Source organism: Subtercola frigoramans (assembly GCF_016907385.1).
Taxonomy (GTDB): domain Bacteria; phylum Actinomycetota; class Actinomycetes; order Actinomycetales; family Microbacteriaceae; genus Subtercola; species Subtercola frigoramans.
In genome coordinates this window covers 342,054-398,974 of record NZ_JAFBBU010000001.1, presented here as the reverse complement: position 1 = coordinate 398,974, position 56,921 = coordinate 342,054, and the positions used below count along the sequence as shown (strand labels likewise).

52 protein-coding genes, 1 tRNA gene and 3 pseudogenes (1 of these 56 only partly in view) are annotated in these 56,921 nt (G+C 65.0%); 19 read left to right on the top strand and 37 right to left on the bottom strand.

All coding sequences use genetic code 11. The annotated features are described in order from the left end of the window. Window positions 1-39: 39 nt before the first annotated feature. From JOE66_RS01925 to JOE66_RS01915, 3 genes are all read left to right on the top strand, one after another. Window positions 40-1,005: a PaaX family transcriptional regulator gene (locus JOE66_RS01925; protein ID WP_205106461.1), complete on the top strand. Its 966-nt coding sequence runs from the start codon at window positions 40-42 to the stop codon at window positions 1,003-1,005. Window positions 1,006-1,388: 383 nt separating this feature from the next. After that, window positions 1,389-3,053 (top strand): FAD-dependent oxidoreductase, encoded by a 1,665-nt coding sequence (locus tag JOE66_RS01920; RefSeq protein ID WP_205106460.1) that lies wholly within the window; start codon window positions 1,389-1,391, stop codon window positions 3,051-3,053. Between the two features lie 52 nt (window positions 3,054-3,105). Further along, complete coding sequence (locus JOE66_RS01915; RefSeq protein WP_205106459.1) at window positions 3,106-3,363, top strand: metal-sensitive transcriptional regulator; 258 nt, start codon at window positions 3,106-3,108, stop codon at window positions 3,361-3,363. A gap of 105 nt (window positions 3,364-3,468) precedes the next feature. Here JOE66_RS01915 and JOE66_RS01910 read toward each other — a convergent pair whose 3' ends face one another. The 8 genes from JOE66_RS01910 to JOE66_RS01880 form a co-directional block, all read right to left on the bottom strand. Next, entirely contained in the window at window positions 3,469-5,646 is a 2,178-nt protein-coding gene (locus JOE66_RS01910) for an ice-binding family protein (protein ID WP_205106458.1), read from the bottom strand. Window positions 5,647-5,913: 267 nt separating this feature from the next. Then, entirely contained in the window at window positions 5,914-7,380 is a 1,467-nt protein-coding gene (locus JOE66_RS01905) for a multicopper oxidase family protein (protein WP_205106457.1), read from the bottom strand. Then, complete coding sequence (locus tag JOE66_RS01900; RefSeq protein ID WP_205106456.1) at window positions 7,380-7,649, bottom strand: SHOCT domain-containing protein; 270 nt, start codon at window positions 7,647-7,649, stop codon at window positions 7,380-7,382. The genes JOE66_RS01905 and JOE66_RS01900 overlap by 1 nt, the downstream gene beginning before the upstream one ends. Before the next feature lie 550 nt (window positions 7,650-8,199). Beyond that, window positions 8,200-8,442 carry a hypothetical protein gene (locus JOE66_RS17030; RefSeq protein WP_239518189.1) on the bottom strand — a complete coding sequence of 81 codons (243 nt, stop codon included), beginning with the start codon at window positions 8,440-8,442 and terminating at the stop codon, window positions 8,200-8,202. 131 nt (window positions 8,443-8,573) lie between these two features. Then, window positions 8,574-8,690: a DUF8730 family Cys-rich protein gene (locus JOE66_RS17900; protein ID WP_504739132.1), complete on the bottom strand. Its 117-nt coding sequence runs from the start codon at window positions 8,688-8,690 to the stop codon at window positions 8,574-8,576. Window positions 8,691-8,748: 58 nt separating this feature from the next. Then, window positions 8,749-9,246 carry a hypothetical protein gene (locus JOE66_RS01890; protein WP_205106455.1) on the bottom strand — a complete coding sequence of 166 codons (498 nt, stop codon included), beginning with the start codon at window positions 9,244-9,246 and terminating at the stop codon, window positions 8,749-8,751. A gap of 42 nt (window positions 9,247-9,288) precedes the next feature. Then, window positions 9,289-9,630 carry a rhodanese-like domain-containing protein gene (locus JOE66_RS01885; RefSeq protein WP_205111492.1) on the bottom strand — a complete coding sequence of 114 codons (342 nt, stop codon included), beginning with the start codon at window positions 9,628-9,630 and terminating at the stop codon, window positions 9,289-9,291. Window positions 9,631-9,720: 90 nt separating this feature from the next. Next, entirely contained in the window at window positions 9,721-11,004 is a 1,284-nt protein-coding gene (locus tag JOE66_RS01880; protein ID WP_307827005.1) for an MFS transporter, read from the bottom strand. Window positions 11,005-11,173: 169 nt separating this feature from the next. Between JOE66_RS01880 and JOE66_RS01875 the strand changes: the two genes are divergently transcribed. Then, on the top strand, window positions 11,174-11,515 hold the full coding sequence (locus JOE66_RS01875) for a rhodanese-like domain-containing protein (RefSeq protein ID WP_205106454.1): 342 nt from the start codon (window positions 11,174-11,176) through the stop codon (window positions 11,513-11,515). 63 nt (window positions 11,516-11,578) lie between these two features. Here the strand turns inward: JOE66_RS01875 and lgt are convergent, their stop codons facing one another. From lgt to JOE66_RS01860, 3 genes are all read right to left on the bottom strand, one after another. Next, the gene (lgt, locus tag JOE66_RS01870; RefSeq protein WP_205106453.1) at window positions 11,579-12,535 is read right to left on the bottom strand and encodes a prolipoprotein diacylglyceryl transferase; all 957 of its coding nucleotides are present in this window, start codon (window positions 12,533-12,535) and stop codon (window positions 11,579-11,581) included. Between the two features lie 343 nt (window positions 12,536-12,878). Further along, window positions 12,879-13,436 (bottom strand): cytochrome b, encoded by a 558-nt coding sequence (locus JOE66_RS01865; RefSeq protein WP_205106452.1) that lies wholly within the window; start codon window positions 13,434-13,436, stop codon window positions 12,879-12,881. Between the two features lie 2 nt (window positions 13,437-13,438). After that, window positions 13,439-15,655: an MMPL family transporter gene (locus JOE66_RS01860; RefSeq protein WP_205106451.1), complete on the bottom strand. Its 2,217-nt coding sequence runs from the start codon at window positions 15,653-15,655 to the stop codon at window positions 13,439-13,441. Between the two features lie 153 nt (window positions 15,656-15,808). Between JOE66_RS01860 and JOE66_RS01855 the strand changes: the two genes are divergently transcribed. Beyond that, entirely contained in the window at window positions 15,809-16,399 is a 591-nt protein-coding gene (locus JOE66_RS01855; RefSeq protein WP_205106450.1) for a TetR/AcrR family transcriptional regulator, read from the top strand. Between the two features lie 225 nt (window positions 16,400-16,624). Here JOE66_RS01855 and JOE66_RS01850 read toward each other — a convergent pair whose 3' ends face one another. The 5 genes and pseudogenes from JOE66_RS01850 to JOE66_RS01830 form a co-directional block, all read right to left on the bottom strand. Next, the gene (locus JOE66_RS01850) at window positions 16,625-17,293 is read right to left on the bottom strand and encodes an EAL domain-containing protein (RefSeq protein WP_307827274.1); all 669 of its coding nucleotides are present in this window, start codon (window positions 17,291-17,293) and stop codon (window positions 16,625-16,627) included. 130 nt (window positions 17,294-17,423) lie between these two features. Further along, window positions 17,424-18,857: pseudogene (locus tag JOE66_RS01845) on the bottom strand (diguanylate cyclase domain-containing protein); the annotation flags it as partial. A gap of 360 nt (window positions 18,858-19,217) precedes the next feature. After that, window positions 19,218-19,308: transfer RNA gene (locus JOE66_RS01840), tRNA-Ser, on the bottom strand. Between the two features lie 125 nt (window positions 19,309-19,433). Further along, a complete protein-coding gene (locus JOE66_RS01835; protein ID WP_205106447.1) occupies window positions 19,434-21,350 on the bottom strand; it encodes a YhgE/Pip family protein in 1,917 nt (638 codons plus the stop codon). Continuing rightward, on the bottom strand, window positions 21,347-24,481 hold the full coding sequence (locus JOE66_RS01830) for an MMPL family transporter (protein ID WP_205106446.1): 3,135 nt from the start codon (window positions 24,479-24,481) through the stop codon (window positions 21,347-21,349). The genes JOE66_RS01835 and JOE66_RS01830 overlap by 4 nt, the downstream gene beginning before the upstream one ends. Window positions 24,482-24,727: 246 nt before the next feature. On the opposite strand from JOE66_RS01830, the gene JOE66_RS01825 reads away from it, so the two are divergent. Continuing rightward, the gene (locus JOE66_RS01825; RefSeq protein WP_307827004.1) at window positions 24,728-26,125 is read left to right on the top strand and encodes a protein kinase domain-containing protein; all 1,398 of its coding nucleotides are present in this window, start codon (window positions 24,728-24,730) and stop codon (window positions 26,123-26,125) included. A 69-nt stretch (window positions 26,126-26,194) separates the two neighbouring features. Here JOE66_RS01825 and JOE66_RS01820 read toward each other — a convergent pair whose 3' ends face one another. Continuing rightward, the gene (locus JOE66_RS01820) at window positions 26,195-26,776 is read right to left on the bottom strand and encodes a hypothetical protein (protein WP_205106445.1); all 582 of its coding nucleotides are present in this window, start codon (window positions 26,774-26,776) and stop codon (window positions 26,195-26,197) included. A 114-nt stretch (window positions 26,777-26,890) separates the two neighbouring features. On the opposite strand from JOE66_RS01820, the pseudogene JOE66_RS01815 reads away from it, so the two are divergent. Next, window positions 26,891-27,661, top strand: a pseudogene (locus JOE66_RS01815) (alpha-amylase family glycosyl hydrolase); the annotation flags it as partial. 19 nt (window positions 27,662-27,680) lie between these two features. On the opposite strand, the gene JOE66_RS17760 reads toward JOE66_RS01815, so the two are convergent. The 3 genes from JOE66_RS17760 to JOE66_RS01805 form a co-directional block, all read right to left on the bottom strand. After that, on the bottom strand, window positions 27,681-28,070 hold the full coding sequence (locus tag JOE66_RS17760) for a universal stress protein (protein WP_372435502.1): 390 nt from the start codon (window positions 28,068-28,070) through the stop codon (window positions 27,681-27,683). A gap of 303 nt (window positions 28,071-28,373) precedes the next feature. Then, window positions 28,374-29,198 carry a 5'-methylthioadenosine/S-adenosylhomocysteine nucleosidase gene (locus JOE66_RS01810; RefSeq protein WP_205106443.1) on the bottom strand — a complete coding sequence of 275 codons (825 nt, stop codon included), beginning with the start codon at window positions 29,196-29,198 and terminating at the stop codon, window positions 28,374-28,376. After that, window positions 29,195-29,662, bottom strand: coding sequence for an S-ribosylhomocysteine lyase (locus tag JOE66_RS01805; RefSeq protein ID WP_239518188.1), 468 nt, complete (start codon window positions 29,660-29,662; stop codon window positions 29,195-29,197). The genes JOE66_RS01810 and JOE66_RS01805 overlap by 4 nt, the downstream gene beginning before the upstream one ends. Before the next feature lie 109 nt (window positions 29,663-29,771). Between JOE66_RS01805 and JOE66_RS01800 the strand changes: the two genes are divergently transcribed. Together JOE66_RS01800 and JOE66_RS01795 are read left to right on the top strand one after the other, a co-directional pair. Continuing rightward, window positions 29,772-30,227 (top strand): MarR family winged helix-turn-helix transcriptional regulator, encoded by a 456-nt coding sequence (locus JOE66_RS01800; protein ID WP_205106442.1) that lies wholly within the window; start codon window positions 29,772-29,774, stop codon window positions 30,225-30,227. Window positions 30,228-30,318: 91 nt separating this feature from the next. Next, on the top strand, window positions 30,319-30,759 hold the full coding sequence (locus JOE66_RS01795) for an OsmC family peroxiredoxin (RefSeq protein WP_205106441.1): 441 nt from the start codon (window positions 30,319-30,321) through the stop codon (window positions 30,757-30,759). Window positions 30,760-30,940: 181 nt separating this feature from the next. Here the strand turns inward: JOE66_RS01795 and JOE66_RS01790 are convergent, their stop codons facing one another. Continuing rightward, window positions 30,941-31,939, bottom strand: a complete 999-nt coding sequence (locus tag JOE66_RS01790; RefSeq protein WP_205106440.1) for an EamA family transporter — start codon at window positions 31,937-31,939, stop codon at window positions 30,941-30,943. A gap of 71 nt (window positions 31,940-32,010) precedes the next feature. Here JOE66_RS01790 and JOE66_RS01785 point away from each other — a divergent pair, with 71 nt between their 5' ends. After that, window positions 32,011-32,556, top strand: coding sequence for a CGNR zinc finger domain-containing protein (locus JOE66_RS01785; protein ID WP_205106439.1), 546 nt, complete (start codon window positions 32,011-32,013; stop codon window positions 32,554-32,556). Window positions 32,557-32,597: 41 nt separating this feature from the next. On the opposite strand, the gene JOE66_RS01780 is transcribed toward JOE66_RS01785, so the two are convergent. Next, window positions 32,598-32,993: a hypothetical protein gene (locus JOE66_RS01780; RefSeq protein WP_205106438.1), complete on the bottom strand. Its 396-nt coding sequence runs from the start codon at window positions 32,991-32,993 to the stop codon at window positions 32,598-32,600. 103 nt (window positions 32,994-33,096) lie between these two features. Between JOE66_RS01780 and JOE66_RS01775 the strand changes: the two genes are divergently transcribed. After that, complete coding sequence (locus tag JOE66_RS01775; RefSeq protein ID WP_205106437.1) at window positions 33,097-33,444, top strand: helix-turn-helix domain-containing protein; 348 nt, start codon at window positions 33,097-33,099, stop codon at window positions 33,442-33,444. A gap of 12 nt (window positions 33,445-33,456) precedes the next feature. Here the strand turns inward: JOE66_RS01775 and JOE66_RS01770 are convergent, their stop codons facing one another. Beyond that, the gene (locus JOE66_RS01770) at window positions 33,457-34,317 is read right to left on the bottom strand and encodes a class II glutamine amidotransferase (RefSeq protein ID WP_239518187.1); all 861 of its coding nucleotides are present in this window, start codon (window positions 34,315-34,317) and stop codon (window positions 33,457-33,459) included. Window positions 34,318-34,486: 169 nt separating this feature from the next. On the opposite strand from JOE66_RS01770, the gene JOE66_RS01765 reads away from it, so the two are divergent. Next, the gene (locus JOE66_RS01765) at window positions 34,487-34,918 is read left to right on the top strand and encodes an Hsp20/alpha crystallin family protein (RefSeq protein WP_205106436.1); all 432 of its coding nucleotides are present in this window, start codon (window positions 34,487-34,489) and stop codon (window positions 34,916-34,918) included. Window positions 34,919-35,214: 296 nt separating this feature from the next. Here the strand turns inward: JOE66_RS01765 and JOE66_RS01760 are convergent, their stop codons facing one another. Beyond that, on the bottom strand, window positions 35,215-36,594 hold the full coding sequence (locus JOE66_RS01760; RefSeq protein ID WP_205106435.1) for an NAD-dependent succinate-semialdehyde dehydrogenase: 1,380 nt from the start codon (window positions 36,592-36,594) through the stop codon (window positions 35,215-35,217). Window positions 36,595-36,810: 216 nt separating this feature from the next. On the opposite strand from JOE66_RS01760, the gene JOE66_RS01755 reads away from it, so the two are divergent. Both JOE66_RS01755 and JOE66_RS01750 read left to right on the top strand, forming a co-directional pair. Further along, window positions 36,811-37,380: a TetR/AcrR family transcriptional regulator gene (locus JOE66_RS01755; RefSeq protein WP_205106434.1), complete on the top strand. Its 570-nt coding sequence runs from the start codon at window positions 36,811-36,813 to the stop codon at window positions 37,378-37,380. A 117-nt stretch (window positions 37,381-37,497) separates the two neighbouring features. Then, window positions 37,498-38,859, top strand: a complete 1,362-nt coding sequence (locus JOE66_RS01750) for an NtaA/DmoA family FMN-dependent monooxygenase (RefSeq protein WP_205106433.1) — start codon at window positions 37,498-37,500, stop codon at window positions 38,857-38,859. Window positions 38,860-38,896: 37 nt separating this feature from the next. Here JOE66_RS01750 and hxlA read toward each other — a convergent pair whose 3' ends face one another. Continuing rightward, window positions 38,897-39,520 (bottom strand): 3-hexulose-6-phosphate synthase, encoded by a 624-nt coding sequence (gene hxlA, locus JOE66_RS01745; RefSeq protein ID WP_205106432.1) that lies wholly within the window; start codon window positions 39,518-39,520, stop codon window positions 38,897-38,899. 72 nt (window positions 39,521-39,592) lie between these two features. After that, window positions 39,593-40,177, bottom strand: a complete 585-nt coding sequence (gene hxlB, locus JOE66_RS01740; RefSeq protein WP_205106431.1) for a 6-phospho-3-hexuloisomerase — start codon at window positions 40,175-40,177, stop codon at window positions 39,593-39,595. A 100-nt stretch (window positions 40,178-40,277) separates the two neighbouring features. Here hxlB and JOE66_RS01735 point away from each other — a divergent pair, with 100 nt between their 5' ends. Further along, window positions 40,278-41,108 (top strand): helix-turn-helix transcriptional regulator, encoded by an 831-nt coding sequence (locus JOE66_RS01735; RefSeq protein ID WP_205106430.1) that lies wholly within the window; start codon window positions 40,278-40,280, stop codon window positions 41,106-41,108. Window positions 41,109-41,153: 45 nt separating this feature from the next. Here the strand turns inward: JOE66_RS01735 and hutI are convergent, their stop codons facing one another. The 3 genes from hutI to hutU all read right to left on the bottom strand — a co-directional run bounded on the left by hutI (window position 41,154) and on the right by hutU (window position 45,395). Next, window positions 41,154-42,326: an imidazolonepropionase gene (gene hutI, locus JOE66_RS01730; protein ID WP_205106429.1), complete on the bottom strand. Its 1,173-nt coding sequence runs from the start codon at window positions 42,324-42,326 to the stop codon at window positions 41,154-41,156. Then, window positions 42,323-43,663 carry a formimidoylglutamate deiminase gene (locus JOE66_RS01725; RefSeq protein WP_205106428.1) on the bottom strand — a complete coding sequence of 447 codons (1,341 nt, stop codon included), beginning with the start codon at window positions 43,661-43,663 and terminating at the stop codon, window positions 42,323-42,325. The genes hutI and JOE66_RS01725 overlap by 4 nt, the downstream gene beginning before the upstream one ends. 70 nt (window positions 43,664-43,733) lie before the next feature. Beyond that, a complete protein-coding gene (hutU, locus tag JOE66_RS01720) occupies window positions 43,734-45,395 on the bottom strand; it encodes a urocanate hydratase (protein ID WP_205106427.1) in 1,662 nt (553 codons plus the stop codon). Window positions 45,396-45,518: 123 nt separating this feature from the next. Between hutU and JOE66_RS01715 the strand changes: the two genes are divergently transcribed. Next, window positions 45,519-46,052 (top strand): HutD/Ves family protein, encoded by a 534-nt coding sequence (locus JOE66_RS01715; RefSeq protein ID WP_205106426.1) that lies wholly within the window; start codon window positions 45,519-45,521, stop codon window positions 46,050-46,052. Here JOE66_RS01715 and JOE66_RS01710 read toward each other — a convergent pair. From JOE66_RS01710 to JOE66_RS01675, 8 genes are all read right to left on the bottom strand, one after another. Continuing rightward, a complete protein-coding gene (locus JOE66_RS01710) occupies window positions 46,039-47,157 on the bottom strand; it encodes an aminotransferase class I/II-fold pyridoxal phosphate-dependent enzyme (RefSeq protein WP_205106425.1) in 1,119 nt (372 codons plus the stop codon). The two genes, JOE66_RS01715 and JOE66_RS01710, sit on opposite strands and share 14 nt — an antisense overlap. Continuing rightward, window positions 47,154-48,722 (bottom strand): histidine ammonia-lyase, encoded by a 1,569-nt coding sequence (gene hutH, locus JOE66_RS01705; protein ID WP_205106424.1) that lies wholly within the window; start codon window positions 48,720-48,722, stop codon window positions 47,154-47,156. Before hutH ends, JOE66_RS01710 begins: the two co-directional genes overlap by 4 nt. Then, the gene (locus JOE66_RS01700) at window positions 48,719-50,122 is read right to left on the bottom strand and encodes an FAD-binding oxidoreductase (protein WP_205106423.1); all 1,404 of its coding nucleotides are present in this window, start codon (window positions 50,120-50,122) and stop codon (window positions 48,719-48,721) included. The genes hutH and JOE66_RS01700 overlap by 4 nt, the downstream gene beginning before the upstream one ends. Before the next feature lie 176 nt (window positions 50,123-50,298). Next, window positions 50,299-50,976, bottom strand: coding sequence for a DUF1028 domain-containing protein (locus tag JOE66_RS01695; RefSeq protein ID WP_205106422.1), 678 nt, complete (start codon window positions 50,974-50,976; stop codon window positions 50,299-50,301). After that, a complete protein-coding gene (locus tag JOE66_RS01690; RefSeq protein ID WP_205106421.1) occupies window positions 50,973-51,416 on the bottom strand; it encodes a RidA family protein in 444 nt (147 codons plus the stop codon). The genes JOE66_RS01695 and JOE66_RS01690 overlap by 4 nt, the downstream gene beginning before the upstream one ends. Before the next feature lie 8 nt (window positions 51,417-51,424). Beyond that, window positions 51,425-52,702, bottom strand: coding sequence for a flavin-containing monooxygenase (locus JOE66_RS01685; protein WP_307827002.1), 1,278 nt, complete (start codon window positions 52,700-52,702; stop codon window positions 51,425-51,427). Continuing rightward, window positions 52,681-53,535, bottom strand: coding sequence for an IclR family transcriptional regulator (locus JOE66_RS01680; protein WP_205106420.1), 855 nt, complete (start codon window positions 53,533-53,535; stop codon window positions 52,681-52,683). Before JOE66_RS01680 ends, JOE66_RS01685 begins: the two co-directional genes overlap by 22 nt. Window positions 53,536-53,672: 137 nt before the next feature. Then, entirely contained in the window at window positions 53,673-54,590 is a 918-nt protein-coding gene (locus tag JOE66_RS01675) for a LysR substrate-binding domain-containing protein (protein ID WP_205106419.1), read from the bottom strand. Between the two features lie 197 nt (window positions 54,591-54,787). Here JOE66_RS01675 and JOE66_RS01670 point away from each other — a divergent pair, with 197 nt between their 5' ends. The 3 genes and pseudogenes from JOE66_RS01670 to JOE66_RS01660 all read left to right on the top strand — a co-directional run. After that, window positions 54,788-55,657 carry a transporter substrate-binding domain-containing protein gene (locus JOE66_RS01670; protein ID WP_205106418.1) on the top strand — a complete coding sequence of 290 codons (870 nt, stop codon included), beginning with the start codon at window positions 54,788-54,790 and terminating at the stop codon, window positions 55,655-55,657. 43 nt (window positions 55,658-55,700) lie between these two features. Beyond that, the gene (locus JOE66_RS01665; RefSeq protein WP_205106417.1) at window positions 55,701-56,558 is read left to right on the top strand and encodes an amino acid ABC transporter permease; all 858 of its coding nucleotides are present in this window, start codon (window positions 55,701-55,703) and stop codon (window positions 56,556-56,558) included. A gap of 44 nt (window positions 56,559-56,602) precedes the next feature. Beyond that, window positions 56,603-56,921, top strand: a pseudogene (locus JOE66_RS01660) (amino acid ABC transporter ATP-binding protein); it runs 435 nt beyond the window's last position.

Below are 56,921 nucleotides of genomic sequence, written 5' to 3'. Positions count from 1 at the left end.
AGGCAATATGCTGTCCAGAAGGCAATGGGAGGAGCTCAGATGACATACTTCTATCACTCCGTCGTTGATTCCCCCCTCCTTCCACGCGAGATAGAGAGCGAATCCGCACCGAGTCTCATGCTTCTGCTGATCGGTGAATTCTGGCGTTACAGCCCTGAGTTGACGATTCCTTCGGCAGCCCTCGTAGAACTCGTGCGTCCTCTCGGTGTCTCAGCCGAAGCCGCGCGCGCCTCGCTCAGCCGTCTCAGCCGGCGAGGCACACTTGAGGTTTCGCGATCTGGGCGGAGGACTTCCTATGCGCTCAGCCCGGAAGTCGCAGCCACGGTTCCGGTCAGCGAGCGCCTCACGATGGCGTTCGGCCGGGAGGAACGCCTGTGGGACGGCGAATGGACTGTAGTCGTCTTTTCCCTCAGTGAGCAGGAGCGCGACCGCCGACAGCGCTTGCGTGAATGGCTCCGTTGGCTCGGATTCGGGCCCGCTCGGGACGGAGTGTGGGTCTCCCCGCACGCTGATGTCTCGCTGGTCGAGAGTTCGCTGGTAGATTTTCTTCCGAGTGACGGACTCATATTTCGTTCTTCACACATGGTCGGCGATGTGAACGAGCATGAACTCTGGCCGCTTGGCGAAATCCGCGAGATGTACCTGACATTCATCAGTGACCTGCGCCAGTTTGTCTACCGCCTTCGAGCAGGCGAGGTTGCACCGGCCGAGGCGCTCAAGATCGCACTTCTCGTCTTGGGCCGCTGGCGGGGTTTCCCCACCGTTGACCCTGATCTTCCGGCCCAGTACCTACCGAGTGACTGGCCGCGTCGCGAAGCCCGGCGGCTATTCGTCTCGGTGTACGACGCGTGTGTGCCGCTCGCGAACCAGTATGTTCGAGATGTGCTGATGAAGTACGACCCCGAACTCGCCAGGACGACGGGCGCCCTCACTGTCGAGGAGGCGCTGGAGCACTATGCAACCCAGCAAGAGCAGTCCGTCGATGTAGCGCTCATCGAGCGGTAACCCTCGAATACGGGCTGTCCCACGTGCTCACTTGTCTGGCACACTGACCATCGCGTGGCCCGGACCCCCTCACTGCGATCAAACATGTGAAGGCGTCGTTCGCACTTCGACCTCTGGGGCCGAACTGATCGAGCGGGTGACGAAGATCAATGGGGTGAATTCGGATGTTCGACGACACCGTCGTCGAGGCGTCGTTCTGAGATGAAACGCATGGTCGTGCCTTTCGCAGGAGAGCTGGTGAATGCGACAGTTGGCCGGGGCAACGAGGTCGCCGTCATCCGGAACGCGGCCGGCGCATTCCTTCATATCCGCCTCACTTCAGTGACTGAGACCCACTTTATACCCTAGGGGGTATACTGGATGGACGGAGAGAAGGTTGTGCCATGAAAACGGTGATCATCGGCGGCGTCGCTGGCGGCATGTCTGCGGCGACACGTCTGCGCAGACTCGACGAAGAGGCGACGATCGTCGTATTCGAGCGGGGTGGATACGTGTCGTTCGCGAACTGCGGGCTGCCGTACTTCGTGGGCGGAGTGATCACCGAGCGAAGCAGTCTCCTGCTCCAGACTCCCGACGGTCTCGCGGCACGGTTTCGGCTCGACGTGCGTATCAGGCACGACGTGTCGGCCATCGACCGCGTGAACCGCACCGTGCGGGTGACAGACCTGTCGTCGGGCACGACGTTCGACGAGCCCTACGACAGACTGATTCTCGCCACCGGCGCAGCTGCGGGAGACCTCGAAGGCGCGGCCGGCGCGCCGACGTTCAGCCTGCGAACCATCGACGACATCGACCACATCACGGCGACGATCGACGCAGTGGGCACAACGGCGACAGCCCCCGCATCGGCGATCGTCATCGGCGCTGGCTTCATCGGTCTCGAGGCTGTCGAGAATCTGCGACGCCGTGGCGTCCAGGTGACGCTCGTGCAGCGCGGCCCGCAGGTATTCTCCCCGCTCGACCCTGAGATGGCGTCACCCGTGCTTCGAGAACTGGTCGCCCACGGGATCGACGTGCGGCTGAACACCACCGTCGCATCAGCCACAGCAGAAGGACTGCTCCTGAGCGACGGCTCTCTCGTCAGAGCAGATCTGGTGATCGACGCGAGTGGCGTGCACCCTCAATCGGAGCTCGCAGCAGCTGCAGGGCTCGCACTCGGCGAGAGCGGCGGAATCGTCGTCGATGAGTTCCAGCGCACGAACGACCCCGACGTCTACGCCGTCGGCGATGGCGTCCTGAAAGTGGATTCGCTCGACGGCGGCGACACACTAGTCACCATGGCGGGGCTGGCGAACCGGCACGGAAGAGCCGCCGCCGACAGTATCGCTGGGACACCGCACCCGGCCGCCCCAGCACTCGGCACAGCGATCGTCGGCGTCTTCGATCTGACCGTCGCGCTGACGGGCTGGAGCGAGAGCCGTCTGGTCGCCGCGAACCGGTCGCACCGGGTGATCCACACGCATCCGGCCTCGCATGCCAGCTACTACCCGGGAGCCGAACAGATGGCGATGAAGCTGCTCGTCGACCCCGACACCGACCGCATCCTCGGCGCCCAGATCGTCGGGGGGCAGGGAGTCGACAAACGAATCGACGTCATAGCGGTCGCGATGACTGCCGGCATCACCGCCTCCGGCCTGAAAGACCTCGAACTCGCCTATGCACCGCAGTACGGGTCAGCCAAAGACCCCATCAACCAGATCGGGTACGTCGCAGACAACCTGCACTCGGGTCTCGGCCGAAACATCCAGTGGCACGAACTCGAGCAGGCCAGGGAGGCGGGTACTGTTCTCATCGACGTCAGAACCTCGGCCGAATTCAGTGCCGGCCACATCCCCGGCGCCCTCAACCTGCCGATCGACGAACTCCGGGAGCGACTCGACGAACTCCCCCTCACCTCGCTGATCGTGCACTGCCAGGTCGGCCAGCGTGGCCACACGGCTGCCCGGATGCTCGTCCAGCACGGCTTCGATGCGAGAAACCTCGACGGTGGGTACCTCACCTGGCGAGCCGGCATCGCGAGTGTCGCCGGGCCTGCTCTTCAGGGGTAGAACGATACCCGCACCCGTATATTCTGGTCATATTCCAATCGAAGGGAATCTCATGGAACTCGACCCCACAGAGATGAAGCCGGTACTCAATCGCCTCCGACGCGCGCAGGGCCAATTGGCAGCAGTGACCCGTTTGATCGAAGAGGGCAACGACTGCACCGTCGTCGTCACCCAGCTGGCCGCGGTCTCGAGCGCACTCGACCGTGCCGGCTTCGCCATCATCGCCAGCGCCCTGCAGACCTGCCTCGAGCAGGAGGATCCCGCTCTCGACAAGGCAAAACTCGAAAAGCTCTTCATGTCGCTGGCGTAGCCAGTCGCGACGCCCTGACGACTCACCAGGGCGGCGAGTTCGAGCCTCACTCCACGCTGCGGGGCGCACGTGGAGTGAGGCTCTCAACTACAACAACAACTACTGCTACTTCGTGGTGAGGTACTGCATGGCGTAGCCGGTGCCCGTAGCCGCGGTGACAGCCACGACCACCTGGTGGATGCCCGGGGCCAGACCGTTGCGCACAACGCTCCAGGTGCCGCCGACCATGACCTTCGTGGTCAGGGTCTGTTCGGAGTACCTTACGACGACCTTCGACCCGACCGGGGCGGAGCTCGTTCCCGAGATGGTCGGCGCCGTTGCCGTCACGGCCGGGCCGCCGGTGATCGTCACTGACGGTGCAGGGTTCTTCCCCACGACGACGCGACTGAACATGCCGGTGTCTCCCGACTGGTCGGCAACCGAGGCGACCACGACGAAACCGCAGCTCGCTGCCGTGGTCGGCGATACGGCCCACTGACCGAGCCGGGTGATGGACGCGGTCAGTTTCTGAGAAGCGACCGAGACAGTCACTTCCTTGTTGAGCGTGAGCGAACCGCAGCTCGTCGAGCCACCACTGGCAGGATTACCGAGAGTCGTGTCGATACGCAGGCTCTGCGTCACAGAACCGCGTTTGCCCGCCGGGTCGGTAACGGCAATGAGCACCGGGTAGGTTGCGTTCGGCATCGGGTTCAACCGGATCGCCCAGAGGCCACCGGCCTTCACCGACGTCGTGAGCACCTGGGTGGCGATCGTGACCGTCACCTTGGTGCCGACCGCGGCATCCGTCGTGCCCTGGATGATCGGGGCCGAGTAGTTGGCAACCCAACCCGTGACTGGTACTGGCGTCGGCGTAGGGGTCGGAGTAGGCGTAGGGGTCGGAGTAGGCGTAGGCGTCGGCGTAGGCGTCGGGGTCGGGGTCGGGGTCGGGGTCGGGGTCGGGGTCACCGTAGGCGTGGGCGTAGGCGTCGGGGTCGGGGTCGGAGTCGGCGTCGGGACCGAAACGGCGATCGTGAGCGACTGTGTCGCAACACCGACGTTGCCGGCAGCATCCGTCGCCGTCACGGTCACGGTGATGGTTCCGTTTGCGATCGACGAGGCCGTGACTGACCAGGTTCCACCCGCTTGAACGGTCGGGGTAAACACCTGATTCCCGATCGTGACCTTCAGCGTGGTATCTACGGCAGCATTGGTCGTGCCAGAAACGACTGGCGTGGCCGAAACCGATGTCGCTGTCGCGCCGCCGGTGATCGTCACAACCGGAGCAGTCGTATCGACCGTCAGCGCCTGCGTCGCCGTGCCCGTGTTGCCCGCAGCATCCGTGACCGACACCGTGACCGTCGAAAGACCCTCAGCCAAAGCCGTCGGGGTGACACTCCACGAACCATCTTCAGAAACCGTCGTCGACAACTTCTGCGAACCGACCACAACCGTGACCTTCGTTCCAACCTTGGCATCGGACGTACCCGAAACCCGAGGCGTCGCCGAACCAACCAACACTGTCGCGCCGCCCGTGATCGTCACACCCGGAGCAGTGATGTCGAGCTGGCCGAACACGTCGGCGTCGAGCGTCACCGCACCCTTGAGCGCGAAGGCCCGACCGTCGACGTGTGAGGTGGCGCCGACCGAGACCGCTGCAGCGCTCAGGATCGTACCGGAGAAATACGAAGACGCTCCGAGCGTCGCGGCTCCCTTGAGAACCCAGTAGATGTTCGCAGCGTTCGCACCGTTCACCAGCTTCATCGTGGTCGATGCGGTCGTGGTGAGTGCAGCATCCGACTGCATCACGAAGATGGCGTTGGGATTGCCCTGTGCATCGAAGGTCACGGGAGTTGTCATCGTGAGGGCCGCGACCTGGTGGTAGACACCGGGATAGACGTGCTGCCCGCCGAGTTCGCCGCTGGTGAGCGTGCCGGTTGAAGGCAATGCTGCGAGCGTGTTGTAGGCCGTTTTCGCATCAGCGAGCGCCGCGACAGTGGCGGCATCTCCGGAGGAGTGCTTGACCGAGCCGTACACCGTGCCGGCGTCATCGGTGATCGCTGCTCCGGCTCCGGCCTCTCCCGGAAGGGTGCTGCCGGGGATCGTTATCGCAGCAGCCGCGAGCACTGAGAACCTGGCGGACGCCCCGAGGTCGACGGAGGCCGGCCCGGCCGAGACGGGGGCCGCAGTTGCCGGTGCGGCAACAGCGACAATCGCTCCCAGCGCTATCACAGCAGGGGCGACGATGCCCACGATCAGATGCCTGACAGTCAGGCGTCGGCGCGAAGCCGAGGTGGTGGATTGCACGGAGTTCCCCTTGCGTTGCATGGTGTTCGAGACACCTGGTGTACCGCGTGGTGCAGTACCGTGTTGAACAGTAGCGGCGCCACCCCGTGCGGGACACACGCAATTCACCCAGTATTTGCGCAGTTTCGGGCTGGATGGCACAGATAGTCGGGACCCTGGCTGAGATCAGGCTGATCTCCGCCGAGCAGCCCCGTCGTTCGAGAGCATCCACCCGTTTTCACTGCCCTCAATCAGGGGCTTCCGCGGAACGCCATTGCGCTGGCACATTCACTCCACGGAAATGACTCCCATCATGCCGTTGTCTTCATGGTCGAAAATGTGGCAGTGATACACCGTTTTCCCGGTGAAGTCATCGAACGCGATCCTTACACGGGCGTGGGATTTCGCAGGAACGTTAACCACATCGCGCCACACCGCGTCGTTCTCGGGCGCACCCCCCACCTCGACGAGCTGCATTGGCCAGACGTGAAGGTGAAAAGGATGATCCATCGTGCTGGTGTTCACGATCATCCACTCTTCGATCGTGTGTGCGCGAACGCTCTGGTCAACCCGGTTCGGGTCGAATGTTCTGCCGTCGATGGTGAACTGCATCATGCCACCGCCACCCATGCCCATGCCGGCCGCACCCATCGCGAGAGTGAGTGTTCGGGAGCCGTCCACTTTGTCTGCCCTGAGGTCCCGCGGGGTCGTCGTTGGCGGCGAGGCAAAAGTTCGGCCTGCGGACGCACCGGCCACGACGACCGTCGCCAGCGTGGCCGTGCTCGTCGCTCGTGGGGCGCTCACTGTCATACTGCCCACTGAACCGCGGTCGACGGGCAGCGCCTGGAGCTGCGACGTGCCGGCTTTCATCGTCACCAGAACGTCAGCGCGATTTCCCGGGGCGAGCCTGAGCTCGGTCACATCGCGCGGCGAAGCGAATCTCCCCGAGTCGTTTCCCAGCAGCTGCATCGACTGACCCGTCAGGGTCAGATCGAGATAGCGCGAGGTACAGGCGTTGACGATGCTCCACTGTTCGCGGTCGCCGGTATGTGCGCTGATGATCGGTGCGATCTGGCCATTGAGCATCAGCATCTCCCCCTCGCGCCCTGACATCCGATCCATCTGGCTGGTCGCCAGGATCTGCCCGGCAGAATCGAAGGTAATATCGGAGATGACGAGCACTCGCCCTGATGTTGCATCGATGGGATCCGGGTCTTCGACAACGATGGCGCCGTACATTCCGGCGAACACCTGTTCTGCGGTCATTCCGTGATGATGCGGGTGATACCAGAAGAGCCCGGGCGGGTGATCGGTTGGAATCTCGTACTGGTAGTCAGCCAAGGAACCCGAATCGACCTGCCGGAAGACGTTGTCACTCGACCCTTCGGGCGAGACGTGCAGTCCGTGCGTGTGCAGATTTGTTGGCGCCCCGATCTGGTTGTTCACCGAGATCTTCAACACGTCTCCCGGACGGACCACCAAGGTCGGGCCGGGGAGTGAACCGTTGTAGGTCAGGGCATCGACGGTTGTGCCACCGATCACCACCGGTGTCGGAGATGCAGAGAGCCTCACATCGAGCACGCCGCCGACGCTTCGACGGACTTCAGGCTCCGCGAACGCCTCTCCCGACGCCAGGCCGGTTATCGGCACGGTCCTGCTCAATCCATCCCAGACGAGACCCACACCACCTGCAATGAAGAAGGCGGCACCGATGCCCCCCAGGGTAATGGCCGATCTTCGGCTGATGGGCTCCATCAGGATGCCCCTCCGAGCGTTGCGACTCGCTCGCGATATTCGTCGGTGGTGAGCTCACCCCGGGCGTAGCGTGCATCGAGGATCTGTCGCGGAGTGGGCTCCCCCTTGACAGCTGACGCAGCCGGAGCCGGAGCCGATTGGAGTGTCGAGGCGCTAGGGCGCCGAGACAGAAGCAGCCGAACCGCGAGGACGCCGAGGAGAACGACCCCGACGACAACCAGTGCTCCGAACAGCCACGCCCAGTTGAACTGCCATGAATTACCCGACATCATCGAACCTTCTCCTCTCGCACGCCCGGCATCGCCGACGTGACTTCACCTCACCCACTATTCGTGCGTCTGAAGCAGCAAGTAAGGACCATTGGTCCCGACCTTCGAATTTCGATGAGGAGCCTTCTGCCCTGAGACTAGTTGATACCCCCTAGGGTATCCTGTGAGGTTTCCGTGGGTGTGCACGCCGCCGCGCGAATGGGGCCCGTGAAACGTGACGCACGTGATCGGTTCCGCGCATGCGGACGGCCACAACAGTTCCTGAGGCTGCGGTCAGGGCAGCCATGGTAGCGATCGCCACCGTAATCCCGACCGAAGGCGAACATGCCCAACGCGATTGCCTGCACGAGCATGCCGCCGTGGCGAAGAGGATCGGAAACAGCCCCCAGGCCAAGCCATCGTTGAGATTGTTGACCAAGCCGGCCCGGCTGACGGCTGACAACGACTTGTCCGTGAAGCTGGTGAGGGTGAATATCTGGCGATCGGTGAGGGTCGAATTGGCGTCAGCGCGTGCGCGGAAACATGGGTTACTGCCTCCGCCTGCGCGTATTCACGGGTCTCTCTCACGAACATCGCCGATACTCCGAGACCCAGTGCGATGAACGCGGCTCCGAGCAGTAAACGGTGCGAGCAGCGCAACCAGCCAGCCAGCGATCAGAATCGGATTGCGCCCGTATCTGTCAGAAAGCGTGCAGGCGAAGTAGTTGGTCCCGGCCTTGGCCAGGCCGAAGGCCACGATGGAGGTGAGCGCACTCGCATGCAGGTCGAGGTGGAAGACCTGTCCTGCCAGCAACGGTGATACCGTGCGTGCCCCCGACAAGTGCGTCTCTGGCAACGAGCAATGTGAATTGAGCAATTTTCTCTCGAAAACCGAGAGTGGTGGCTCGCCCCGCACGGTCCCGCGCGGTCAGGAACGCTTCTGCGTCAACGACAGGTGCATTGCTCCTCACGGGGAACGTCAGCCATCACTTCTGCGACGTGCATGCCGCAGCCGGCCCATGTGATCTTTCCGCAGGTGTTGCATCGAACAGGACTACACATTTCTCTTCTCCTTGGTTATGAATTTGGCTGTGGACTTTGGTCTGGATGTGAATCTCGGCTACTGGCTGATGCGGCTGAAAAGGGGACGGCACGTCGTGCATGTCATACCTTCGGCGGGTTCCTCACCAGAAGCGACACGCAACGCGTGTAGTCGGAGGTCGTGTTCGAGTCGAAGTCGCGCTATCAGGGCCCACGCCAACACTCCGATTGCCGCGAGCGCGACAGCGGGGCGCGCGACGCCCGTGACGAGCGTCTGCGCGCTGGCCGTCTGGGTTCCTACCGCGGTGAGCGCGAGAGAAAGACCGGGCCAGCGCACGTCGCAGAATGTCACCTCTGCGCCTATTGCCGGTCGTACGTAGCTTGCGATCAGCAATCCTGCGAGCACTGCTGACAGTGCAATCGCTGGAACTTCCCAACCAAGCGGTGTCTGCAGCGCGCCCGGAGCCGGCTGCTGGAATACTCCCGCGAGAAACAGCAGGCCTGTCGCCACAGCAACCGAAACCCCAGCGGAGGTGAGCCACCGCGAGAGTTCCCAGTGACGAATTTCAGCGAACATCAGTCACCACACTCTCGCGCATTCCGCACGCGCCGATCACTGTCACCGCGTTGGTTCGCCTGCGCGGCGCCATGCGCTCATTCCTCCACGGACTGTGTAGGCGTCGTACCCCTTCGCGGCAAGGATTCCGGCTGCGGTCTGCGACCGCATTCCGGAAGCGCAGATCGCGACAACGGGCTTTGCCTGGGGAATGCCCGCAGTGCTGGTGCGCAGGCGATCCAAGGGTACGTGCTTGGCCGCGGCAGCATGGCCGGTTCGCCATTCGCTTGCATCACGGACGTCGACAAGGGTCGCTCCCGAAGCAATGAGTTCTTTCGCTTCATCGATGCCGATGCTCTTGTATGGCTTGGCAAACTTTGACTTGAGTGAGTCGAAGACTCCCATGGTCGATCCATCCGTCTCGAGGTGACTCGCCGTCAGGCGTTGTGTGAACACCTCCGACAATACACATACCCCCTAGGGTATGCAAGAAGCCTACTTCGCTGCGACCTGGCGTGCGACCGGGCGCGAGCCGAGCATCCGGGTGATCGACCAGGCGCCGACCGCTGCGACGAGCACCATGGCGACCCACGCCAGCCCCGAGTATCCCGCGGCCATCATGATCGGGCCCGCCACCGCACCACCGAGGGCACCCGCAGCGTTCATCGACAGGTCGGAGAAGCCCTGCAGTGGCGTTCGTTGTTCTGCCGTGACCGCGTCTGAAACGAGCGCCGATCCGGCGATCACCGAAGCCGACCATCCGAGCCCGAGCAGGACGAGGGCGATCATCATCGAGGACTGTGATGCTCCGCCGAGCGAGGAGACGAGCAGGGAGGCCAGCAGCAGGCCCTGACCGATGAGGATGACGGGCATCCGGCCCCACCGATCAGAAAGCCGCCCGAAGACCGGGGAGAAAGCGTACATTCCCGCGACATGCAGGCTGATGGAGAATCCGACAATGGTGAGCATCGCGCCGTTCTCCCGGAGATGCACCGGGGCCATGGACATCAACGCCACCATCGTGGCCTGGCTGAACGCGATCGTCGCCACCGCATATCGTGCGCGTGGGTTGGCGCGCAGGATCGCCCATCCGCCAGTACGTGAACCCGCGAGAGGCCGTGTTCCGAGCAGTGCATATGACGTCAGCAGCGGGTCTGGTCGCAAGACGAACGCGTAGACGACAGCAGCGCACAGCTGGGCGAGAAGCGAGAACGCAAAGGCTCCCGTCAGTGGCGGCAAACCCAGTAAGGCGCCGACGACCTCGCCTGGGCCAAACAGGTTCGGCCCGAGCACGGCACCGATTGTCGTCGACCAGACAACGATCGAAAGGTCACGCGCGCGCGATCGCGGCTGGGAGAGGTCGGTGGCCGCGAAACGCGCCTGGAGGTTCGTCGCCGACCCCGCGCCCAGCAGCATGAGCGAGACCAGCAGCAGGGGGAACGACTGGATCTGGGCCGAGGTGATCGCAAGAATCGCGCCGACCGCAGCGAGCATCGAACCACTGGAAAGCGAGAGTCGTCGGCCCCGAGCCGCAGCCAGACGCGCGAGAGGAACGGCAACGGCGGCCGCGCCGAGCGTGCTCATCGTCGCCGCCATGCCCGACCATGCCGTCGAACCCCCGAGCTGGGCAGCAAGCAGGGCACCGAGCGACAGCGTGGCACCCATGCCAACGCCACCGAAGATCTGCCCGGCGATCAATGCTCGAACGATGCGTCGCTGGCTCGCCACTACGGCGGGAGACCCGACGGTGGACGCTGCCACGGAATCGGTGCCGGTCACGATGCTCCGATCGGAGACTGTCGCGCGGACTGCCCTGGCATCCCACGTGTACTCACGGGTTACTCCCTCAGATTCGGATCGGTAAACCCTTCTCAGGAAATCATACCCATAGGGGTATGATCACATCTGAACTACGGCAGTGCACCCCGCCAGTGCTCGGGAGAGAATCATGGGCCTATTCAAGACGCGCGAGCACGGTCGAGCCGTGCAGCCGATCGATGCTTCTGCCGCAATCCAATCAGTGCGTGACGGGGCGATCCTCGTAGACGTTCGCACGGCAATCGAGTGGGCTCGTGGGCACGCCCCGGGCGCCAGGCACATCCCGCTACAGCTCATCAGTTCTCGGGGTGCGCAACTGTCTCACGATACCCAGATCATCACCATCTGCCAGTCCGGCCATCGCTCAGACATCGCTGCGCGGACCCTGGCCAGGAAGGGCTTCACCGTCTCGTCGGTGACGGGCGGGATGCCTGCCTGGAAAGCCGCCGGCGGCGCTGTCGAAACGAATTGAGCAGGACATGGATGCCCGACGCGGGGTTCGTCGTGAATTCGACCGGTCAGCGAGCGGCTTCGTTCACTCCGTTCCCTGGCGTGTCTTGTCCAATTCGGACGCGATCGCTCCAGTGGAGGCTTCCGCAGGCTCGACTTCAGGGTGCTGACGGTCATCGCTGACCCGGACGACAACCGCCGGTTCCCTTCCGGGCCTGTAGGCGCTTTCAGGGTAGGGCAGGTTTCGCCGTCGCTGAACGACGAAAAGGATGATCCCGGCAATTGCGACCAGGAGCGCGGCGATGACGTTGGCCTTGAGACCGAGAAAGGTGAACTCGGTCGGGTCCAGGCGCAACCACTCAAAGAATGCCCGACCGGAACCGTACCAAATGAAGTACAGCGCGAGAACTTCTCCCGAGTGCAGCCGTAGGCGGCGCTCGATGTAGATGATCAGGAACGCACCACCGATGTTCCAGATCATCTCGTAGAGAAACAGCGGGTGAAAGAGGGTTCCGGCGGGTAGTCCCGGAGGGAATGCGGCGTTCGTCGATTCGATCTGCAGGCCCCAGGGCAAGGTGGTCGGGCCACCGTAGAGTTCGTGGTTGAAGTAGTTGCCGAACCGCCCGAATGCCTGCGCAAACAGCAGGCCGGGCGCCAGGGCATCAGCGAACGCCCAGAAGCGGATTCCCTTGCGTTGGCAGGCTATGAACGCGCCGATGCCGCCAAAGATGATCCCACCGAAGATCGCCAGGCCGCCCTCCCACACGTAGAGCGTCTTCCAGAGATCGGCTCCAGCAAAGAAGTAGTCGTTGGGGTGCGTCACCACATGGTAGAAACGACCCCCAATGATCCCGAACGGCACTGCCCACAGGGCGATGTCGATGACGATGCCCTTCTCGGCACCCTGATTCTCAAGGCGACGCTGAGTCAGCCACACGGCGATGACGATGCCGACGAGAATGCACAGAGCGTAGAAATGAATGGTCAGCGGGCCGATGTTGAACGAACTGATCGGTGGGCTGGGGATGCTGGCGTGAACCATTCAGTCCTTCTTCCTGAGCCTGCGGACGTTGGAGGCGTATGCCACCCCGCGAGAATAATAGGCGTAAGCGGTGAAATTGCTGAATAGGGCGATACTCGGCCAATGGAATCTCACCGGGCCACGGCAGCTGGAGCGAACTCCCCATCTCCCTGCGCAATGATGGAATTTCGTCGTCTTCCACCCGGCGGGAATCACAATCATTTGCGGGTGCCGCGTCACCGCTCGATCGACGGTGGGCGCCGTACAGCGCTAGCGTCGCTTAGCAAGGACGGCGACCCTCCTGAAATGCGAGAGCGGGACTGAGACGGGCCAGGGTTTCGGACATACTGCTCTCGCGGGCGCTCTATCGGCGGGGGCGGCCGATGCCGATACGAGCGAGCACCCGCTGCTTTGCTATCAGCTGATGCCAGAGTGCCGCGCCTCCATGTCCGATGCTCAAGAGCAGAAGAATTCCCGCGGCGGTGCTATGGATGGAGAACCCGGGGGCGGTCTCGAAGTCCGGCAGCGCCAGCGTTCCGCTCCCGAATAACGGCAACTCTGCCCCCGCGATGAGGATCGTGGCAATGCCGCTGCCGATCGCAGCGAAGACGGACAGGTAGAGGAGCACGCGGACCGTACGCTCAGCCATCCAGTCCCAGCGCCTCTGGCCAGGGAATGAATCCGGGCTTGGATCACCCCGAACTCTCCAGACGACACGGGCGACCGTGAGTGCGAACAGAGCAACGCCGACTATGACATGTATCCTCAGCAAACTGGCTTTCACGGATTCATCCGCGATGCTCGCGGACATCACACCCGTCGTGAGCATCGTTAGGATCAGCCCTGCGCTGACCCAGTGAAAGGCAATCGCGACCGTCCCGAATCGTTTCGGGGAGCTCTTCCGAATCAACTGCGGGGCCATTCTCAGTCGTCTTGCTTGACGGACTCGGGGCCGAACCGGTGACCTTCAGGCCGAACAGCGGCGTCCGTGTTCTGCTCCAATCTGAGCCCTTCGACGTCGAGCTCGGGGAGCCAGCGCAACCAGGTGGGTAGCGACCAGGCGTAGCGGCCCATGATGGTGATGACCGCGGGCATGAGAAGCATTCGAACCACGAATGCGTCGATGAGTACCCCGGTAGCGAGGGTGAACGCGATGGGTTTCAAGGTCGAGTCTCCTCCGGGAAAGAATCCGCCGAAGACGCTGAACATGATTGCTGCGGCGGCGACCACGACCGGGGCGGCCTTGTGAAATCCGTGGGCGACAGCGTTTCGGGGCGAGGCGCCTTTCGAGTGGGCTTCGTGTATTCGGCTGACCAGGAATACCTGGTAGTCCATTGCGAGTCCGAAGAGCACGCCGACGATGATGATGGGGGCGACGCTGTTGATCGGCGCGATCGTCGTGCCGAACAGGTCTTTGGCCCATCCCCACTCGAAGACGGCTGTCGCAGCTCCGAACGAGGCAGCGATGGTCAGCAGAAAGCCGAGTACAGCCGTGACGGGAACGAGGATCGATCGGAAGACGAGAACGAGCAGGATGAGCGCCAGGCCGACGATCAGCAGAATGTAGATCGGCAGCGCTTGAGCGAGTTTCTCGGACACGTCGACGCTGACCGCAGTACTCCCTGTCACCGATACCTGAGGCCCCGCACCCGTCTGGAACGTGGTGCGGATGTCGCGAACAAGTTGCTCGGTCTCGACGCTGGTTGGGCCAGACTTCGGGATCACAGTGACGATCGCGGCGTTCTGATCGCCTGAAAGTACTGGTTGTCCGACGTGACTGACATCTGCCATGGCAGCGGCCTGCTCTGAGATGGTGTTCGCACGTTCTGCCGCCCCGGCTCCGTCGACGAGGATGATCAGCGGGCCGCTGGCTCCTGGCCCGAAATGATCATCCATGATCGCCTGCGCCTGCGCCTGGGTGGTGCCTTCGCTTGGACTCGGGAGCAGGGTCGTGCGCATCGAGGCGAAGGGGATGGCGATGATACCCAGCGCGAGCACACCACTGACGAGCACGAGCCACCGGCGACGCGTGACAAGACCAGCGAGTCTCCCGAAGAACCCCGGGAAGCTCACCTGGAGGTCGTCAACATCCACGGCCTCCGGGGTCATCGCCATGACGCCAGCTCTGATCCTCTTGGGCAGCGCTCGAAATCCGATGAATCCGAGTATCGCAGGCACCAGGGTGACGGCGATCAACACAGCAATGACAACCGTCGCAGCTGCGGCGAAACCCATCTCTGCCAGGAATGGTATTCCGACGACCGCGAGCCCGGCCAGGGCGATGACGACCGTCGCTCCGGCCGTGACCACAGCCGAACCTGCCGTGCCGACGGTTGTTGCGATTGCGTCGCCGAGGTCGCGACCTTTGCGTAGCTCGTGGCGAAAACGCGTCATGATGAACAAGGCGTAATCAATGCCGACCGCAAGCCCGAGCATCAGGGCCAGCGAGGATGTGGTGTCGCTGAGGGTGACGAATCCACTCAGGGTCGAGATGCCGAGCGATCCGATGCCGACCCCGATCAGCGACGCGACGAGGTTGACGCCAGCCATCAGCAACGATCCATACGTGATGGCCAGGATGACCAGAGCGACCACTATGCCGATGAGCTCCGTCAGACCGGCGCCGCCGGAATCGGTTGCGCTGCCCTGCACCGCGACGGTGAATTCCGGGCTGCTCGCGGCCGTGACCGCGTCCGACAGGGCCGTCTTCTCGGTTGACGTCAGGTTCGCAGCGGTGGCCGCGTACGTGACGGTGCTGTACGCCGCCCGGAGATCTGCCGATACTGTCGGAGCACTCGAATCGAGAGGATCGGAAGCGGTCGCGACACCCGGCAATGAGCCGAGTTCGCTCACCAACGCGTTGAGTTTGGTGACAGTGGCCGGATCCGTCACTTTCTGGCCCGATGGAACTTCGACAACGACTTGGGCCGCAGCAGTGTCGGGGGTGGGCCCGAATTCGGCGGCGAGCACAGTCTGGGCGTCTGTCGACTCGAGCCCGGGTATGGAAACCGAATCCGACATCGTACCCGCCAGCGTCAACGACCCGGCCCCCACTGCCGCAAGCACCGCCAGCCAGATGATCACCACGAGCCGCCGGTGCCGAAACGAGCCGAGACCGAGCCTGTAAAGCAAAGACGCCATCGGGCGCACCTTTCGTCAAGGACAGAGAGAGGGTGCCTGAACGCGGCAATAGAAGCTGAGAGCACGTCTCCGTCATCGAGCACCTCGCGTGTGATCACACTACAGAGAATTATTGCAACGCGTTGCAAATTTTCTGTCGACTATACTTTTCTCATGCAACAGTCAGGATTGCGCGAACGATCAAAGGCGCGTCGGCGGGACGCCATCGAGGTCGCCGGCCTTCGACTGTTCACCGAACACGGTTATTCGGGTACAACCCTCGCCGACATCGCCGAGGCCGCGGAGGTCTCCCCGCGCACAGTCTCCATGTACTTCCCCACCAAACTCGATATCGCCCTGGGCTTCACGAACCGCGGCTGCGAACGGCTCACCGAAGCACTCGAGGCCCGTCAGTCGAGCCAGACCGTCGTCGGCGTGCTCGACGCCTTCCTGCAAAAAGAGGACCAGAGCCTCGACAAGGAACGCAAACAGCTGGTCGCAGACATGATGGCCGCCAACCCATCACTTCCCGCACTTCGAACCCCGTCCGTCGAACGACTCATCGCTGCAGTGCGGAGAGCACTCGCTGCCGATCTCGGTCTCCCGGAAGACCACTTCAAGACCCGGCTCGGCGTCGCCACACTGTTCGGAGTGCTCGAAGCACACTCGTCGGCCCATCTCGACGAGAACACCACCACCAGTACCCGAAGAATCGCCCTCGACTTCCTCGCCGCCGCTCTAGCCACCATACGGGCGACTCCGTAACCAACATCGGGACGGCTGAACCTACTGCATGTCAAGTGGCAGTGAGGGCACCGAGTCGACGGATCATGTTACATTCGCGTGTTCTACCGAACGGGCGAGTGTTCGGCGTCTGCTCGCCGGCGGCTTCGAATGAACGAAATGATGGGGGCCCGGGTTGTCTGAGGGCCGGAAGGGCGGTGCGCCTTCGGCATGGCCGCGCGTGCACAGGAGCGCGGTGCGTTCGGGTCAGTGTGAGCGGTCGGCGAGGAAGGAAGTCAGGTCGCGGTGACTCATCGGGTGGGCGATGAGATAGCCCTGGATTCGGTCGCTGCCTAGTTTTCGGATGATGTCAAATTGTTGGGAAGTTTCTATGCCTTCCGTGACGACGGTGAGGTTAAGTTGGTGGGCTAGGGCTACGAGGCCTCCGATGAGAGCTTCTCCGGCGGGACCGTCTTTACGAATGAACGCTTGATCGATTTTCAGTTCGGTGAGGGGAAGGTCGTAGAGCTGGATGAGGGAGCTGTTTCCGATACCGAAATCGTCGAGGGATACCCCAATGCCGAGCTCTCGGAGGCGGTGCAATTGGGCGACGATGTGGAGGGTGTCGGCTAGGAACTGGGATTCGGTGAGTTCAAATGTGACTAACGCTGGCGGGACGGCGTAGTCCTTAAGGATTCTGGCTACGGTCTCGATGAAGTCGTGTTTCATGAGTTGCGCGACGGACACATTGACTGAAACGGCCAGTGGGCGTTGCGAGACGAGTAGTTCTCGCAGCAGGGCGCAGGCTTGGCGGAGCATTTCCGCACCGATTTCGTGAATCACACCATTTTTCTCCGCGATTGGGACGAATTCTGCGGGCGAGACGTGGCCGAGGTCGGGGTTGTGCCATCGCGCGAGTGCTTCGACGCCTGTGATGGTGTTCGAGTTGAGGTTGGAAGTACGCGGTGAACTCGCCTCGTACGACGGCCCCGTGTAGCTCTGAATCTATGATGAGTTCGCTCGGGTGCAGGCCACGTTGCGGTGCGCCTATCCGGGAGGTCTTCGCTCGATACATGGCCTCGTCTGCGCGGGCGAGAAGGCTCAGCGCTTGCGCGTCGACATCTAGGCTCACGTCAAGGTTTTCGCTGACAGCGCATCCAACCGACGCTGATACGAATACGTCGCGTCCGTCAATGCGGAGCGGGGAATCGAGGTTCAGTCGGAGCTGCGCGATAACGGTTTCCGCTTTCGCCTGGGCGTTTTCGGCGCTGAGGAGGACAACGAACTCGTCTCCACCTAGGCGCGCGACGACGTCTGAGTCGCGAGCCGCGTCGGAGCCGTGGACGGCCTCGAGGAGAGCAGCGGCGAGGTGTCGCATCACGATGTCGCCGGCGTGGTGGCCAAGGGTATCGTTCGTGCGCTTGAAGTCGTCGATGTCAACGTAGAGAACGGCAATATCGTCCGAGGATGTCGACGATGCGCTAAGTTCGCTGCGCAGTGAGTTCGTGAACAACAACCGATCAGGTAATCCGGTCAGCGAGTCGTGTGTGCTGGTCCAGATCGCTTGGTCGAGCAGCTTCGCGTTCTCTAACGCGACGGCCGCGATGTTCCCAAGGCCCTCGAGTCGATTCAGTATCATCTCTCCCAGGCCCGGCGTCGGGGCGGACGTTGCCCAGTACACCAACACCACGCCGTGCAGCTCGCTCCGGGCCATCAGGGGCATCGCCGCGCACGCAACAATGCCTAGCGAGGTAAAAAGCCGCCGCATCTGCTCAGGCGCGTCTGACCCGAACAGAGCGGGCCGACCGGCGGAGACGAGAGCAGCAACCTCGGGCAGCTCCAGCGCCGCCAGCGACAGCAGGCTCTCCTCATCGGATAGGTGTGACGGCCATCCCGACCAGGAAATTGTCTGCTGCTGTTCGGGTGAGCTCTCCCAGAGCTGCACGACAGAACGGTCCGCTGCGCACACGACACGGACTTCTTCTGCGACAGCGTCGGCGAGGTCGCTCACGTTCGAGTATGCACCAAACGTTCTGGCCACTTTCAGCAGGAGACGGGCAGTTTCCGCCTCGCGTTGTTCCCGACGAATCTGTTCTCGAAGGTTCTCGCGTAACGTAACAAGCTCGGAAATGTTCCGTTGCACGCTGACGAAGTGAGTGAGGTTGTCGTCGGCTCCGCGGATCGGCGTGATGGTCAGATCGTTCCAAAAAGCTTCACCGTCGCTACGGTAATTCAGGATGATTCCGCGGAACGTCTTCTCCGCGGCCAAGCTCGCGTGGATGTTGAGAACGGTTTCTGCGTCCGTGTCTCTTCCTTGAAGAAATCGGCAGTTACGGCCAAGCATTTCTTCTTCGGTGTACCCGACGAGTTCCTCGGCGGCGTGATTGGCAAAAATGATCAGTTGGTCCGCATCAGTGATGATGATGCCTTCGGAATTCACGTCCAACGCCCGCGCCAGAAGGCCAGTCGGAAGCGACCTCGTCCTGGGCGGAGCAGTCATCCTCACCGTATCCATTCCGCTTTCTCGAGCCTCGCCACCTAGTAGATGGATATTGGAGCGTATGGCCAACATACCCCTTCCTCTCGAACCTCGATGCCCCGGGACGATGGACACGAGCGAAGGCAGCGGAGAGCGGCCCAAAGCGGACGGGTCGACGGCGCCAGTTTGGGAACACGAAGGGCCAACCCACTAGGACACCGGACTCAGCGCCGAAAAGGGCCTCTGGACCCGCACAGGATGGGCACGACGATCATGACACGCCCGATACCATCCACACGTTCTGGCCTATAACCCCCAAGCCCGCCACAGCCTCCGCGCGAACCAAAAAAGACGACCCGGAGGTCGTCGGTTTTGGTTCAGCGGAGCCGGTGGGATTTGAACCCACGGAGGAGTGTAAACCCCTCTCCACCTTAGCAGGGTGGTGCACTAGGCCGAACTATGCGACAGCTCCTAGGTGTTGCGTCAGTAATCATAGCCGAAGAAAGAACCGCCCCGAATTCGCGGCGATCCCGCGACGATCCAGCGGTGACGCCGGCCCGCCGATGCCGCAGCCAGTACCGCAGCCGCGGCCTCCCGTCACACGGTCGGCAGCACCACGGTACGTCGCCGCGAGATCGCCACGAGCGTCAGCGCGATGCCGATGGCCCCGATCAGCGCGAGCACGACGAGCGCCGAGAGAGCCCCGCCGACGTCTCCGCCAGTGACGAGCGCCTGCAGCCCGGTGACGGCGACCGACAGCGGCAGGATGCCCGACAGAGTATCGAACCACGACGGGCTGAAGGCGGCAGGAACCAGCACGCCGGCGGCAACGACCTGCAGCGCGAGGAACGAGAGCGAGAGCATCCGGCCCAGCCTGCCGAACATCGCGACGAGGCCCTGGTGCAGGGCGACGAAGGCCAGCGACGCTCCGATCACGAACACGGCCGTGCCGATGCGATGGCCCGGCGTCACCCCGAGCAGGGCGAGACCGACGAGCACAATGGCGGCCTGGATGATCGCCAGCAGCAGCGCGGGCACCAACGAGCGGCGTGCGATGCGCCAGATCGATGCCACCGAGCCCAGCGCGAGCGCGGTGAACGGTGCCAGCACGAGGTACAGGGCAAGAGCCCCGGCCCACAACGCGATGGGCACCATGACGCCGGCCACAGCATCCATCGCTGAGGAGGTGCGCGTGGCGTTGCTCACCGTGGTGGTGATCGGCGCCGCGACGACGGTGGAGATCGTGGTCTGCTGCGCTTCTGTGTACGAGGGGATGTTGGCGGCGATCTGGTTGACACCGTCGACGAGCTGGGTGGTACCCGTCGAGACGCCGGCTGCACCCGTGGCGACTTCGGCGCTTGCCGAACTGAGTTTGGCGGTCCCGCTGGCGAGAGCGCCTGCCCCCGAGGACGCCGCCGACAGACTCGAGGCGAGCTCCGGCATCGAGCCTGCAAGCGCCGCAGTGCCCTTGGCGACCAGGTCGGTGTCGACGTGCAGTGCGGCGGTGCCGAGCACAGCTACGTCGAGGTCGCCGCCGATGGCGGTACTCGACCTGGTAATCGACGCCGACTGCGAGTGCAGCTCGGCAACACGGCTCGCCACCTCGGCGGGAGTGAGTGTCGGCAGGTCGCGCGTGAGAGCGGCGAAACCGTCATCGAGAACGCGTTGCCGCAGCTCGATGTCGGCCTGCTTCAGCACCATTTCGGCGAGGCCGTCGGTGAGGAGCTTCGTGCCGCCCTGCGCGATCTGCGCGCCGACATTCAGGTCTGCGGTGGCCTTCGGAAGCTCGTCGACGGCAGAGGAGATGGCCGTGAGACCCGAGTTCAGCGCCTGCATTCCGCTGTCGGCACTGGCCATTCCGGTGGCCATGCTCGCGGTACCGCTCGAAAGCTGGGCAGCACCGGAGACGAGCGGCGCAGCCTGCGTACCGACCGACGCGACGGTGGTGTTCAGCTGGGTGAACCCGCCCAGCAGACCTTTGATGTAGGCCTCGGTCAGGCTCGTCGAGAGCGCAGACTGCACGTTCGAGGCCAGTGCTGTGGCGAGAAGGCCCGACACGTAGCTCTGCGAACCGTTCGTCTCCACGGCAAGGGTCGCAGCCATCGGGGTGGCACCCTGGCTCGAGATGTACTGGGCAGAGAAGTCGCTCGGAATCGTGACGACCGCCGAGTAGGTGCCGCCTGCGAGGCCCGCCGAGGCTGCAGCCGAGTCGGTGATTGTCCAGGAGAACCCACTGGTGTCCGACGAGAGCAGTTGCTGAGTCAGCAGCTTGCCCGCCGCCACGGTGGTCTGTTTTCCGCCGAGAGTGGTGGTGACCGCAGTGTCGAGGTTGACGACGGCTGCCGGCACGTTGGGGCGACCGGATGCCCCGGCCGACGCCCCCGAGACCGAGCCGATGGCGATGCCGGCCACGAGCAGGGGGGTCAGAACGGCGAGCACCAGGGCGATCATCCGTACCGGCCTCGAACGTGAGGCCGCATCGGGAGATTTCAGCAGCGATGCGAGGCGTTTCATGCCAGTACCTTTCGAGCGCTGGGGTGGAGCTCCAGCCGCATGATCGTGCGAGAGGCGAGCTCGAGGCCGAAGACCGAGGGCGCAAAGACCTCGGGGGCTCTCTCGCGAGCTATCAGGGCGTTGCCGTAGCCGACGTCGTCGAGCGAGAGAGCATCACCGTCGACGAACGGCGACACCGCGAAGACGAGCGTCGTGCCGGCCGGTGCGAGCGTGCTGACCGACTCGATGAGATCGAGGGCGAGTGGATGCCCGAGCGTGCTCAGATCGATCGCAAGCAGTGGCCGCTCCGCTGCGAGGCCGACTGCAACGTCGATGCACGTTCGCGCATAGGTACTGAGCTCGCCGACGGGCGTGTGCGCCGAAACCTCGGCGAACTGCTCCGGATGCACGGCCTCGAGTTGCCCGAGAATACCGACCGCTTTCGCCCGGCGGTGCGCCCGGTGCAGGCGTCGGGCGACAAGGCCGACCTGGGTGGAGAGGTACTCCGCGAGGGTGAGGGTCGAATCGTCGAGTTCGGTGGCGAGCACGAGCACAGCTTCGCGGCGGAGGGCACTCGCCTCGAAGGGCTGGGCGTGGCCCAGAACCGTCAGGAACCCGGAGGCAGCGTGGCGGCCGGTGACTGCGGCGAGCAGTGCCACAGAGTCGTGGCGGGTACCGCCGACGATGAGGATGTCGCCGGCGCCGATGCGCAGATCGAACGGTTCGACGCCGTCGAGCAGCAGGCCCCCTGCTGCGATGGAGAGGGTGAGGCCCGGTTCGGGGGCGCTGGCGTCGAGGGGCAGGGCTGCAGCGGGACGGGCATCCACTTCGCTGCTGGCCGCGGCAGGCACGTCAGCGACTGCGGCTTCTTCGTGGGTGGGCGCGCCAGCAGCAGCGATTGCTTCCGCAGGGGTCGTCGGGAGGCCGGGGGCTGCGACAGCGGGAGCGACAAGCTCGGGTTCGGGCCGCCAGCTTCGCGCAGCAAGAAGTGCGTGCACCTTCTCGCCTTCGAGGTCGACGTCGGGCACGATGCGCTGCAACCATTTCGGCAGGTACCAGGCCTTGTCGCCGAGCAGCGCCATCACTGCCGGGATCAGGGTCATGCGCACGAGGAAGGCGTCGATCAGCACACCGATCGCGAGTGCGCCGGCCAGCGGTTGCAGCACCGCTCCCCCACCAGGCACGAACGAGGCGAACACACTGAACATGATGAGCGCCGCGGCCGTGACGACGCGGGCCGAAGCGCTGAACCCGTCGATCACCGAAATGAACGCGCGCCCGGTCTTCGTGAACTCCTCGCGCATGCGCGACACCAAGAAGACCTGGTAGTCCATGGCCAACCCGAAGAGCACGGCCATGACCAGAATGGGCATGAAGCTGATGACGGGCCCGACCTTCTGCACGCCGATCGGCCCGGCGAGCCAACCCCAGTTGAAGATCGCGGTGATGATTCCGAGCGACGCGCTCACCGAGAGCAGAAACCCGAGAGTTGCCGTGATGGGCACGGCGATCGACCGGAAGACCATCGTGAGCAGCACCAGGCAGAGCCCGACCACCACGAGGGCGAACGGGCCGAGAGCGTCACCGAGTCGGTTCGAGATGTCGATCGACACGGCGGTCTGGCCCGTGACCATGTACGTGAAGCCGTTCGCCTTCTCGAAGGCCGGAGCGCCGGCTCGAAGCGTGTTGACGAGGTTCTTCGTGGCGTCGGAATCGGGCGAACTCGAGGGGGTGATCGAGATGACGGCCATGTCGAACGCGGCGTTCGGCCCGGCCTGGCTTACGGCGGCGACGTCGGCCAGCCCCGTGAATTCGCTTTCGAGCGCCTTCAGTGCGCCCAGGACATCCGTCGTCTTACTGATGTCGGCCGTGACCAGCAGCGGCCCGTTGAAGCCGGGCCCGTAGCCTTCGGTCAGCAGGTCGTAGGCCACCCGCGCCTCTGACCCTTCCGGGTCGTACCCGGCGTCGGGAATGGTGAGCTTCATGCCGAGAGCCGGCACGGCGACGACAAGCAGCAACAGGGCCGTCGAAATGAGCGTGATGAGAGGCTTCTTCGTGACCAGCGTCACCCAGCGCCGGCCAAGCGTCGGCGTGGCACCGGCCGTGTCGTGTGTCGCCGCCTCACGTTTGAACGCGCGCGAGCCCGGTTTCGGTATGAGCCTCCGGCCGAACAGGCTCAGGATGGCCGGCAGCAGTGTCACCGAGACAACCAGTGCGAGCAGCACGCCGACCGCCGCCCCGATACCCATGACAGAAAGGAACGGAATCTGCACGACAGACAGCCCGATGAGGGCGATGATCACCGTCAGGGCAGCGAAGACCACGGCACTCCCGGCCGTCGAGATGGCCAGCGCGATCGACTCCCGCGGCTTCACGCCTGCGGCAAGCTGCGAGCGATGCCTCGAGACGATGAAGAGGGCGTAGTCGATGCCGACCGCAAGCCCCAGCATCGACGCCAGCACGGGTGCAGTCGAGGAGATCGTGACGAACTTCGCGAAGATCGTGATCGCACTGGTGGAGATGACCACACCGATCCCGGCAGTGACCAACGGCATGCCGGCCGCCAGTAGAGACCCGATCGTGATGGCGAGAATGATGAACGCCACGAGCAGGCCGACGGCCTCCTGCGAGTTGTCGGCAGCAGCGGGAACCGGAACCAGCCCCGAGAAGGCCACGGTCACGCCGTCAGTCGCTTGCGCCTGGCCGATGGCCCTGACTGCATTCTCCTGCTCCTGGGTCAGCTCTGACTGGGGCACGGAGTACTGCACCGCGACGTACGCCATCGAGTTGTTCGCCGCGATCTGCGCAGAGTTCGCGGCAACGAACGGATCGCTCACGGCCGCGACATCGTCGAGTGCTGTCAGCGCGGTCACTGCAGCCTCGATCTGCGCCTGGTCGGCATGGATGTCGCCGCCCTCCGGGGCGAGGAAGATCACCTTTGCGCTTGCTCCACTTGCCGCCGGGAACCGGCTCTGCAGCATGTCGATCGCGGTCTGCGACTGGGTGCCGGGGATCTCGACCGACTGCGCCATCTGCCCGTCGAAGACCTTCGAACCGAGCAGTGCGGCGGTTACCAGCAGCACCCAGATGCCGATGACCACGAAGTGCCGCCTGGCTGCGAAGCCACCGATTTTGTACAGCAGTGTCGCCATGCGTCGTGCTCCCCTGGTGCGAGCGCCCGGCGGGATGATCGGGCGCACGTACGGCTCAAGCTAGCCCAGAACCAGTCCACCGCGCAAAGCCCCGCGGTCGCCTTGCCGAGACAGTCGGTCCTCGGGCCATGCCGCTGCCGATCATCCGGAGCGCATGCCCGAATTGTGCCCTGCTGTCAAGTCCCTCCCGCACGGCCCGATCAAGCAGTGTTGGGTGGCTAAAATAAGCAATGAAAGTGGGTATCTGTGGCCTCTCTGCCAGCACCAGACTCGACTGACAGAGTTCTCGGTGGCCGGTACAGGCTCGAGCACCCTCTCGGGCACGGGGGAATGGCGACCGTGTTCCGGGCGCGTGACGAAGCGCTCGGGCGTGACGTCGCCATCAAGCTGTTCCACAGCTCCTCGACCGACTCCGAACGCCAGGAGGGCGAGCTCGCGGTTCTCGCGAGCCTCGACCACCACGCGCTGGTACAGATGCACGACGCCGGCATCGAGGTCGACGGGTTCGGCCGATCCAACCGGTACATCGTGATGACGCTCGTACAGGGCACCGACCTGCACCGTCGCCTCGCACCGGCGGCCCCGTCTTTGTCTCCGCGACACATCGGCGAGATCGGCTACGACATGGCCGAGGCGCTCGACTACATTCACGCGCACAACGTGATCCATCGCGACATCAAACCCTCGAACATCCTGCTCGTCGACTACGGCGACGGGGCGCCGAGGGCACGGGCGAAGCTCACCGACTTCGGCATCGCCCTCTCGGACGACATGGAACGCATGACCGCCGAGGGCGCGACCACCGGCACAGCCGCGTACCTGAGCCCCGAGCAGGCCTCCGGCAAGCCCGTCGGCCCCGAGAGCGATGTGTACGCGCTCGGACTCGTGCTGCTGGAATGCTTCACCCGAAAGCTCGAATACCCGGGCAGCATCGTCGAGTCGGCCATCGCCCGGCTCACTCGCGACCCGGTCATCCCCGACACCCTCTCTGAGCTCTGGCAACAGCTGCTGGCAGCAATGACGGCACGGGAGGCTGCTGACCGCCCGTCTCGCCATGAACTCGTTGCCGCTCTCAAGCTGATCGTGATCGCCGAGAGCGGTCGACACAAAGAAGAGTCGACAGAACCGCTCTTCCCGAACGGTGAGGAATTCGGCCCGGCGTCGCCACGCAGTGGAATTCTCGACACGCTGCCCGACGAAGCACTCGACCGAGTCACCGCGATGGCTGCCCGACTCTTCTCTGCACCCATCTCGCTGGTGAGTGTGGTCGACCACGACCGGGTGTGGTTCAAGTCGCACTTCGGTGCCGACGTCGAAGCGATCGCCAAGGAGGTCGACTTCACGGGCAACCACGTGCCAAGCGACGGCCCGGTGATCATCGAAGACTGCAGTCTCGATGAGCGTACGAAGCACCACCCGCTCGTCACGGGCTCGTTCGGCCTGCGCTTCTACATCGGCGTGCCGTTGAAGAGACACACCGGCAAGACGATCGGCACGCTCGTGGTACTCGACCTGGTCACTCGCGCGGTCTCGCCGGCAGAGGTCGAGAACCTCGAAGACCTGGCGGCACTCGTGGTCACGCAACTCGAGTTGCGCCAGGAGGGCATGCGCACCACAGGCGAGATCCGCACCTCCCGCGCGTAGACCCCATCGACTTGCCCGACATCGTCGGTCTGTCGGCGAGTCACCGACACTTTCGGGAAGCTCGATGGGTCACAGGCCTCGGGCGAGACGCGGCAGGTCCACCTCGCGGAGAGCCCGCATGCGCTCCTCACGCATGCTCTCGTACTCGGCAGACTCACTCGGGTCGATGACTTCGTCGAGCCGCACCTCGATGGCTCGGCTGAGCTCTGACCAGGCCCACTTCTGTGAGGAGTCGACTGCCTCGGCGATGTAGTCCTCGTCATCGTGGAGGCGCGCGAGTTCACTCGCGAGAGCCGAATAGGTCACCCGGCGCTGGGTGAGCAGCTGGAAGTCGGCGACCGTGCTCGACTTGCGAAGCATCGGCGGAAACTCCCACATCAGCCGCTTGATGTGCTCGGCCATCTCGGCCTGCTCCAGCGAGAGCAGGCGCAGCTCGTGCTTCACGAACCTCGCGACCTCGTCGGCGTCGTAGTCGACACCGTTGCGCAGAGCGCCCACGATGATGTGGTTCATGGTCGCCATCGTGGCGGCAGTTCGCGACATCAGCGCGCCTTCGTCGACGGCCCGGCCGATCGCCTCGGGGTCCACGGGAAAGTACAGGGTGCGCCGGCGCCTGCCGGGCTTGGTGCCGCGCAGCTTCTTTGCCGCCACTCCTGATCACCGCCCCCCGCATGTTCATCGCAGACGTGTTGCTGCGCCGCGGAATTGGGCGAGCATCCACACACTACTACGGCGAATTGTGCACCGAAGGGAGAGGATGGAGACATGGATCAGTGGTTCCAGAACGCCGTCGTCTACCAGGTCTACCCCCGCAGCTTCGCCGATTCGAACGGCGACGGGGTAGGTGACCTGCGCGGTGTGATCGGCAAACTCGACTACCTGCACACCCTCGGCGTCGATGTGCTGTGGCTCGCGCCCATCTACACCTCGCCCCAGGACGACAACGGTTACGACATCAGCGACTACCGCGACACCGACCCGCTGTTCGGCACCCTCGAAGACCTCGCCGAGCTGACCGAGGGCCTGCATGCGCGGGGCATGAAGTTCGTGATGGACCTGGTCGTGAACCACACCAGCGACGAGCATCCGTGGTTCGTGCAGTCGCGCTCGTCCCGCGACGATCCGAAGCGGGACTGGTACTGGTGGCACGATGCCCGGCAGGGCTTCGAGCCGAGCACCCCCGGTGCCGAGCCGAACAACTGGGGCTCGGCCTTCTCGGGGTCGGCGCGGGCCTACGACGAGCCCACCGGCCAGTACTACCTGCATCTGTTCTCGAAGAAGCAGCCCGACCTCAACTGGGAGAACCCCGAGGTGCCTGTGGCCGTCTACGAGATGATGAACTGGTGGCTCGACCGCGGGGTCGACGGGTTTCGCATGGACGTCATCAACTTCATCTCGAAAGACACCGTGCTGCCCGACGGAATGGTGTACGAGGGCCGGCTGTACGGCGACGGCTCCCCGTTCGTCATCTCGGGGCCGCGCATCCACGAGTTCGTGCACGAGATGCACACCGAGGTCTTCGCCTCGCGCGGCGACCGCGAGAACATCTACGCCTTCACAAGCTCGAGTAGACGAATTTCGTCAAGTGGGGGCTTCTGTGATTGCGCACCAGAAGCACAGGACAGTGGGCATTCTCAACGCACTCCAGTGCGACCGAACCGAGCGCGTTCCCCACCACTGGTGTGCCCTTGTTTCGTCCGATAATCAGCATCTTCGCAAATCTGCTCTGCTGAGCCAACACACCCGCCACAGGGCCATGTGCTGAATATGCGTGAAACCACGGTGGCAGAACTGCGCCGAAAACTGCGGTCGCAGCGAGTTCGACCGTTGACTTCGCCTTTGCTTCTCGCGCACCATAAAGCTGGGGTGGGGTAGTCAGGTAAGGCCCACTCACCGATGACCAGGCGGTGATCGCCTCGAGCGGCACACCCAGGCACTGAGCCATTTCGGCTCCTTGGGCGAGCGCTTCAACAGACAGCGGCGATCCATCGACACCGACGATCACCATGCCGTGAGCTCGAGTCTTCGGCGCACCGGCTATCCCTGTCAACCCATCTACAGACCAGTTCTCCATAGCTGACCCGAATCACATCCGACGACTCCTGCGGGCCATTGCGAACCGCGCCGCCTGCAATTCGGTTCCCCCCTCCACCAACCTCATTCTGCCCCACAAGCGGGTCACAAACATACCGTGGAAAACAAGAACCGGGTGCCAGAAGAGAGACGCCGGCCTCAAGCCGGTCTGGCCTCAGGCGAGGAGATACTGCAGCAGGGCGGCGACCACCTGGGCCGAACGGTCGGCCGCGTCGTCGACGTGGGTCAGGAAGTCAGCGTTCGCTACCGGGCCGCAGAGGTCGGAGATGCCACGCACCGAAAGAAAGGGTCGGTCGTGCACGAAGCTGGTCTGGGCAATGGCGACCGATTCCATGTCGGTTGCCAGGGCACCAGCGAACTGCTCCCGGATGATCAGCGCACGCGGCTCGCTCACAAACGAGTAGCTCGACACGATGAGGCCCACGTGAATCGTCGACGGCGCTGTTTCAGGTGACACCGTGCTGGAGTCTGCGGCGCCGGGTGCATTCGAATCGGCCGGAAAGTTCGCGATGGTGAGGGCGGGCATCCATGAGCCGTCGGCGAGGGCATCGAGATGCTCCGGGCTGGCGCTGTAGGAGGGCGGCATTCCGGGAACCTGGCCGAGTTCGTAGCCGAACGCACGGGCATCGGCATCGATGTTGATGTACGTGCCACCGATGACGACGTCGCCGACGGCCACGGATTCGCCCACACCACCGGCAGTTCCGGCGCTGATGACCACCGGAACCGGGGAGCCGGGGCCCTGCGTGGTGGCCAGGATGGCAGCCGTGGCTGCGCCCGCTGCATTGACCAAGCCGATGCCGCTGCGCACAAGAAGCACGGGCACGCCCGCGAACGTTATCTCGCGGATGATCGCATTGCCGACGGAGCGCGGTTCGCCGACCGCGGTCGCGCGCTCGATGAAGGGCGCCGCTTCGTCGTCCATCGCCACGATCACGACGGCGCGCGGGCTGGCGGCGCGCGGGATGGCGTCGGTCATGCTGAGACGGTGCTCCACGAACCGCGCCCGCCGAGGAACGCCGCGGCTGCGGCCTGCGCAGCCTCGAGGGAGTGGTTCGAGCCCCAGCCGCACTGCACCTCGTTGGCGGCAGGAACAGTGGTCGCGGCCAGAATGTCGTTCATCGTCGTCGCGACGAGCGCCTCGACCTCGCCGTAGGCCGGGTCACCCTGCAGAATCAGGTAGAAACCCGTCTGGCAGCCCATCGGCGAGAAGTCGATCACGGCATCGGAATGATTGCGCGACTTCTCGGCGAAGAGGTGCTCGATCGAGTGCACAGCGGGCATGTCGAGGTGCGCCTTGTTCGGTTGAGTGAAGCGAATGTCGTACTTCGTGATCACGTCGCCGGCCGGCAGGGTCTTGCGATCGGCGACCCGGATGTACGGGGCAGACACCGTGCGGTGGTCGAGGTTGAACGACTCTACGTTCATGCGGGGCTCATCCATAGTGCTGCCAATTCTATGTTCACCGAGGGTGGCGAAGGCCGGGCATCCATTGCCGTTGTCTTTAGATTGTGCACAACTAGATTGCCCACAGTGTGATATCGTAACCGACATGACCGTGCACGGCGCAAACGACCCTCTTCTGCTCGATGAGCAGATCTGTTTCGCGCTGTACAACGCCTCCCGGGCTCTCACCGCCCGGTATCGCGAGCTGCTCGAGCCCCTTGGCGTGACGTACCCCCAGTACCTGGTGTTGCTCGTACTCTGGCAGACCGACCGCGTCAGCGTCGGCCAGCTGGGCGAGCGCCTGCACCTTGACTCCGGCACGCTCTCGCCGTTGGTTCGCCGGCTCGAGGCGGCCGGCCTGCTCACCCGTACGCGCATGCCCGAAGACGAACGCACCGTGCGGGTCTCCCTCACGGCTGCGGGCCTGGCTCTCCGCGCGAAGGCGGCGCACATTCCCGAACAGATCTGCGCCGCCACGGGCCTCGATCTGGCCGATCTGAAGGCCCTGCAGGTGCAGGTCGTGTCGGTCGCGGAACATGTGCGAAGCGCAGTCCACGACTGACAGACCCTGCAGTCAATACCGACCGATCGGCCCAGACTGGCACCTGAAGCTTCATCCGTCCACTGAAAACCGAACGAGAAAAGAGAGAATGATGCCCACACGTACCGCTCGCACCGCCTGGAACGGCAGCCTCGAAACAGGCGAAGGCCAGGTCGAGCTCAGCAGTTCGAAACTCGGCACCTACGACGTTTCGTTCCCGAAACGCGCCGCCGACGACGCCAATGGATTCACCAGTCCGGAGGAGCTGCTCGCTGCAGCCCACTCCGCGTGCTACGCCATGCAGTTCTCTGCCGTGCTGGGAGCGGCAGGCGGAACGATCGAAGCTCTCGACGTGAAGGCCGACGTCTCGCTCGGCCCCGACCCGGCCGGTGGATTCCGCCTGACCGGCATTCACCTCACCGTTCGTGGCGAGGTCTCCGGTATCGACAGCGCGACCTTCCTGGCCGCAGCGAATGACGCAAAGTCGGGCTGCCCTGTCAGCAAGGCCCTGACCGGCGTGGAGATCACGCTCGACGCCGCGCTCGAAGAGTAGAGCCACCGTCGCTGGTTGAGTGGCGGCAGATCGTGCCGCGTATCGAAACCCTGAACGCGTGGGGGTTTCGATACGCGCTGGGCGCTACTCAACCAGCGGTACCCCACCGACGACGCACGGCTTCGTCGGTGCTGGCGTCGCGGTGAGCATCCACCGGATGCTCACCCACCGCTCCAGCGCGCTACTCAACCAGCCTTGCCGACCCGGCTGGAACACCGGGAGCGGGCAGACCGACCGGTTCGAAGGGCTCGAGCGCAGCATCCACTTGCCCGGAGGCGGTCTTCTCCAGACGCACGAACACGATTCCGGCAACGATGAGCGCGCCCCCGATGAGCTGGGCGATCGAGAGCGTCTCGCCGAGCAGCAGCCATGCGAATACGGTGGCCGCGACGACTTCGAGCTGGCCCGCAAATGACGCGATGCGCGAGCCGAGGATCTCGCTGGCCGTGATGCTCGTGGCGTAGGCGATGGCCGTGCTGACGACCCCGACGAAGGCCAGCGGTACCCACCAGGGCGCGACACCACCGAAGAACCCCACCTCGCCGAACGTTGCCGTGAACGGCACCAGGCCAGTCGCACCGATGATGCCGAGGAGCACACCGCCGAGCAGAAGGCCGAACCCCGCCAGGGCGACGGGGGGAAGCCCATCGCTGGGCTGGGCGGCGACGACGTAGTAGATCGCGCACCCGACCATGGCGGCGAGCGCGAGAACCAGACCGATCGGGTCGAGAGCCGCGGCTCCCCCCGGCGAGACGACAAGCACGATGCCGACGAGAGCGAGCACTGAGCCCACCAGCACGACTGCCTTCGGCAGGGCTCGCGACCGCACGCACACGAAGACGACGAGCAGCAGCGGCGACAGGTACTCGATGAGCACCGCGGTGCCCACAGGAATACGCTGGATCGCCGCGAAGTAGGCCAACTGTGTACCCGCGACCCCGATGAGGGCCATCAGCGTGATGCGCCACCGGGCCCGCCAGAGCGCAGCCCATGAGCCACGCAGCGAGGCGATGGCGAAGGGTGCGAGAACGATTCCGCCGACAAGAGCCCGAACGGTGACCGCCGCCGCCGGACTCCAGCCCGCCTCGAGCACTGGCTTGATGAACACGCCGGAGGTGCCGAAAGTGAGCGCGGCGACGACAGCGATCGCAAGGCCGACGGTCATCGATGGGCGTTTCATGGGTCTCCTGGGCCGGGTGCTGGACAACCCGTCAGGATTGACGTTAGTCTGGCCGCGAGTAAGGAGTCAATTTGCATTTTGCCCCTGACACGGAAGACACCCTGGAGTTCACCGTCGCCCTCGCCAACACGGTTGCCGGGGCGACACGAAGCGGCAGCGACGAGCTCAGCAGGCCCGCTCAATTGACGGCGCTGCTGACCGCCCACCGCTACTCCGGTCGCTTCGACCGCGACGAGAACGAGCTCGTCGCCGTGCGTCACGCCAGAGCCAGGCTCAGGGGCATCTGGATGCTCGACCGAGACACTGCGGTGAACGAAGTCAATGCGATGCTCGCCGAATCCCGCGCGATGCCGTTCCTCGTGCGGCACGACGACTTCGACTGGCACCTGCACGCAACCAGCCCCGAGGCGCCACTCGAGGAACGCATCATGGCCGAGGTCGCCCTCGCCCTGGTCGATGTCATCCGCACAGACGAATACGAACGACTCCGCGCGTGCGCAGCCGACGACTGCGAGGGCCTGTTGGCAGACCTGTCGCGTAACGGCTCGAAGCGGTTCTGCAGTGTGCGGTGCGGCAACCGTATGAACATGATCGCCTTCCGCGAGCGCCGCGGCTGAGCATCAGGGTCACTGGGCAGCAGGGTCACTGGGCAGCAGGACTACTGCATGCCCCCGTAGGCCGGCGGCGCGAAGATCGCCCACAGCAGGGCGACATACGTCAGCACGAAGATCGTCGGCGTCACGAACTTGACGACGTTCGTGTACCCCGCCGATGCCACGATGCGCCGACTCACCGCACTCGAGCCACGCAGCGCGATCAGGTCATTGGCTATCGCCTGCGCTTCAGAGGCGGCAGAGAACTGGGCGAGAGCGCCGAGAATCCCCGTCGAGAGCAGAATGAGTGCCGCCGCAAGCCTGATCGGCGTCGGCTGGTGACCGAGCCCGGCCATCACGAGCCCCACGCTTGCCGTCAGCAGAACGATCGGCCCGAGCTGCGACAGGATGATGTGGAGCCTCGTCGTCGCCCACATCTGGTGAAGTTCGTGTTCGGTCATGCGCCAACCTCTTTCGTCAGTACCTGATGCGACCCTATTCCACCGGGGAGGCTGAGGCACCGCGTAGTCTGGGGCTTGACGGTCGCGAAACGAAGGGATGCCCGTGAAGAACGAACTCCAGCGCCATTTCGTCGCCGCGGCCGAACAACTGCACTTCGCCCACGCCGCGCGCTCAGAGGGCGTCTCGCGCGCGACCCTCGTCGCCTCGATCAAGGAGCTCGAGGCCGAACTCGGCTACCCGCTCTTCGACTACACCGCACCGACCACCACGCTCACGGCAGCGGGCAAGGCCCTCCTCGAGAAGGCTCAGGTCGAGCGGGCCAAGTCGGCAGCCAACGCCGCCGCGACCGTCGCGCCGCCCGGCGGCAAGGCGAAGGCGTCGAAGGGCAAAGGCCGAACGCCCGCCGTCAAGGGCGCGCCCCGGGTGGGCAAACGCCGCCAGTCGCGCTGACGGTGCGACGGGTCAGACGGCCGAAGCCATGAAGGGCTCGTGTCGGTACCCCGCATCATCGAGCACGACCACCGTCGACTCCGGCACCTCCAGGAACACGCCCGGCAGGTCGACCAGGGGTTCAGAGACGACCACCTGCGCGCTGACGCCGAAGTTCCGCAGATTCTCGGCGTCAGGGTACATCTCGCGGATGCTCGGAACGTCAGCAGAATGGAAGAGGGAGCGCGAGCGGCCCTCCGACGAGTAGCGGAACGCCCAGAGTGTCGACCCGTCAGAGACGGCGATCGTGCCCTGCATGGCGAACCTCACCCCGTGGTCGTGACCGACTGATTCGACCAGTTGCACCGCCTTCGTCATCGCACCGACAGGGTCGTCGTGCAGACCGAACGTCAGCGCGAGATGGAAGAGCACTTCGGAGTCGGTGGTGCCGTGCACGTGCGGGTACAGCGAGGGGTCGATTGCGAACGTGAGATCGCGTTTCGTCTCAGAGAACCCGGCGAGCGCACCGTTGTGCATGAACAGCCAGTTCTCGTAGCGGAACGGATGGCAGTTGGTCTGCTGGATGGGCGGCCCTGCCGCCGCGCGAACGTGGCTGAAGAAGAGGGGGCTCTCGACGGCACGGGTCAGCTCGCGCAGGTTCTCGTCGTGCCAGGCCGGCTCGATGCTGTGGAACACGGCCGGAATACTGCCAGCGACGGCACCTGTGGGGTACCAGCCGAACCCGAATCCGTCTCCGTTCACGGTCTCGGCGCCGAGCGGTGAATTCAGCGACTGGGCGACAAGGGAGTGCTGGGCATCCAGAATCAAGCGTGAAGGGTGAAGGGGTTCTCCCCGGTAGGCAAGCCAGCGGCACATCTCTGCAACTCCCTTCATCCGGACGACAGCACTGTCGGCCTCTCGCGGGCAGCAGCCCTCGATGGCTGCACACGTTACTCCGACAGGGTGGGAAGCGAAATGACTTGGCACTCTCACTAAGGGAGTGCTAAAATCTTTGCCACGTTGAGTCACAGGGACTCATGTTTACGAAAGGGGAATCCTCATCATGGCAATGTCTTTTGATCCTTTCAGCGAGCTCGACCGGCTGACCGGCAACCTGCTGCAGTTCCGCCCCGGCCCCCGGTTCATGCCTGTGGATCTCTATCGCGACGGCGACCAGTACCTGCTCAATGCCGACCTCCCCGGCGTCGACCCCGGATCGGTCGATGTCGACGTCGACGGGCAGCTCCTGACGATTCGCGCCCAGCGGACCGCCGCCGCCCACGAGGGGGTGAAGTGGCTGGCCCAGGAGAGGCCGAACGGAACCTATCTCCGGCAGTTCAGCCTCGGTGAAGGAATCGACTCGTCGCAGATCTCAGCCAGCTACGACAACGGCGTACTCTCGGTGACCATTCCGGTCAGCGAGAAGGCCAAGCCGCGAAAGATCGAAGTGAACACTGCGTCGAAAGCCGACAGCCAGAAGACGATCACCGTCTGATCGCCGCCCCGAGGCACGGCGGGGAAGGGGGCGGGGAACTTACGGCACCACACTCGTGGCGCACGACCCCGCCCCTCCCCTGCCGCAGGCGGAGGGTGCCACTGTTCCTTCAGCAGACACGGTGCTAATGAGGAGGTGACTACCGTTGACGGTTCGTACCACAATGATGGATGAACCACTGGGAGAGCGGTTCATCCAGCTGATCCTGAGCGAGAACGACCTCGTCAAGCTCGAGTTCGACTCGATCGTTCACGCGGCCTGATTCATCCGCCCGACTCATCCGCCTGACGCACGAGTCACGCCACTCTGATGAGCTTCTTGTTCACGAATTCCTCGAGCGCAAAACGACCCATCTCGCGGCCCGTGCCCGAGCGCTTCACGCCACCGAAAGGCAGTTCTGCGGCGTCGCCCAGCACCAGGTTGACCCACACCATGCCAGCGTCGATGGCATCGGCCACCCGCAGGGCCTGCACGTGGTCGGTGGTGTAGACGTAGGAGCCCAGGCCGAAGGTCGTGTCGTTCGCGAGCGCTACGGCCTCGTCTTCATTCGACACCCGGTAGAGCGCCGAAACCGGCCCGAAGAACTCTTCGCGGTAGGCCGCCATCTGCGGGGTGACATCAGCGAGCACCGCCGGTGGGAAGAAGTTGCCCGTCGCGGTGCCGCTGGCCAGAACCGTGGCACCCTCGGCGACGGCCCGGTCGAGCTGGGCCTGAAGGCGCTCGGTGGCCGCAGCAGATGAGAGCGGGCCGAGCAGCGTGCCCTCGACGAACGGGTCAGCGGGCTGGGCTGCAGTGAATGCCGCCGTGAACTTCGAAGCGAACTCCTCGTAGAGATCGTCGATGACGATGAACCGCTTGGCCGCGTTGCACGACTGCCCGTTGTTGTCGAGCCTGGCGTTCACCGCATCGGTGACCGCCGCATCCAGATCGTCGGTCGACAGCAGGATGAACGGGTCTGATCCGCCCAGCTCGAGCACGACCTTCTTGAGGTGTTTGCCCGCGAGCTCGGCAACGGCCGAGCCGGCACGCTCCGAGCCGGTGACCGAGACGCCGTGAACGCGGGGGTCGGCGATCACCACGGCAGACTGCTCATTGGTTGCGAAGATGTTGACGTAGACACCGGCGGGGGCGCCGACGCTGGCGGCGGCCTCGGCGAAGATGTTCGCGATCGCCTCGGCCGATTCGGGGCACTGCGGCGCGTGCTTCAGCAGGATCGTGTTGCCCACGATCACGTTCGGGCCCGCGAACCTCGCAACCTGGTAGTACGGGAAGTTCCACGGCATGATGCCCAGCAGCACACCCAGGCCAGAGCGGCGGATGATCGCCGAACCGGTGCCGTCGGCGAGCGCGATCGGCTCATCGGCGAGGTACTCTGCCCCGTTGTCGACGTAGTACTGGTAGATCGCTGCGGCGAAGTCGACTTCGCCCAGCGCCTGGTCGAGCGGCTTGCCCATCTCACGGACGGCACTGGCAGCGAGTTCTTCGCGCCGTTCGAGGTGCAGATCGGCCACCTTCTGAATGAGCGCGATGCGGGTGCCGAGGGGAACCTTTCGCGACCACGACTGGTACGCAGCGTCGGCTTCGCCGATCGCCTCGACCAGCGCCTCGTCGGTGATGGTGGGGTACTCGCGCAGGGTCTCCCCTGTCGAAGGATCTACAACGGCATAGTGGCTCATGAGTCAACGATCTTTCTTCGAAGCGGTCGAAATGGCTGCGTCGCCCATCGTATTGGCCGCAGGGCACCGCTGCCCAGAGCCACAGCCCACCGTTGTGAAACTTCACACTGAGCCGATCGGGAAGCACCGGCTGGCTACTGGCTCTTCGGCTCATACCCGCCGGTGACCGCGGGCGCGTCAGGTCTCGTCGCCGAGACTGCCGTGTAAGTTGCAGCTATGAAGCCCGAACGACAGCGACTGCTGGATCTGGTCATCGATCTCATCCTGCGGGTCGGTGTTCTCGACCTCAGCATGAGTGCGATCTCGCGCGAGATCGGCTCAAACAACCGCATGCTGCTCTACTACTTCGGCTCCCGCGAGAAGCTGCTCGACGAGGCCTGCGTGCGGGCATTCGTGCGCTTCCCGCGCCTCGAGACGATGTTCGCCCGCCTGCGTGGCGAGGGCGACCTGAACGAACGGCTCTATGCCGCCTGGGACGACCTTGCCGCGCCAGAGAACAGACCGTATCTCGTGCTGTTCTTCCAGCGCTTCGGTGCAGCAATGGGCGACCCCGAACGGTGGCGCAATGACCTGCACCCCTCCACGCATCGCTGGGCCGAAGACTTGGCCGAGATCTTCGTCGCAGAGGGGGCGGATGATCGTTCCGCCGCACTCTGGGGCACCCACTTGCTGGCAGTCTGGCGCGGAATGCAGTTCGCCCTGCTCGCCGATGCCGAACCCGCCAGCCTGCGCGAGTCCTATCGCGTCGGCGTGGATGCGCTGACCGAGGCCCTGCTTCAGCCCTGAACCGGTGCCGCCCTGCCAACGACCCGTCACACAAACGTGTCGCCTCTGAAATGCGCCGGAAATGCCAGCGGGACTAAAGTGAACTGAACTGTTCACTTTTATGCGCTGGGAAGAATCATGAAGAAGACACTCACGATCGGAATGTTCCACGTCACGAGGGCACGCCCGACTTGGAGGACCCCCGGCTTCGACGGCCCCGATTTCACCGATATCGAGTACTGGACCGACCTCGCCAAGGCCTGCGAGGCGAATGGTGCCGATTTTCTCTTCCTCGCCGACTCCTACGGCTATCCGACGGCCGACGACCAGGTGATCCCGAACGCGATCGAGCGTGACGTGAACTTCTCGACGATCGACCCCCAGATGCTCATCTCTGCGCTCGCCGCGGTGACCGAGCACATCGGCCTGGTCACGACCGTGTCGACGATGGTCGAGTCGCCTCCCGTTGTCACGCGGCAGTTCCGCACTCTCGACCACCTCTCGCGCGGGCGCGTCGGGTGGAACATCGTGACCGGCTCGGCCCAGGCCGCCTCGGCCCTGCTCTTCGGCGAGCCTCTCATGGCACACGCAGACCGCTACGCGAAGGCAGCCGACCACGTCGAGCTCTCGCTGAAGCTCTGGGAGGGTTCGTGGGAGCCGGATGCCTGGAAGCGCGACGCGGCCACCGGAGTCTGGGCCGACCCGACGAAGGTGCACGAGGTCGAGCACGACGGGCCGTACTTCCAGTCGACGGGCCTGCTCGTGACACCCCCCAGCCCGCAGGTGACGCCCACGCTGTTCCAGGCGGGTGCATCTGAGGCCGGCCGCGACCTGGCCGCCCGGTACGCCGAGGCCGTGTTCCTCGCTGCGGAGTCCAAGGCACTCGCCGACCAGATCTCCGACATCAGGCGCCGCGCCGTCGAATACGGCCGCGGGCCGGACGCCCTGCGGTGCCTCATCGCCGGTACCTTCCGGGTGGCCGACACGATGGAACAGGCCGTTGCCGAATACGAAGAGGCAATCGCTGCCGTCTCCCTCGAGGAGGCTGCCACGCTCTACTCGTACTTCACCGGAATCGACCTTCTCGCGCTCGACCCCGACAAGCCGATCCCCTCGGCCGCGGCATCAGGCGACAACGGTCGCACCAACGTCGAGAGGTTCCTCGGCCCGAGCGCCCCTACCGTTCGCGAGGTGCTCGAGGAGTTCCGTGCGAATGGCGTGATGGGCAAGCCGTTCCTCGGCTCGGCCGTCGAGGTGGCCGACCAGGCAGAGGCGATGATCGAGGAGACCGGTGCAGACGGGTTCCTCGTGCAACCCGACCCCGACGGCAGGAACGACCGTTTCTTCGCTGAGGTGATGCCGGAGCTCCGGCGTCGCGGGCTCATCAAGGAGTCGCTCGTCGGCACCACCCTCCGCGAGCACTTCTTCGGCGAGGGCCAGCGCACCCTTCCAGACAGCCACCCGGGAGCGCGTTTCCGCAGGTCCCGGGTGACGGTGTGATCCACGGAGCCGATTCGACGGGCCCTGTTGATCGGTGCTAGATGATTGCTGCGCGGATCTCAGCTGCGGCGGCTCCCACGTCGGGAGCGCCGTAGATGGCGCCGCCGGCCACTGCCACCAGGGCACCTGAGAGCTGAACCGAAGCGACGCTCGCGGCGTTTACGCCGCCGGCGACCGAGAATGGTACGCCAGCGGTTTCACCATCGCGGAGCAGCTTCGAGAAGGTGAAGCCCGGCTCGGCCTGCTCATCGAGACCGGCGTGCATCTCGACGAACTCGACGCCGAGAGCAACCACTTCCTTGGCCCGCTTGGGCTTGTCGGCGACACCGATGAGGTCGACAACGATTCCCTTTCCGTGCTTCTTCGCCGCTTTGACGGCGCCGATGATCGTGCTGTCTCCCGCCGAGCCGAGCACAGTGACGAGGTCAGCGCCGGCGGTGAAGGCGATGTCTGCTTCGAGTTCCCCTGCATCCATGGTCTTGAGGTCGGCGAAGACGATCTTGTCGGGGTGAGCCGCCTTGATCGCGGTGACGGCGGAGAGGCCGGCGCTCTTGATCAGCGGAGTGCCGAGTTCGAGGATGTCGACGTAGGGTGCGGCGGCCGCGGCGAGCTCGAGTGCGACCTCTGTGGTGAGGGTGTCCATGGCGAATTGCAGTTTCATTGTGTTCCTTCGTTGTGCGGGTGGTTTGTGGATGAAAAAGGTGGCTGAAGCGTGGGGGCTGACGCGGAGGGGCTATTCGATGTTGGCGTGCCGGGGCCAGAGTTCATCGGCACTCTGCCCGCTGCGCTTCCACAGGGAATCGAACAGGGCGTCTCCGAGAACGACCACGGCCTGCTCGAAGAGGCTGCCCGCGTACTGGGCCGACGCAGAACCAGTCCGGTCGAGCTTTGCAGCGGCGGGCACAACGATGACGGCTGAGGCGTATTGCGCCAGGGGGGAGTCGTCAGCCGTGGTGATGACTGCCACCTGGGCTCCCGCGACGACAGCCACGTTGGCGGCGCGCACGATTCCACCGGTGGCGCCCGAGCCGCTCGCGGTGAGCAGGAGGTCGTTCGCACCGATCGCTGGCGCCGTGACCTCTCCCACCACGTGCACCTCGAGGCCGAGGTGCATCAGCCTCATCGCCGTCATCTGCAGGGCGAGCCCTGAGCGCCCCGCACCGAGAACGAATACGCGCGAGGAGCCCTCGATGAGGTCGGCAACGCGTTCCAGTGGGGTCGACGTATTCTCCCCCGAAGCGAGCTGGTCGATCACGGCGCCGAGCTCATCGCCGATACGCGTCAGGGAGGGGCCGACACCGGTCTGCAGAACATCCATGCCTTCATGCTTCCGCGCCGGTGCTCGAAAGGCACCCGCCGGATCAGCGGGTTATACCTACCCGAAAGAGTAGGTCGGCTTGAGCGGGTAGGTTGAGGGTATGGGTGAACACACCGAGCTCGACTCTCCCGCCTCCCGACAGTCCCTGCTCGAGCATGCGCGCACGGTGGCGGAACAGGCCGATCGCCATGCGGTGACGCTGGAGTCGCTGCTTGCCGTTCTCCGATCGACTCGCCTCGACGACCGGGCGGCGAGAACCCTGTCGATCGACATCGCGACCACCGCGCTCGTCGGGCTCCGCATGGTGACAGACGAGCAGCGCAGCAGCATGCTCGAGCCCGTCGCCGGTGCATTCGCCCGCCTGCGCAGCGACCTGCGCCCGCTCGAGAGGTTCGGTGACCTCGACGTGCAGTTCATCGAGCCCCCCACGACCGGCCGCGCGCTGCCCGGGGAAGTCGCGCATTCAGCACGAGCGATCGTCAGGAGCGCCGTGCTCGCCCTCGTCTACCAGCGCGATACCCGACGGGTGCGCATCCAGTGGGATTGCGATGGCCTCAACCTGCTGATCGGAATCCGCGATGACGGGGCCGGTGAACTGACGGCGCACGACGATTCGCTGCGGCCCATTGCGGAGCGGGTCTCTGCCCTTGATGGCGAACTGCAGGTTTCATCGACGCCCGGCTGGGGATCATCCCTCGACATCCGGCTGCCACTGGACCCTCCTGCCGAGCCCGACAGGTTCGTCGAACACGTCGAACTGTCTGGGCGTGAACGCGAGGTGCTCCAACTCGTCGCCACCGGTGCGCGCAACAGCGAAATCGCTCTGAACCTGGGGATCAGCGAGAACACCGTCAAATTCCACGTGTCGAATCTCCTGCGAAAGGCCGGTGTCTCGACTCGAACCGAGCTTGCGGCCTTGGTGAAGCACTGATCGGCGTACTCCCGTCAAATCGAGCGCGTCACACCGAACCCCTCATCACACCACCCTGACACCCCGTCGCCAGACACCGTGAGTGAGCGGCACCCCGGGACGATAGGCCAGATGGGTCGCCGAGGGGGCGTCGAGAGCGTGCAGGTCGGCCCGGTGCCCGACGACGATCGAGCCCACGGCGTCGAGGCCGGCCTCGCGCCCCAGTGCGAGGGCGCCGTTGCGCGTCGCGGCACGAACGGCTTCGTCGACGCTGAGCCCCATCTGCAGCACCGCGGTGGCAACGCAGTACGCCATGGAGCTCGTGTACGACGTGCCAGGGTTGCAATTGGTCGCGATCGCCACCTCGACACCCGCATCGAGAAGGCGGCGCGCGGGGGCGAGGGGCGCCTTGGTCGAGAGGTCGCAGGCAGGGAGCACGGTTGCCACGGTGCCCTGTCGCCCGGCCCAGCTGCCACTGAGGGCCTCGAGGTCTTCTGCCGACACGTAGTTGCAGTGATCGACGCTCGATGCCCCCAGCTCGACGGCAAGCCGGATGCCCCCGCCGTGGCCCAACTGGTTGCCGTGCACCCTCAGCCCGAGCCCGGCGTCGCGAGCGGCAGTGAGAACGCGGCGTGACTGGTCGACCGAGAAGGCTCCGCGTTCGCAGAACACGTCGGCCCAGCGCACGAACGGGAGCACAGCATCCAGCATCTCACCGCACACGAGGTCGACGTACTCGTCGGAGTCGAGGCCATCGGGCACGAGGTGGGCGCCGAGAAAGGTCGACTCGTCGACTTCGTCGTGGGCGATGGATGCACTGCGCTCCTCGTCGCGCACGGTGAGGCCGTAGCCGGTCTTCGTCTCGAGGTAGGTCGTTCCCTGCGACACGGCCTCGGCCACCCGGGCCCTGGCCAGCCGGCCGAGTTCTGAGTCGCCGATCTGTCGTGTGGCATTCGTTGTGACGGCGATCCCGCCCGCGGTGTAGCTCTCGCCTGCCATGCGCGCTTCGAACTCGCGGGTGCGATCTCCGGCGAAGATCAGATGACTGTGCGAATCGACCCAGCCCGGCAGAACGGCCCGGCCATCGAGGCGCGTCACGGTGTCTGCCGCAGGGGGCCGCGACGACGACCCGATCCAGGCGATTCTGCCCTGGTCGACGACCACCGCTGCATTGCGGAGCACGCTGTGCTCGGCATCCTGGGTCATCAGTTCGCCGATCTCTGTGATGAGTTCGCTCATCTTCTGCCTCTCGCGCTTTCGAAGAACGCCCCGATGTCGCCCAGCGTCTCGTGTACGCCTCGACGGGCGACACGCTCGGCACCGATCACGACGCTCATGACGTCTGCGGCCGTGCCGGTCATCACGATCTGTCCGAGCTCACTTCCTGATGTTCGGGCGCTACCCGGGTCGACCTCGATAAAGTCGCACGGCTGCCCGGGTTCGATCAGGCCGACCGGCCGCCCGACGCTCGCGGAGCCGCCGGATCCCATTGCCGCGAGCAGTTCCTGCGGGCTGAAGCGCCCCCGTTGCCCGGAGGCGAGTCGTTCGCCGTATTCGAGCCCGCGCGCCTCGAGGAACGGGTCGATAACGGCATGCTGGTCGGTGCCGAGCGCGATCCGCACGCCCGCGTCGCGAAGTGCCCGTGCGGGGCCGATCCCATCCCCGAGGTCTGCCTCGGTCGTGGGGCACATCACCACGGTGCCTCCAGCTTCACCGAGCAGCCCCACATCGTTCGGGGTGAGGTGGGTGGCATGCACCGCCGAGAGGGTCGGGCGAAGGAGGCCGACATCGTGCAGCAGCTCCGTCGGCGTGCGCCCTGTGGCCTCGCGGCAGGCGTCGTTTTCCGCGGGTTGTTCCGAGAGGTGGATGTGAAGGGGGAGCCTGGGGTCGAGTTCGCCCGCCAGGATTTCGAGCGCCTCGACGGGAACCGCACGCACCGAGTGAACAGCTGCACCCACGGAGACGAACCGATCATCGAACTCGTCTGACAGCGAAGCGCCCAGCGAGCGGTGCCGGTCGAGCCAGGCCCGCACAGTACCGTCGCCGAACCGGCGCTGCCCCGGGCTCAGCGGCTGCCCGAACCCGCCCGCGAGATAACAGGTGTCGAGCAGCGTGAGTCGGATGCCCGCCGTTGTCGCTGCGCGGGCCAGGGCTTGCTCGAATGCGTGCGGATGGCCGTACGGGGAGCCGTCTGTGCGGTGATGCACATAGTGGAATTCAGCAACCGAGGTCCACCCCGCCGCGACCATCTCGCCGTACACGGCGGTGGCGATTGCCTCGTACCTGTCGGGTTCGAGCGCGTCGGCCTCTTTGTACATCAGTTCCCGCCAGGTCCAGAAGCTGCCGCCATCGGCGTGCGTGCGGCCCCGCAGCAGGCGATGAAAAGCATGCGAGTGCGCGTTCACGGCGCCTGGGTAGACAACGCCGCCCAGAACCACATCGCCAGCGGCGCACGGCGTATCGGTGTCGACCGCAGAGATCGTGCCGTCGGCGGCCGCGGTGATACGCACGTTCTCGCGGATCGCACCCCGCACCCAGGCATTTCTCGCCCAGTATGCCCGGCCATCCTCGCTCACGGCACAGCCGATCCCGGCGTGTGCTGTTTAGCTGCGTCCGTGACGCGGATGCACTCGAAACGGCTCACTGTCAGCCCCGATGCATCGGGACGGTGATGCCGAGACGCTCAGCAGCGTCGATGGCTTCTTCATAGCCTGCGTCTGCGTGCCGAAGAACGGCCGACGCCGGGTCATTCCAGAGCAGCCGCGCGAGCTTCTCGGCGGCCAGGGGGGTACCGTCGGCCACGGAGACCTGCCCGGCATGGATCGACCGGCCGATGCCGACACCGCCGCCGTGGTGGATCGAGACCCACGTCGCGCCGGAGGCTGTGGCGAGCAGGGCATTGAGCAGGGGCCAGTCGGCAACCGCGTCCGAACCGTCTTTCATCGCCTCCGTCTCCCGGTAGGGAGAGGCGACCGATCCACCATCGAGGTGATCGCGGCCGATAACGATCGGGGCGGTGATCTCGCCCGAAGCCACGAGTTCGTTGAACTTCAGGGCGGCCAGGTGCCGCTCGCCGGCACCCAGCCAACAGATGCGGGCGGGCAGTCCCTGGTAGTGCACCTTCTCCTGGGCCATGGTTATCCAGCGATGCAGCGTCTCGTTCTCGGGGAAGAGCTCGAGAATCGCCTGGTCAGTGCGCTCGATGTCGGCTGGATCACCCGAGAGGGCGACCCAGCGGAACGGGCCCTTACCCTCGGCGAACAGCGGCCTGATGTATGCGGGAACGAATCCCGGGAACGCAAAAGCGCGGTCGTATCCTGCTGTCTTCGCCTCTGTGCGGATGTTGTTTCCGTAGTCGAATACTTCAGAACCGAGGTCGAGAAAGCCCACCATCGCCTCCACCTGGAGACGCATCGAGCGCCGAGACTGCTCGACGAAGAGTGCGGAATCGGCTTCGCGGGCCGACTTCCATTCATCGAAGGCCACCTCGACCGGGAGATACGACAGAGGGTCATGGGCCGAAGTCTGGTCGGTCACGACATCGATCGGCGCCTTGCGCGCGAGCAGGGCGGGAAATATCTCTGCGGCATTGCCGAGCAGCCCGATGCTGAGCGGCTCGCCCGCGTCGCGGGCCTGCGTCGCGAGCCGGAGGGCATCGTCGATGTCGGCGGCCTGCACATCGAGGTACTCGTGTTCGATTCGACGCTTGATTCGCGAGTCATCGACATCGACGCAGATCGCGACACCCCCGTTCATGGTGACGGCGAGAGGCTGTGCACCACCCATCCCTCCCAATCCTCCGGTGAGGGTGATCGTTCCGGCGAGGGTGCCGCCGAAGCGCTGGCGTGCCACTTCGGCAAAGGTCTCATAGGTGCCACCTAGAATGCCCTGCGTGCCGATGTAGATCCACGATCCGGCCGTCATCTGGCCGTACATCATCAGGCCCTGGCGTTCGAGCTCGCGAAAGTACGCCCAGTTCGCCCAGTCGCCCACGAGATTCGAATTGGCGATGATGACCCGCGGAGCCCACTCGTGGGTGCGAAGCACGCCGACCGGCTTGCCCGACTGCACGATGAGGGTCTCGTCGGATTCGAGCTCGGTGAGGCACTTCACGATCGAGTCGTAGGCATCCCAGCTGCGGGCGGCCCTGCCTGTACCGCCGTACACCACAAGGTCATCCGGGTGTTCGGCGACTTCGGGATCGAGGTTGTTCATGAGCATGCGCATCACGGCCTCCTGGGGCCAGGCTTTCGCGGTGAGGATGCTCCCGCGTGCGGCGCGGACGGGGCGGGCTTGAGAATCGACCATGACACCATCTCACCGCAGATCCGGCGATTCGGCCCCACCAATTCACACCAGTTGTCCCACATCTTGGACAGTCCGCCGCATCAGGCAGGCACCGGGGAACCAACGCGGGCGCATGATGGAGGCATGCCGACACCCCACGTCATTCGCTTCACGCAGCTCTCCCCCACCTCCTGGGCAAACGGAGCAGGCACCACGACAGAAGTGCTTCGAAGCCCGGCGACCGGCGAATTCGACGTGCGACTGTCGATTGCCACGGTGGGTGCGGCAGCACCCTTCTCCCCGCTCCCCGGCATCGACAGGGCGCTCATGGTTCTCGCCACCGAAGGCCTGGATCTCGTCGTCGACGGCTCGGCCGTGTCGCTCGCCCAGTACGAGGTGCTCACGTTCGGCGGCGAGGCAGCGGTCTCCGTGGCGGGAGGCCCCGACGGTCACGACCTGAACCTCATGGTGCGGCACGGCACGGGCACACCGGTGCTCGAAGCGGTCAAGGTCGACGGCCGCTACGAGTCGCCCGCCGATACCGTCGCCATTGTCGTACTCGACGGCTCGCTCTCAGCGCTCGGTGCGCCACTGGCGTTCGGAGACACGATCTTCGGCGGCACGGTCGCCATCAGGGGAACCGGCGTCGTTGCTGTCGCCTCGATCAGGCCGCAGTAACGTCGCCCAGCAGGGCGTCTATGGCGTCGGTGAAAGCCTCGAGCAGGCCAGGCTCGCCCAGCGAGACCCGGATTCCCTCGCCGGCGAATACGCGCGTGCTCATTCCGCGCTCGGCGCAAAGCGCCCCGAGCGTCTGGCTCGCGTCTCCGAGGGGGAGCCAGACGAAGTTCGACCGGGAGTCGGTGTGCGCGACTCCACGCTGGTCGAGCATCCTGACAAGCGCTGCGCGCTGGTCGATCACGGCGCACACGATCGCTTCCCGATAGGCCTGGTCGCCGATGGCAGCCACAGCGGCGGCGGCGGTCAGGGCGCTGACGGGAAACGGCGGGAGCACCTTGCGCAGGGAACCGATGACCTTCGGATGGGCAACGACGTATCCCATTCGCAGGCCCGCCAGCCCGTAGGCCTTCGAGAAGGTTCGGAGCACCGCCAGATTCGCATGTGCGGCGAGCAGTTCACGACTGCGCGGCGGGTCGGCGGAGTCGTCGAAGTCGAGGTAGGCCTCGTCGAGCACCACCAGCACGCGCGGCGGCACCTGCGCGAGGAACCTTATGATCGCGGTGTGCGTCAGGGCGACACCCGTCGGATTGTTCGGTGTGCACACGATCACGGCTGCTGTGGAGGCGTTCACCGCGGCCGCCATCGCGTCGAGGTCGTGGCCTCCGTCGGGGGTGTTCGGCACCAGGACCGGCTCTGCACCAGCCGTGCGGATGCAGATCGGGTAAGCCTCGTAGCTTCGCCAGGCGGCCACCACCGTCGAACCCGGCGTGCAGTACGCCAGGAGCAGATAGTTGAGCAGCGAGAGCGAACCGTCTGCGACAGCGACCTCGGATTCGTCTGCGCCGAGGTGATCGGCGATGGCCCGGGCGACCTCGGTGGCACCCAGGAGCGGATACCGGTTCGCCGTCTCCAGGCGGGCGAGCACCGCCGCCTTCACCAGGCTCGACACGCCATCTGGCGCTTCGTTCGACGACGCGCGTATCGAAACGGGAACTGCGCTCGCCGGGGCGGAGGAGTACGCGGGAATCGCAGCGAGCGCGGCTCGAGGTGCGGGCAGCTGCGCCGAGAGGGTGCGTGCAGACCAGCCCGATGTCGGCCCGGTCATACGAGTTCGGCGGCGCCGGAGGCCGCGTCGAGGATCGCGTCTGAGACCACCAGTTCAACGAGTGCGGCGATGTCTGGGGCGAGAAAGCGGTCGGGGCCCGGCCCCGCGACGCGCTCGCGGATACGGGCGACCACGGCTGCACTCACGGGGCCCGGGAGCGCAGGAGATCGCAGGTCGATGGCTCGGGATGCCGTGAGCAACTCGATGGCGATGACCCTCTGGGCTCCGTCGATCGCTCGGCGGAGTTTGCGGGCGGCCGACCATCCCATCGACACGTGGTCCTCTTGCATCGCGCTGGAGGGGATCGAATCCACGCTGGCGGGCACAGCCAGGCGCTTCAGCTCACTCACGATCGCCGCCTGGGTGTACTGGGCGATCATCAGGCCGGAATCCACGCCGGGATCACCAGCCAGGAACGGCGGAAGGCCGTGGCTCCGGGCCGGGTCGAGCGAGCGATCGGTACGCCGTTCGGAGATCGAGGCCAGGTCGGCCACCGCGATGGCGATGAAGTCAAGCACGTAGCCGAGCGGTGCCCCGTGGAAATTGCCGTTCGATTCCACGCGCCCGTCGAGCGTGACGACGGGATTGTCGACGGCACTCTCGAGTTCCCGCCCCGCCACGACGGCGGCGTGCTCGAGGGTGTCGCGCACGGCACCGTGCACCTGCGGTGCGCAGCGGAGCGAATAGGCATCCTGCACCCGGAGGAAGGATTCTGCGCCCTCGGCGATGATCGGGCTGCCGGCGAGGACGGCACGCATGTTGGCGGCGCTCGCAGCCTGCCCAGGATGCGGCCGCAGAGCCTGCAGGTCGGCGGCGAAGACCGCGTCAGTGCCCCGGAGACCTTCGATGCTCATCGCCGCGGCGATGTCGGCGAGCGTCACGAGCCTGCGCAGGTCGGTGATGGCCAGCACGAGCATGCCGAGCATGCCGTCGGTGCCGTTGATCAGCGCAAGGCCCTCCTTCTCCCGCAGCGACACCGAGTTCACACCCGCCGCGGCCAGAGCCTCACTCGCGGGCATGGCGATTCCCTCGGCGTCACGCACGTCGCCTTCGCCCATGATCATGAGCGCACAGTGTGCCAGCGGAGACAGGTCTCCCGAGCATCCGAGGCTCCCGTACTCACCGAGGATCGGGGTGATGCCGGCGTTGAGCGCGGCGGCATATGCCTCTGCGACGAGGGGGCGCACCCCGGTGCGACCGGTGGCCAGCGTGGAGAGTCGCAGCAGCATGAGCGCCCGCACCACTTCGCGCTCGACTTCGGTGCCGCTCGACGCAGCGTGGGAGCGAACGAGCGATTGCTGGAGGCGTTCCCGCATCGCGACCGGGATCGACTTCGATGCGAGTGCTCCGAACCCGGTCGAGACGCCGTAGTGCGGCACGGAGTCTTCAGCGAGGCGGTCGATGACCGCGCGACTTCGTGCCATCTCTTCAAGCGACGCCTCGGCCAGGGTGACCTGGGCGCCCCGCCGTGCGACAGCGACGACGTCGTCGAATGACAGCGGGCCGATTCCGACTTCGACACGCCGTGATCTGACGTCGCCGACGGCACTCGAGGTGATGGTCATGAGGTAGTCCTTCCGGTTTGCGGGAACACGCTGCCCGGGCTGAGTAGTGCGTGGGGATCGAGGGCTGCTTTGATCGCTCGCATCACCGGCAGGGAGTCTCCGTGCTCGAGTTCGAGGGAGTGCACCTTGCCCACTCCGATGCCGTGCTCGCCTGTCGACGTGCCGTCCATCGAGAGTGCTCGCACAATCAGCCGGTCGTTGAGGGCGACTGCCTTCGCCCAGACGTCTCCGTCTCCTTCGGGGAGCACGATCGCCAGGTGGAAGTTGCCGTCGCCCACGTGACCGACGATGGGGGCGAGCAGGCCGCTCGCCTCGACGTCGACGATCGTCGCTTCGATGCACTCGGCCAAGCGGGAGATCGGTACGCAGACATCTGTCGACCAGGTGCTCGCACCGGCGATGAGGGCTCCGGCCGCCGGCAGGGCATCGACCCGCGCTCGCCAGATCTCGTCGGCCTCGGCCTTCCCGGTCGTTGTGCGGACACCGATGGCCCCCGCCTCCTCGGCGAGCACCCGAAGGGTCGCACCATCTTCGGCGATGCCGGCAGGTCGCCCCTGCACCTCGAAGAACAGGGTGGGCAGCTCGCTGAACGTCGTTCCACAGTAGCGGTTGATGGCGACGATCTGCGCCGTGTCGGCGAGCTCGACCCGCGAGATCGGCACCTCCCGCTTGAGGGCCTGGTAGACCACGCCGGTCGCCTGCGACATCGTCTCGAAACTGCAGATCAGTGTCACGCTGGCCTCTGGCACGCCGACCACCCGAACGATCGCCTCGGTCACGATGCCGAGGGTACCTTCCGCACCGATCATGAGATGCGTGAGGTCGTACCCAGCAGCCGACTTCCTGGTGCGTGACCCCGTTCGGATGACACTCCCGTCGGCGAGCACCACGGTGAGCCCGAGCACATTCTCGCGGATGGTGCCGTAGCGCACGGCGTTCATTCCGCTGGCGCGGGTGGAGATCATCCCGCCGATCGAAGCGTCGACGCCGGGGCCGGCTGCGAAGAAGAGCCCGTGCGGCTCCAGTGCCGTATTCAGCTCACTCTTCATCACTCCCGCCTGCACGACGGCATCGAAGTCGCCGTCGTGAATCGCAATGATCCGGTTCATCGGGCTGAGATCGAGCACCACGCTGCCCGCCACCGCGTTCGCGCCTCCTTCGAGCCCCGTTCCAGCGCCCCGTGGCACCATCGGCACTCGGTGGAGTGCACAGACCGCCACGGCTGCCGACACGTCTTCGGTCGAGCGACACGTGACAACAGCGATCGGAGTGGCACTCGAGTGATGCGACCTGTCGTGCGACTTCGCTTGGAGCACGGTCGGTTCTGTCGAAACCGCACCGAGGGGCAGCAGTGCACGAAGCGCCGAGACGACACCCTCCGCCTCGGTGGTCTTCGTCATACGTGCTGCTCCTCGCGTGGATCGACGTTCAGTGGTCAGGGAACAATCATCAGCGCTGGGCCGGTGCCAGAGGGCACATTGAGTGGGATTCTGTCTGAGAAATCGGACACGCCCTCACCGGGGACGCCGCGCCTGAACGACGCGTGTTGGATGCCCGGGGTACCGCCCGGCGCGCCTCATACGCGTGAATCGCCCGGAACCCCGTACGTGGGTGAGGCATCAGGAGTCAGGGCGCGGCTGATGTAGGCATCGCGCTGCGGCAGCCAGATTTCGACGAGGGTTCGGAGATCGTCCAGGGGGTCCTCTGACCAGTCCACGCGCAGGTCGGTCACTCGCCAGCCGTGACCGTCGATGACCGACAGCCCCGCAGAGTGTACGGGCCCCGCCTCTCCCCCTTCAGTCATCGCAGCCTCGAATGCCGCGAGCAATCGCACTTCGATGGCCCCGGAACTGGCATGCCAGGCCTCGACGAGCTGCCGGGGCACGTCGGGGGTGGCGAGCATGTTGCCAGCGGCAGCGGCTCCCCCTTCGGCGTGCTCGCCGACGATTCCAAGTGCGTTCGAGCCGGAGTGAATCGCCGTGTTGCCCGAGGTGTCGACGACCACCAGCTGGCGCCACTGCATCTCAGGTGACGAGGAGACCAGCGAAGCAAGGGCGATTGGTGCGGTCAGCCCTTGGGCGAGCAGGTCGAGAAGGCGCGGCCCGAGTCTCGGGTCGGTGACGTTCTGTGACAAGACTCCGCCCGTTCCGTCACCCAGGTGAACGCACCGCGCTGCCACCGCAGGCGATGATGAACAGATGACGGCTCCGATCGCTCCAGTCGCACCGTCGCGGGCCACGAGGCTGAAGGTCACAGCGGCGTCGCAGCTGTCGCCGCTGTCGAAGCGCTGGGCAGAACGGCGGTCACGTCGATCTCGACGAGCCACTCGGGTCTCGCCAGGGCCGACACCACGATTCCCGTGCTGACCGGGTACACGCCGCGAAGCCACGCACCCATCACCCGGTAGACCGTTTCGCGGTACCTGACGTCGACGAGGTAGACGACAACCTTGACCACATCCTCGAGGGTTCCTCCGGCCTCCCCGATGAGCATGGCGACGTTGGCCATCGCCTTCTCCGCCTGCGCTTCGACATCGCCGATTCCCACCGATTCACGGGTGTCGAGATCCTGCCCGATCTGACCGCGGATGTATACCATTCCGTTGGCGACGACCGCCTGGCACAGATCATTGTCCAGGTTCTGTTCGGGGTAGGTGTCGCGGGTGTTGAAGGGGCGAATTCGGGTGTGGTGCATGGCGGGGATCAGTTCCTTCCGTAGGCGGCATAACTCTGCTGGATCTGGATCCGGTCGGCGACATACTTCGCGTCGTGCCACACGCCCCAGATGAAACTCGAACCGCGGCCCGACAACCACGGCAGGCCGAGGAAGTAGACACCGGGTTCGCTGGAGACACCGCGCACGTGCTGCGGCCGGCCCGATTGATCGAAGGCGTCCACCTTGAGCCAGGTGAAATCGGTGGTGTAGCCCGTCGCCCAGACGATGGACGTGACGCCCGCTGGGGCAAGGTCGAGCTCCTCCAGGGGGGTCGTCGCGCTTTCGGGGTAGGGCCCGAGAACGTGAGCCTCCGGTTCCCTGGCCAGATCGAGGCCGTTCCGTTCCACGTAGGCGTCTGCCTCGCGCAGAACCGAGAGGTAGTTGGCATCCCCGCTGGCCATGTTCTCCAGCAGGTCATCGCTGAAGTGCACCGTGCCTTCGTGGTAGCCAGTTGTGGGCCCGACCAGGGTGATCCCCGCTGCTGCGAGGTCACGCAGGTCGATCGTGTGGCCGCCGTGGGCTCCACTGACGGCGATCGTCACATGGTCGGCCCCAGCAGGAGGGGTCGGCGCCTCCCACTTGCCGAGAACGCCGAGCCACCAGACGTTGTCACGGCCCCGGTAGCGCCGCGGCGGCCGGTCATGACGCCCCACAGAGAGGTAGACCTCGCGCCCTGCAGCTCGAAGTTCTGAGGCGATCTGCACGCCCGAACTGCCGGCGCCGACAACGAGCACGGCTCCCTCGGACAGCAGCTCGGGATTTCGGTAGTCAGCCGAGTGGATCTGCGTGACGCCGGCCGAAGCCGGCACGATGCGCGGGATGGCCGGCGTCTGGAAGGGCCCGGTCGCCGCAACAACGTAGCGTGCGTAGAGGCTTCCCGCAGTCGTCTCGACGGTGAACCCGGGGTGGCCGCTGCGCCGCCTGACACTTGTCACTTCGACGCCGCACTCGATGGGGGCGTTGATCTGGTTCGCGTAGGCCTCGAAGTAGTCGGCGACATCGGATTTCGCCGCGAAGGCGTCCTGGTCCCCCTCGAAAGCACGACCGGGAAACCTGTCGTGCCAGGCTGGCCCGTTCGCGACCAGGGAGTCCCACCGCCCAGAGCGCCATTTCTCCGCGATGCGGGAGCGCTCGAACACGCGATGAGAGATGCCCGCTCTGCCCAGGTGTTCGCTCATCGCGACACCGGCCTGCCCGGCTCCCACCACGACCACATCGACGCTGTTGCCCTCCAGACGGGCCGTCAACTGGTCCTCGCTGCCCACGACGGAACCGGAAAGCCCGTCGTGTGCTGGCGATCGGGCACAGGCCCGTGCATCCGGCGCGTGAGTTCATCGGCTGCACGCACGACCTCGCGGGCGATCTCGTCACGGCGGCCCTCTCCGCGCCTGGTGGGGAATGATGCCGTCACGGCCGCCACGGGGCGATCGGTCCTGTCGAAGGCGGCCGCGGCGATGCAGGTGATGCCGTCCGTCACGGTGTCGGCCTCGACCGACCAGCCACGGAGGGCGTCTTCGGCCAGCAGCGCGCGCAGTTCGCGCAGCGAGTGCGGGCCGCGACCACCGCGTGTTCCGAAGGTGTCAGCGTCGGAGAACCACGCCAGAACCTCGGGCCGCGGGAGGGCTGCGAGCATGGCACGCCCCGACGCCGTGAGATGAGCCGGCAGGTGCACACCCGGGTCGCTCACGAGCGAGACGGGCCGCCGGGGTTGCTCCTTCGCAAGGTAGACGATCTCGCTGCCCTGCAGAATGGAGAGAGTGGCCGACTCGCCGACCGTACGCGCCAGTCGAACAAGCAACGGTTGGGCGAGGTTCTCCAGCGAAGAACGGCGAGAGTACGAACTGCCGAGTTCGAAGATGCCGTCTCCCAGGGCGAAGCCGGCGACATCGGCGACGTGCACCACCAGCCCCTCATCGACCAGCACCTGCAACAGCTGGTACATGCTCGAGCGGGGCATACTCAGCGAGCGTGCCAGGGCGCCGGCCGAAACCAGCCTGGTCGACGTGCCGAGCAGGCGAAGCACGGCAATACAGTTTCGAACGGCCGGCATCCGCGGTCCGGGTTGCTCGCGCGGCGGTTCTGGCTTGACAATCGACATACAGGCTCCTCAACGCAGGGTCTTGTACAGACTCACCCGTCGAAGTACATCAGTCAAATAGTGAAATACGATGATTCGCATCTATTCAATCGATGCACGAACCCAGGCGAAATCTGGGCGTAACAATACCCGGAGGTTCAGCGCTGACGATCAGCGAAGACCTCCCGGATGATCCCCGCAATCGCTGCCGCCCGCGCCGACTGTCTCGTGCCCTGCATGGTGGTGATGACGATCGGCAATGGTTCGACCGGGTCACTGATCTGCACCGCCGCGACCACGCCACCGTCGTACGCGAGGGCGTGCGCCGGCTGCTGGTTCAGAATCGAGAAGCCGTGGCCGTGCGCGACCATCGCGCGCACGGTCTCGAAGCTCGGTGTACGGTGACGGATCTCGGGCTCGAACCCGACCGAGCCCAGTAGTGCGAGGAAGTATTCCCGGGAATGGGGCAGATCGAGCAGCACCAGCTTCTCGCGGCCCAGTTCGCGGAGGCCGATGCTCTCTCGCTGGGCGAGTGGATGATCGGCAGCCAGCAGTACGTACGGCGGCGTCGCCTCGACAACCTCTCGCACCAGGTCGTCACCGATGCCGAAGTCGTACCCGAGCGCAAGCTCGACCCGCCCTTCGCGCAGCGCCTGTGCGGCAGACTGCGCATCCATCTCCTCGACCTCGACGAGCAATTCGGGGAATCGCACCTTCGACCGTGAAAGCACCTCGGGGAGCACGAATGGTGCGATCGTGACGAAGAAGCCGATCCGCACCGTGCCGCGTGGTTCACCGTCGGTGTCTCTCGCTGCGTCGATCGCCGCATCGAGTCCGGTGAGCAGGGTGCGCACATCGTCGAGCAGTCGGCGGCCGGCCGGAGTGAGGGCGAGGCCCTTCGCACGCCGGCGGATGAAGAGTTGTGCACCCGCCCGCGCCTCGAGCTGGGCTATCGCAGACGAGACGGCCGATTGGGCGACGAACTTCTCTTCAGCGGCGGCAGTCATCGAGAGATGCTCGGCCGCCGCCACGAAATAACGCAGTTGTGCGAGGGTGATTTCGAGACGATGCGTCACCCACCCGAGTATCGCACGGTGTCGCGGAGGGATGGCGATCAGGGGCTCTGGGAGTCCCGAATGTATCGACCATGTTTCGTGTCCATAAATTCGGATTGTCTGTGCTCCCGTCGATGGAATTCGGTCGTGCGGTGCTGCGAACATCGATCAATACCCTGGATGCGATCGCCCCAGGGCCCTTCCCGAGAGGACCACGCATGCCCATCCGTCATTCGGTCGCTGTCACGGCCGTTTCGCTCGTCGCAGTGGCGAGCCTCCTCACCGCCTGCAGCAGTTCAGGCACGTCGACAGCGTCAAGCAGCAGCACAGCACCCACAACCCTCACGGTCGGCATGTCGTGGCCCTACGAGCCCTGGCAGGTCGGCGACGGCACCGACACCACGAAGGGCATCGAGCCCGAGCTCCTCGCCGCCATCGGTGCCAAGGCCGGCTACACGATGGACATCCAGAACGTCGACTTCACCGGAATCATCACCGGAACCCAGGCCGGCAAGTACGACCTGGCCGTGTCAGGGCTCGGCATCTACGGCGAGCGCCTGAAGGCACTCAACTTCATCCCCGATGCCAAGACCGGCTACACCATGCTCATCGACGCCGCTGACAAGGCCACCTACGCGACCCTCACCGACCTGTGCGGCGTTCCGACGGCAGTCGGAAGCGGCACCAAGTCCGCCACCGACGTCGAGGTTGCCAACGGCACCAAAGACAACGATGGCAGCTCGTACGCCGGAGCCTGCAAGGACAACCCCATCCAGGCCACCGTCTTCGACGACCAGGCCGGACAGGACCTTGCGCTTCAGACGGGTAAGGTCAAGGCCGAACTGCTCACCCAGCAGGTTGCCCAGGGTCTTGCAGACAAGAGCAGCGGCAAGTACGTCGTAGCCGAGCCCTACTCCTTCGTGAACTTCGGCATCGGAATGACGAAGACGAACACGGAGCTGGGAGACAAACTGGTCACAGCGTTCAAGGCAGTCATCGCCGATGGCACCTACGCACAGATCCTGGCCAAGTACGGCCAGGAGTCGGCTGCCCTCACGGAGTCCGACATCGTCCTCCAGACCAAGTAACACTGGTTGACACAGCACCGAACCTGCAAGGAGAGGACCGACCGTGACTCAGACCACGTCCCTGCGCCCACCCTGGGTGGACGCAGCAGAACCGCCCCGGGTGATCCCTCGGCGGCACCCCGGGCGCTGGGTCACGGTCGTTCTGATTCTCGCCCTCGCGGTGGCCATCGTGCAGTGGGCCGTCACCAACCAGGGTTTCGGTTGGGAGGACTTCCGCACCTACCTCTTCGACGACGCGATTCTCGGCGGCGTGAGGAACACCGTCATCCTCGCCGTGCTGGCCGAGATCATCTCGCTGACGCTGGGTACCCTCCTTGCCGTCATGCGGTTGAGCGAGAACAAGGTCATCTCCGGCTTTGCGTTCCTGTACGCCTGGTTCTTTCGGGGAATACCGCTGCCGGTCATCCTGATCTTCACCTACTTCTCTGCAGCCGTTCTTCCCCGGATAGGCTGGGGTGACTTCAGCGTCGACACGAACGATGTCTTCGCGACCCCGTTTCTCGCCGCCCTCATCGGTTTCGGCCTCAACGACGCCGCGTACACGAGTGAGATCGTGCGCTCCGGTCTGATGTCGGTGCCGAAGGGCCAGACCGAGGCCGCCTACGCGATCGGCATGAGCCCGGTGAAGGCGATGCGCCGCATCATCCTCCCCCAGGCGCTGCGCATCATCATTCCGCCGCTCGGCAACGCCTTCATCGGAATGTTCAAACTCACCTCGATCGCCCTTGTCATCGGGTACGGCGAGCTGATGAACACGACCAGGGCCATCTATTCAAGCGAGTTCAACACCATCCCGCTGCTGCTCGTGGCGAGTTTCTGGTACCTGCTGATCACCACGATCCTCTCCATCGGCCAGCACTACATCGAGCGCTACTACGGAAGGGGGTTCAAGAGGCGATGACTGAACAGCTCTTCGAAAACCCGTTTGCTCCTCCAGCCGACGTCATGGTTCGCGCCGTCGAGATCCACAAGTCCTTCGGCAGCGTCGAGGTACTCAAGGGGGTCTCGCTCGACCAAGCGCGGCGAGGTGGCGTGCATCATCGGCCCGTCTGGTTCGGGAAAGTCCACGTTCCTGCGCTGCATCAATCACCTCGAGCGGTTCCAGCGCGGTGACATGTGGGTGGCCGGCTCAGAGATCGGGTACACCCGCCGCCGTGGCAACACCCTGCACGAGCAGCACCCGCGGGAGATCGCCCGGGCACGGCGCAACGTCGGCATGGTCTTCCAGCACTTCAACCTCTTCGGCCACAAGACCGCGTTGGAG

Bases quoted from the DNA above. Each gene is read 5' to 3' on its own strand.
- JOE66_RS01925 (WP_205106461.1), top strand. From the start codon at position 40: ATGACATACTTCTATCACTCCGTCGTTGATTCCCCCCTCCTTCCACGC.
- JOE66_RS01920 (WP_205106460.1), top strand. From the start codon at position 1,389: ATGAAAACGGTGATCATCGGCGGCGTCGCTGGCGGCATGTCTGCGGCG.
- JOE66_RS01915 (WP_205106459.1), top strand. From the start codon at position 3,106: ATGGAACTCGACCCCACAGAGATGAAGCCGGTACTCAATCGCCTCCGA.
- JOE66_RS01905 (WP_205106457.1), bottom strand. From the start codon at position 7,380: ATGGAGCCCATCAGCCGAAGATCGGCCATTACCCTGGGGGGCATCGGT.
- JOE66_RS01900 (WP_205106456.1), bottom strand. From the start codon at position 7,649: ATGTCGGGTAATTCATGGCAGTTCAACTGGGCGTGGCTGTTCGGAGCA.
- JOE66_RS17900 (WP_504739132.1), bottom strand. From the start codon at position 8,690: ATGTGTAGTCCTGTTCGATGCAACACCTGCGGAAAGATCACATGGGCC.
- JOE66_RS01890 (WP_205106455.1), bottom strand. From the start codon at position 9,246: ATGTTCGCTGAAATTCGTCACTGGGAACTCTCGCGGTGGCTCACCTCC.
- JOE66_RS01885 (WP_205111492.1), bottom strand. From the start codon at position 9,630: ATGGGAGTCTTCGACTCACTCAAGTCAAAGTTTGCCAAGCCATACAAG.
- JOE66_RS01875 (WP_205106454.1), top strand. From the start codon at position 11,174: ATGGGCCTATTCAAGACGCGCGAGCACGGTCGAGCCGTGCAGCCGATC.
- lgt (WP_205106453.1), bottom strand. From the start codon at position 12,535: ATGGTTCACGCCAGCATCCCCAGCCCACCGATCAGTTCGTTCAACATC.
- JOE66_RS01865 (WP_205106452.1), bottom strand. From the start codon at position 13,436: ATGGCCCCGCAGTTGATTCGGAAGAGCTCCCCGAAACGATTCGGGACG.
- JOE66_RS01860 (WP_205106451.1), bottom strand. From the start codon at position 15,655: ATGGCGTCTTTGCTTTACAGGCTCGGTCTCGGCTCGTTTCGGCACCGG.
- JOE66_RS01855 (WP_205106450.1), top strand. From the start codon at position 15,809: ATGCAACAGTCAGGATTGCGCGAACGATCAAAGGCGCGTCGGCGGGAC.
- JOE66_RS01835 (WP_205106447.1), bottom strand. From the start codon at position 21,350: ATGAAACGCCTCGCATCGCTGCTGAAATCTCCCGATGCGGCCTCACGT.
- JOE66_RS01830 (WP_205106446.1), bottom strand. From the start codon at position 24,481: ATGGCGACACTGCTGTACAAAATCGGTGGCTTCGCAGCCAGGCGGCAC.
- JOE66_RS17760 (WP_372435502.1), bottom strand. From the start codon at position 28,070: ATGGCTCAGTGCCTGGGTGTGCCGCTCGAGGCGATCACCGCCTGGTCA.
- JOE66_RS01810 (WP_205106443.1), bottom strand. From the start codon at position 29,198: ATGACCGACGCCATCCCGCGCGCCGCCAGCCCGCGCGCCGTCGTGATC.
- JOE66_RS01805 (WP_239518188.1), bottom strand. From the start codon at position 29,662: ATGGATGAGCCCCGCATGAACGTAGAGTCGTTCAACCTCGACCACCGC.
- JOE66_RS01800 (WP_205106442.1), top strand. From the start codon at position 29,772: ATGACCGTGCACGGCGCAAACGACCCTCTTCTGCTCGATGAGCAGATC.
- JOE66_RS01795 (WP_205106441.1), top strand. From the start codon at position 30,319: ATGCCCACACGTACCGCTCGCACCGCCTGGAACGGCAGCCTCGAAACA.
- JOE66_RS01790 (WP_205106440.1), bottom strand. From the start codon at position 31,939: ATGAAACGCCCATCGATGACCGTCGGCCTTGCGATCGCTGTCGTCGCC.
- JOE66_RS01780 (WP_205106438.1), bottom strand. From the start codon at position 32,993: ATGACCGAACACGAACTTCACCAGATGTGGGCGACGACGAGGCTCCAC.
- JOE66_RS01770 (WP_239518187.1), bottom strand. From the start codon at position 34,317: ATGAAGGGAGTTGCAGAGATGTGCCGCTGGCTTGCCTACCGGGGAGAA.
- JOE66_RS01765 (WP_205106436.1), top strand. From the start codon at position 34,487: ATGGCAATGTCTTTTGATCCTTTCAGCGAGCTCGACCGGCTGACCGGC.
- JOE66_RS01760 (WP_205106435.1), bottom strand. From the start codon at position 36,594: ATGAGCCACTATGCCGTTGTAGATCCTTCGACAGGGGAGACCCTGCGC.
- JOE66_RS01755 (WP_205106434.1), top strand. From the start codon at position 36,811: ATGAAGCCCGAACGACAGCGACTGCTGGATCTGGTCATCGATCTCATC.
- JOE66_RS01750 (WP_205106433.1), top strand. From the start codon at position 37,498: ATGAAGAAGACACTCACGATCGGAATGTTCCACGTCACGAGGGCACGC.
- hxlA (WP_205106432.1), bottom strand. From the start codon at position 39,520: ATGAAACTGCAATTCGCCATGGACACCCTCACCACAGAGGTCGCACTC.
- hxlB (WP_205106431.1), bottom strand. From the start codon at position 40,177: ATGGATGTTCTGCAGACCGGTGTCGGCCCCTCCCTGACGCGTATCGGC.
- JOE66_RS01735 (WP_205106430.1), top strand. From the start codon at position 40,278: ATGGGTGAACACACCGAGCTCGACTCTCCCGCCTCCCGACAGTCCCTG.
- hutI (WP_205106429.1), bottom strand. From the start codon at position 42,326: ATGAGCGAACTCATCACAGAGATCGGCGAACTGATGACCCAGGATGCC.
- hutU (WP_205106427.1), bottom strand. From the start codon at position 45,395: ATGGTCGATTCTCAAGCCCGCCCCGTCCGCGCCGCACGCGGGAGCATC.
- JOE66_RS01715 (WP_205106426.1), top strand. From the start codon at position 45,519: ATGCCGACACCCCACGTCATTCGCTTCACGCAGCTCTCCCCCACCTCC.
- JOE66_RS01710 (WP_205106425.1), bottom strand. From the start codon at position 47,157: ATGACCGGGCCGACATCGGGCTGGTCTGCACGCACCCTCTCGGCGCAG.
- hutH (WP_205106424.1), bottom strand. From the start codon at position 48,722: ATGACCATCACCTCGAGTGCCGTCGGCGACGTCAGATCACGGCGTGTC.
- JOE66_RS01700 (WP_205106423.1), bottom strand. From the start codon at position 50,122: ATGACGAAGACCACCGAGGCGGAGGGTGTCGTCTCGGCGCTTCGTGCA.
- JOE66_RS01690 (WP_205106421.1), bottom strand. From the start codon at position 51,416: ATGCACCACACCCGAATTCGCCCCTTCAACACCCGCGACACCTACCCC.
- JOE66_RS01680 (WP_205106420.1), bottom strand. From the start codon at position 53,535: ATGTCGATTGTCAAGCCAGAACCGCCGCGCGAGCAACCCGGACCGCGG.
- JOE66_RS01670 (WP_205106418.1), top strand. From the start codon at position 54,788: ATGCCCATCCGTCATTCGGTCGCTGTCACGGCCGTTTCGCTCGTCGCA.